Raw genomic sequence first — 57,671 nt, forward strand, 5'->3', positions numbered from 1 at the left:
ATGCATATTTAATTCAACCTTTCTCATAAGGTACCTCCAATTCAATGAGGTACTATTGTAATATGTATTTAAGACATAATCAAATGTGGATACTTAAGACATTATCATAAACGAATCATATTTATAAGTAGGAAAATAATAAATCAGTTGACAAACCTCATATGTACTGATAAACTAAATTTGTAAGGATCGTTACTGAATCTTCAGGCGTGACCAAGCAAGGGATAAAAGGTGTCTCTTTTCGTGGTTGCGCCTTTTATAATGATAGAAAGGAGAACGTATGCTAAAAATATTAAAGGTTTTTAATAATAATGTTGCCCTTGTATTAAATGATGCTAACCACGAAGAAATCATTATGGGGAAAGGTGTTGGATTTGGCAAAAGAGAACAAGAGATGATTGATGAAAGTAAAATAGAGAAACGCTTTATCTTAGAAGATAAGACTTCTGTAAAAGCATTTCAAGATCTACTAGGACGAATTGATATCGAAGATATTGAACTCGCAAGTGATATCATCCAAGATGGAGAAAAGGTATTAGGATATCGTTGTAGTAATTCTATCCTATTAACATTATCTGATCACATCAGCTTTATGCTAAAACGCGCCAAAGAAAAAACATTATTCACTACTCCCTTAGAATGGGATATCAAAATGATTTATCCACAAGAGTTCAAATATGCACAACAAGTGATAGAACGTATGAAAAGCAAGACAGGCTTACAAATTCCTGATCAAGAAGCAGCTTTCATCGCACTACATTTTATCAATGCACATTATGAAGGAAAAGATATGCAAGAGACTGTTCTTAGTTCAAAAATCATCCAACATGTCATTGATATTGCGAAATATCATTATGGTAAAAAGTTCGATGAGTCTTCTTTCAACTTTTCAAGATTTGTTACTCATATCCGATACTTTGTCATGCGTCAACTTCATAACGATGCGAAAGAAAATGATTCATCAATCATCAATGTGATTGCGTTAAAGTATCCAAATGATTATAAATGTGCGAAGAAAATAAAAGAGTTTTTAGAAAAAACATATCAGTGGACCATTGGGGATGATGAGCTATTATACTTATCTCTTCATCTCAACCGATTATCTACTGATCTATAATGGAACGTTACTGTACGTCAGGCGTAACCTAAGTCAAATGATATTTTCATAGTGCTTAGGTTTTATTTTGCGAAAAAATTAAGAGGAGAACAATTATGTTAGAAAATGAAGCGAAAGATATTCTACAATATGTAGGTGGAAGTAAGAATGTAAACAACTTGGTACATTGTGCCACACGTTTAAGATTTGAATTAAAAGATGATAAAAAGGCAGATAAAGCAGCTTTAGAGAAGTTGCCTTATGTATTATCAGTAGTAGTGAGTGGAGGACAATATCAAGTTGTAATTGGTCCAAAAGTAAATAGTTATTTTGAAGAGATTATGAAGAGTTTGGATTTAAAAAAAGATAAACAAACAGGTAAAATGTCTGTATTAAAGGTGATTTCAGGGGCATTCTCACCACTCATTCCAATTCTAGCTGGGGCTGGTATGGTAAAAGCATTATTAACTGTACTTGTGCAGTTTGGTGTTATGTCAGATGCAAGTTCAACTTATGCAGTATTATCTGCGGCAGGTAACTCAGTGTTCTATTTCATGCCAATTTTCTTAGGGATTACATTATCAAAACAATTTGGTGCGAATCCTTATGTAGGAGGAGCTATTGGGGCAGCCTTGATGGAGCCTTCCTTCTCAGCGTTGATTGGTCAAGAAGGAACCAATTTTCTAGGTATTAATCTTACCGTAGTAGATTATGCCACAACGATTTTCCCAATCTTTATCATTTCCTTTATTTATGCATATTTAGAAAAAGGATTGAAGAAGATTATTAAATTGGAATTACAAATGTTCTTAGTACCTATGATTTGTTTAATTGTATTGGTGCCTTTAGCAGCGTTGGTATTTGGTCCATTTGGTACGATTATTGGTGATACCGTAGGAGATGTTGTTGCATGGTTATTTAATTTCAACCGTGTAGTTGCGGGTGTCGTATTAGGGGCAGCATATCCATTCTTAACAATGTTAGGATTACATTGGGGATTCACACCAATTACCTTACAAAATCTAACACAATATGGTGGAGATATGATTGAAGGTGTTGCGGTTTGTTGTGTATATGCAGAATTAGGGATTGCACTTGGTGTATTCTTAAAAGGAAAAAAGCATTCGAATATTAAGGCAATCGCAAGTCCTGCTATTTTAACTGGATTTTTAGCTGGTGTTACAGAACCAATTTTATATGGTATCGTAATGCGTTATAAACGTTTGATGGCTGTGGTCGCAATCGCTGGTGGTATTGGCGGGGCAATCAATGGACTCTTCCAAGTAACCATGGATTCTTATGTATTCCACAATGTATTCTCTGCAGCTATGATGTCATATTCTCCAATGATTCCATTCCTTGTAGGTATTAGTGCTTCTTTGATATCCGGTGCGCTTCTTACGTATTTCTGGGGAATTACAAGTGAAGATAAAGGAGATTTTGAAGCTGAAACAATTACAGATATACCAGAAATCATGGAAACAAAAAAGCCTTTAAACGATCAACAACAATTAGAATTATTAGCTCCAGTGAGTGGAAGTATTGTAGAACTTGAACATGTAGAAGATGAAGTATTTGCAAGTGGAGCTGTAGGAAAAGGGATTGCTGTTTTACCAACCAATGGAGTCGTGGTAGCACCTTTTGATGGTGAAGTAGTCGTTGCATTCCCTAGTAAACATGCAATCGGTTTGAAAAGTGATAGTGGGTTAGAAGTATTGATTCATGTAGGATTGAATACGGTAATGTTAGATGGAAAACATTTTACTAGTAAAGTGGAACAAGGAACACGTGTAACAAAGGGAGGTGTTCTTCTAGAATTCGATATGGATGAAATTAAAAAAGAAGGATATTCCGTAATGACACCAATTTTGATTACCAATGCAGACGCAATTGATATGACGGTGGTAGGTAAAGAAGATGATAAGGTACAAGCAGGTGATGTATTGATTCACATCAATATGTAGGAGGTTGATTATGAAAGAGAATTTCTTATGGGGTGGAGCCCTTGCGGCACATCAAGTAGAAGGTGCTTATCAAGAACAAGGAAAAGGTTTGAGTATTGCGGATGTAATGACAGCTGGTTCACACGCAGTTCCTAGAAAAATAACAAAGGGAGTGTTGGAAGGCGAATACTATCCAAATCATGATGGTATCGATTTCTATCATCACTTTCAAGAAGATATCGATCTATTTGCGGAAATGGGTTTTAAGTGCTTGCGTACAAGTATTGCATGGACGCGTATCTTTCCAAATGGTGATGAAGATATCGCAAATGAAGAAGGACTAGCTTTCTATGATAAAATGTTTGACTATATGTTATCAAAAGGTATTCAGCCTGTAATTACGCTCTCTCATTTTGAAATGCCATATCATTTAGTAGAAGCATATGGTGGTTGGAGAAATCGTAAATGCATTTATTTCTTTTATAAGTTTGCGATTGTTTGTCTAGAACGCTATCACAAGCAAGTTACCTATTGGATGACCTTTAATGAAATCAATAATCAAACACTGATTGAAAATCCCATTTATGCATTTACGAATTCAGGTATTCTTTATGAAGAAGATGAAAACCGTGAAGAAATCATGTATCAAGCAGTACATTATCAATTTGTTGCCTCAGCGAAAGTTGTTGCATATGCAAAAGCAATGAATAAGAATTTACAAATGGGATGTATGGTCGCTTCTTTACCATACTATCCATATTCTTGTAATCCAAAGGATATCGTAAAGGCACAAAAATGCAATCAACATCAAATGTTCTTTACAGATGTATTTGTAAGAGGTACATATCCAAACCATGTTTTAAAACAATGGGATAGAAAAGGATATTCATTAGATGTGCTTGAAGAAGATTTAGAGATTATCAAACGTGGTGTAGTGGATTACATAGGATTTAGTTATTATCTATCTAGTACTGTAAGTGCAGATGAAAATATGTCACGCAGTGGTAGTGGAAATGCGGCAGGTACAGATACTGTAGAAAATCCTTATCTAAGCACAAGTGCTTGGGGTTGGAGTATTGATCCAGTAGGTATGCGATACTATTTAAATGATTTATATGATCGTTATCAAGTACCTTTGTTCATTGTAGAAAATGGATTTGGTGCTATAGATACAATAGAGGATAATAAAATTCATGATACCTATCGTATAGAGTATCTTCGTGCCCATATTATAGAGATGATGAAGGCTATTGAAGAAGATGGTGTCGATGTCATTGGGTATACGGTATGGGGATGTATTGATCCAATCTCTTTTACTACGGGTGAAATGAAAAAGCGTTATGGAATGATTTATGTAGATCGTGATGACTTGGGGAATGGAAGTTTAAAAAGATTACGTAAAGATTCTTTCTATTGGTATCGAGGGGTAATTGAAAGCAATGGGAAAACCTTGTAGAGATATATAAATGAGTTAATTAAGGAAACCTAAACTCTTATAAGATGAATCCATAAAAGGGATATCTTGTAAGAGTTTTTATAGAATGGACGCTTCATCATAGAGGAAATTTCTACAAACGTATTTTATTGGACTATGTTTTATGAAAGGTTTCTATATAAATATAGTAGGAGTATGATGCATGGGTATTTGCACGTGAGTTGTAAATGGGGAAGAAATAAAGGATAATAGAAACATGAAAATGCTTTATCGATGTAACTGATGAGTAGGAGGGACAAGTCATGATACAAGATATTTTAGATTTATGGATGCAAAAATCTGATTTTTATTTAGAATTATTATTAGAACATATTCAAATATCAATGACAGCGATTATTTTCGCAGGGTGTTTGGGTTTATGTATAGGTATTTTGATTGCGGAATATCAAAAGACTAGCAAAGTAGCATTGGGTGTTATCAATTTTATGTATACCATTCCTTCTATCTCTTTGTTGGGTTTTCTAATTCCTTTATCAGGAATAGGGAATACAACAGCAATACTTGCATTAACCATCTATGCACTTTTACCAATGGTAAGAAATACGCATACAGGGTTAGTAAATGTACAACCTTTGATTATCGAAGCTGCGAAAGGAATGGGAAGCACACGTTTTCAAATTTTATATAAAATAAAACTTCCGTTGGCAATGCCCGTGATTATGAGCGGTATTCGTAATATGGCAGTTATGACAATTGCACTTGCAGGTATTGCCTCTTTCATTGGTGCAGGTGGTTTAGGTGTAGCAATCTATCGAGGAATTACAACGAATAATAAAGCAATGACGATTATCGGAAGTTTGATGATTGCCTTATTGGCATTATTTATCGATTGGATGTTGGGCTTTGTCGAAAAGGTGATGAATCGAAGAGGTATAAAGAATAAAGAGAAGAAAAAGAAAGTGCTTGTTATTTCTGTAGGTATTATAAGTATCTGTACACTATTCTATACCTTAACGGGAAGTTCAAATAAAGATACGATTCATATTGCCACAAAACCAATGAGTGAACAATATGTTATTGGAGAGATGTTACGTACACTAATAGAACAAGATACGGATTTAGAAGTAGAGATGACACAAGGTGTTGGTGGAGGAACGAATAATATTCATCCAGCAATGGTTAGTAAAGAATTTGATCTTTATCCAGAATATACAGGTACTGGTTGGAATCAAGTATTGAAAGAAACTGATTTATATACAGAAGATCTCTTTGATCGTTTACAAGATGGATACCATAAACTAGGTATGAAATGGGAATCTTTATTAGGGTTTAATAATACCTTTGGTATTGCAGTAAGAAAAGAGATCGCGGAAGAATATAACTTAAAGACATATTCTGACTTACAGAAAGTGGCAGACCAGTTAACCTTTGGTGCGGAGTATGATTACTTTGAAAGAGCAGATGGATATGATGCCTTCTGTGAAAAATATGGATTAACCTTTAAGAATACAACCGATTTGGATATCGGGCTAAAATACGATGCGATTAGAGAACATAAGATTGATGCCATGGTTGTATTTACCACAGATGGACAATTGGCCGCAACTGAAATCACAGTATTAAAAGATGATAAGAATTTGTATCCATCTTATATGTGTGGTTTTGTAGTACGTGAAGAAATCTTTGAGAAGTATCCAGAAATAAAGGGTGTTCTAAAAAAATTAGATCATGCGATTAGTGATAGCGATATGTCACAGATGAATTATTTGGTGGAAACAAAGAAGCAAGAACCAAAAGATGTTGCGGATGAGTTTTTAAAGAAGAAAGGCTTACTGGAGTAGGAGGTGCTCATATGAACGTAATTGAATATCAAAATGTAAGTATGGCATATGGAGAAAAAACAGTTGTAAAGTCTTTGGATTTAAGTATCGAAAAGGGAGAGTTTTTAACCATTATAGGTAGTTCAGGGTGTGGGAAAACCACAATTTTGAAAATGGTAAATGGATTGATTATGCCTAGCGATGGAACAGTGTTGGTACATGGGAAAGAAATCGATAAAAAAGATATCATTCGTTTAAGAAGAAATATAGGATACGCTATACAAGGAAATGTATTGTTTCCACATATGAACGTAGAACAAAATATATCCTATGTTCCAAATCTTTTGAATAAGAAAAATAAAGAAAAGACAAAGAATGCGGTGAATAAATGGATGGATATAGTAGGCTTAGATCAAGACTTAAGAAAACGATATCCAGATCATCTTTCTGGTGGTCAACAACAACGTGTAGGAATCGCAAGAGCACTTGCTGCATCTCCTGATATCTTGTTAATGGATGAACCTTTTGGGGCAGTAGATGAGATAACTCGTGCTTCTTTACAAGATGAAATCAAACGCATTCATAAAGAAACAGGTATTACGATTTTGTTTGTAACACACGATATTCATGAAGCATTAAAACTTGGGACAAAGGTACTTGTCATGGATGAAGGAAATATTTTGCAATATGATACACCAGAAGAAATACTTGCACATCCTGCAACAGAGTTTGTAGGAAAGTTTTTAAAGAATTATCAATAAAGAGTAGGAAATATGAAAAAAGGTAAGTTGAGTCTTACCTTTTTATGTGGTTTATTCGTTAATACCGATTGTGTACAAATTCATTAAAACAGAGCATATCTTTTACTTCTATTTTTTCTCCATTATCTAAAACAGCAAATCCATTAAGATAACCAAACACTTGATGTTGATCAGTTGATACAACGATTGCGGATATCTTTGCGGCTCTATCGAGGAAAGGAGCAAATGTCATTTCAAAGCGTTGATTACTAGACGTAATGTTCCAAGGCATCATAGGGTCTTGCGGAATATGGAATGTAATATCGTCTAGTTTGTGAGCTACGTGATCATAAAATATCATATTCTCTGTAGCTGCACTATTGTCTCCAAAACCATAACCAATATTAAATCCAAAAGGCTTACCATTGATATCCATGTTACCGGAACCCCAATACCAAGTGTTATCATAAGTCCAAACACCTCTTCCCCAATCAAGGGTACCGAAATCATTTGTTTCATCAAAGGTATAGGTGTTCCCATCAAAACAAGCATGTCCACTTGCTCTCATACAGTTTATTTTCTGATTATAATAGAATGCGTGCTTTTTATCTTTCCATGGGGTAGCAATTACCATAGAATCCATAGGTGGCTCATGTAAAAGGATATCGCAGGAGAAATCTTTCCCTTGATAAAAGTTCTTAAAGGAACAAGTAAGTCTTCTTTGATCTCCATCTTTTATAAAGTCCATACATAAACGCTTGTCTTGATAATGTGTAATTCCTTGTGTGGATGAAGAAGGAAGTTTGAATTTTCCCATAGGAAACAAATTCAAAATTGTTTCCGTATGTTCCCACTTGTTTTTAAAATCAAGAAAGGATACGGATTGAAGTCCAATATAGCCATCATCAGATAAGGTCATAGCGACTCCAAAATCTTTGTTAAGGATAAGATAATAATCCCATTCCTTAATACGAAGTTTACTGGCTTTGATATCTTCACGATGATATTCTTGGATAAGAGATCTTGACCAGCCTGGTTCTCTTAGGGAACCATCTTTTAATAACTTTTGTGGTGTGATAACTTCATGATTACGCATATAGATCACCTCTAGCTCTATTATAAAAGGTTATGCCTTTGAAAACAATGAGGATTGAAAATTTTACATTTATCTTCTTACGTGTTTATGTTAAACTATTCTTATACAAAAAAGAGATATAGGAGAACAGAAGATGAAACAGGATACAATTGTTATTTTAGATTTGGGTAGTCATGAAAATACGACGATTGCTAGAGATATTCGTAAGATTGGTGTTTTTAGTGAAATAAAGGCACATGACATTAGTGTTGCTGAATTAAAGGCAATGTCAAATGTAAAAGGAATCATCATTAGTGGTGGTAACAACAATATCATTGATGGAAAAGCAATCGATGTAAACCATGATATTTATGAAGCTGGATATCCAGTGTTAGCATTTGATCATGCATTAGCAAAAGTAGATAACATCGCATTCCCAGAAGATGAAGAAGCACGTATGAAAGTGTTAGAAGATTTTGTGTTGAATGTGTGTAAAGCAGAAAAGAATTGGAATATGAAAAACTTTGTTGCAGATCAAGTAGAATTGATTCGTCAACAAGTAAAAGATAAGAAAGTATTATTGGCATTATCTGGTGGAGTAGATTCATCTGTTGTTGCAGCGTTGTTGATCAAAGCAATCGGAAAACAATTGGTGTGTGTACATGTGAATCACGGGTTGATGCGTAAAGGGGAATCTGAAGATGTAATCGAAGTGTTCCAAAATCAGTTAAAAGCAAATCTTGTGTATGTAGATGCTTCTGATCGTTTCTTAGGAAAACTTGAAAATGTTGTAGAGCCAGAAGAAAAACGTAAGATTATCGGCGCAGAATTTATTCGTGTGTTTGAAGAAGAAGCACGCAAACTAGATGGTATCGATTATTTAGCACAAGGAACCATTTATCCAGATATCATCGAATCAGGAACAAAAACTGCAAGCGTTGTAAAATCACATCACAACGTTGGTGGATTACCTGATGATCTACAGTTTGAATTAGTGGAACCATTGTACCAATTGTTCAAAGATGAAGTTCGTGCATGTGGAGTGGAACTAGGATTACCATATGAAATGGTGTATCGTCAACCTTTCCCAGGACCAGGACTTGGTGTACGTTGCCTTGGCGCAATTACAAAAGAACGTTTAGAAGCTGTACGTGAATCAGATGCAATCTTAAGAGAAGAATTTGCGAATGTCGGATTAGATAAGACAGTTTGGCAATACTTCACAGTAGTACCTGATTTTAAATCAGTAGGTGTAAAAAACAATGCACGCTGTTTTGAGTATCCAGTAATACTTCGTGCAGTGAATACAATTGACGCCATGACTGCGACAATTGAGCAAGTGGATTGGGCTATCTTAGCGAAGATTACAGATCGTATCTTAAATGAAGTTGCGAATGTAAACAGAGTTTGTTATGATATGACACCAAAACCATGTGGAACGATTGAGTGGGAATAACCCCACTAGAGCTGAAAGCCTTTATATATAAGGGTTTTGAGCTCTTTTTTTGTACTCATATGGTACTCATTGCATTCTTATTGCATTAATTTCTTTGTTTTTTCGATGAAAACCAAAGTGTGAATTATCATTTTTATCCGTTTCCACAGGCTGATAATTTATCACACCTTTGAGCTTTCTAGCAACCTCAAAATTACTGTTAGGATACAGATGTCCATATGTACCAAGTGTCGTTTCAATATCTTCATGACCTAAGCGGTCTTTGATGATAAGAGGATTTTCACCCATGCTGATGAGCAAGGAAGCGTGAGAGTGGCGTAAGGCGTGTACTTTGATACGATGTATGTTTGCCATTTCAGATAACTTCTCAATCGCTCTTGGTAATGAGTGCTTGTTGGTAGGTGTACCATTATAACTTAATAGGAAATCTGTTTTGATTATTTTTTGTTGTGCTGATTTCCAAAGTTGTAATTGTTCTAATGTATCCTCATCAAGAACAATTTGACGAACACTTGCTTTTGTCTTTGGGTCAACAAATTTATAATCATTACAAGATTTATAATATAAATTTTTTGTAACGCTTAATACACCTGTTTCGAAATCAATATCACTCCATTGTAAAGCCGAAGCTTCACCAATACGTAGACCTGTCATAAACAACAACCATAACGATATAAAGATATAATGCTCGTAATAATCAACATTCTTTAACAACGCTATGATAGATTAAAATTCTTCTAATGTCCAAAATTCAATTTTCACTTTATGCTTTTTGATGTTACCAAGGATTTTAGATGGGTTTTCTTTCGCTAGACCTAGAACAATTGCTCTATCCATTGCTCTTGAAAACATTTCTTGTACACTCCGTACATAATTTAGTCCATAAATTTTTAATAATTTTAATTGCCAACTTTGTACATGAATAGGAGTAATTTTATTCACCAACATCTTGTTAAAGTTTTTGAAATGCTTGCACATAGATTGATGTTCATTTTAAACGTGCTTTCTTTGACTTGGCTTTTATACCAAGGAAAGAATAATTCATCTACGTATTGTTTGAATGTGATTTTTTTCATTTCTTCCACTAAATCATCAACACAAGTTAGTATTAACTTTGAATATTCCTCTTTGGCTTTTTTCTTTGATAAAAAGCTATTACGGTATTTTTGTATCTGTTTTTCTGTAATATGGTGGTAACCTAGACAAGCTTATTTATTTTAGTCCAAAATTTTGGCACATTACAGCTTCATTATTTTTGAAATAGGTAAGAGTTATATGATGAGATTAAAGGGCAGATCATTTTTAAGTATTCCTTTATCAAGGACAAAGCAATTTTAAAATATGAAATCTAGTTTGTATAAGTGAACTATGAGTTCATTTACAAAATGCCCGAGGATTTGTATACTTAAGGCAGGAGGAATAATTATGGAACATCAACATTTAATTAATATTAATTTAGAATTAACAGGTAAAAAAATAAAGAAAGCAATTGAAGAATCTGAATATGAAGAAATAGAGTTAGCAGATTATTTTAAAGTTAGTGTTCGTACAATAAAATATTGGAAATCAGGAGATCGACTACCTTCTTTAGATAACTTTTTCTATTTGAGTAAAATTTTGGATACTAATATTGAGAATTTAATTAGCTTTGAAGATGAAGCAAGCAAATTTGATTTGAGTGAAGAACTTAAAAGCATGAGTGGAATTAGACCATCACCCTTTATGCATTATTATAGAAAAAAGTTTAAAATAAGAACAGTCGAGGACTTTATAGCTTTTTTGCCTTTATATGATGAAGTTGTCTTAAATGATGTTCTTTATCGTATTAGTGGAGAATCAATAAGTTATGGTACATATATGTTAGAGCAATTTGATTATTTATATAATGAAATTGGCGATAAAGAAGCAAGAGATAAGATATCCTTAAAGTTAGAAAATAATAATGGTATTTGGAATACGCATAATATTCTTGCTATTGTTGATGCAGAAACTTATGAAATGGCGAATATGTCATCATATTATAAACAAAAAAAATTGAAAAATTATATTAAAGATTTAGTGAGAGATGATTTTAAAAAAAATGGATTACAAATCAATAAATTCAGACAAGAATGGTTTAATGATCTCAAATCAATGAATGATTAATTAGATAAACGGATACAAACACAAGCAATTTCATCTAAGTAATTTGGCAAATACAGTTATATTATAGAAAGATATTATATTAGATTCAATTGTTAGAATATGTGTATACATATATTTTAATATGGAGGAAATATGCGAATGTGTTTACAGAAGTCATTAATTAACAATTCTAAATTAGAGAGTAGCATGAATAACAAATCAATGGGTTGAAAATAGGGGATGAATAAGGACACATTCAAATTGATCGCAAAAAATATGATGTATTTCTTTTTCATGCAAATACCGATAAAATGAATTATGTTGAAGAATTAGTATTCGCATTAAGGTGGGTGTATAATCGGCAAAATTTGATTTTGAATGCTATAAAGGAATCAGAATTGTAAATGCTGTAATATCATAAAAATTTTAGGATGCGTAACTTGAAATCAACAAAAGATATAAAAACAGCAAAATAGAAGATTTAGTATTATTAAACGGATTGGTGAGGCAATCGAATTAAATCAACGAAAAAAGGATTTGATACAAAAATAGAATCAGAAGAGAGGCTGAGAGAATTTCTTCTTACATTACTGTATGATTTCAACATGTTATAGTAATTTCATAGAAATATATATGAAGGATGCTAAAACGTGATTAAGATTGAATACTTATTGTTCGGAGAAGTATATTATTGATGATAAAACAATCTCATTCTTTACGAAAAAGAAGATGGTTGGAATTACTGCAGAGAATATAAGCTTGTAGCAAAATGAAATGGTAAAGAAAGGATTTTCATTTAATAGAAAAATATTTCAAAGATCAAAATAAGAAAAAAAGTATACTTGTTCGCCATTTGCTTACATTAGCAAAATTTAATGGGATAAGTTTAGATTTCATTATTAGTATAGGCATCAATTTAAGGTGAAAATGAAAAATGAAGAAAAAATTAGGCCAAATAAAAAAAGAGGAGATGAATTTTACAAGCTCTCTCTTTCGTTGATTCGTTTTCAATAGATACAGAATATATAACAAAGTCGAGGCAAAAAGAAAAGGATAAAAAATAATAAATAATTGGCTGTTATATTACACTTTATGTGTATTTAAATTATATGTTACTAAGAACCAAAATAAGAGTAACTATATCATATAAAATTGTAAGAGTTAATTCTACCATTGTTTTTATGTAATGGACTGTAAAGCTTATTTCCACTTTTTGCATATGTTGTGGAATTTACTTTTTCACTTTATGAGACTGTAATAAAGTCTCCTTATCACTTAAATACAATTGAGATTAACAATAAATGAAAGTATAATGTCTATAGGTTAAATGACGAAAAAAGGAGAGAAAGCTAATGTCAAATAAATTAGTAAATTCGATTGATGAAATTGAATATAAGAAATCTGATGATATTTTTGTTGATGCTAAATTTATAATTGATTCTGCAAGAAGTTATGCATATGCTACAGTTAATGCGTCATTAATTAAGAGGAATTGGTTAATGGGAAAACGAATTTTTGAAGAGTGTATGCTTGGTGAAGATAGAGCAGAATATGGTGCAAGTGTAATAAAAAAATTATCAAAAATGCTTACTATAGAATATGGAACGGGATTTCCTAAAACTAATTTATATAGTTTTTATAATTTCTATAAAGCATATCCTGAGATTTTCCACTCACTGAGTGGAAAATCTTCGGTTCTTTTAACATGGACACACTATAGGGTATTGATACAAGTGGAAGATCAAAAAGCCCGAAATTGGTACGAAAACGAGGCAATACGCGAAACTTGGAGTGTTAGAACACTTCAAAGAAATATTTCTTCTCAATATTATTATCGCTTATTAAAGTCACAACAAAAAGAATTAGTCATAAATGAAATGGAAAAATTAATAAAACAAAATCAAAATGATAAGTTGGAGTTTATAAAAAATCCTATGATTGCTGAGTTCTTGGGTTTTGATACAGATAGCACTTTTACAGAAACGGATTTAGAAACAAGTATCTTATCAAATATTCAAAAATTTCTTATGGAATTAGGAAAAGGTTATGCCTTTATTGCAAGACAACAACATATTCATACAGAAAAACAAGATTACTATATAGATTTAGTTTTTTATAACTATATCTTGAAATGCTTTGTTTTGATTGACTTAAAAACAAACAAAATCACACATCAAGATGTTGGACAAATGGATATGTATATTCGTATGTACGATGATTTGAAAAGGAATGAAGATGATAATCCAACAATAGGAATTGTACTATGTTCTGATACGGATGCAGATATTGCAAAGTATTCCATACTAAATGGTAATGAGCAATTATTTGCAACTAAGTATAAATTGTATTTGCCAACCAAAGAGGAACTACGCGCTGAAATTGAAGCACAGAAAGCAATGTTTTATCTACAACAACACGAAAATAAATCATCAAAATAAGGGATTTTATTGATTAATAAGGGAGTTGTTGAAATCTATCGTTTAGATAATATCTTATATCAATAAGTATTTATGGAAAGTAAAATAGTATGTATGAAATCATTAGAAAATTTCGTGCTAGCATAAAGGAGCTTGTAGAGATACAATCTTTTTTCATAGGACCTGAATTGCAAGTAGAAAGTGGAATTAACTCAAAATAAATATACGAATGAAGAAAATCAAGATAATTCTAATATATTTTGTATTTCTAAATTAAATAAGGATTTTGCAGATTTATATCCTAATATTTTACGCTTTTTGTCATTGATTTGATCGTTATAATGTTGAATTGTTGAATTAGAGATTGTGTTGATAGCGTGACCCTTTGGGATGAAGTAACGAACAAGTCCATTACAGTTTTCATTGCTTGCACGGTCGCAAGATCTATAAGGTCTACCAAAGTAAACGGTTGTTCGTTTTTCTTTTGCAGTTGGTCTTTTTTCAATATCCTTATGTCTTGCAAACTCACCTCCATTATCAAAGGTTATAGACTTGAAAACTTTAGAAAACGAAGAGCCAAATAGTTTTTCTAAGATATTGATTTTCATATATACTTGCTTTGCGGTTTTGTTAGAAAGAGGAATCATGTAATACATTCTTGTTTTCCTTTCCAACAACGTTAGAAGAGCCCCACTACCGCCCTCACGGCCACCAACAATCAAGTCTCCCTCCCAGTGTCCAAACTCGATTCTGTCCTTAGGGTCAAAAGGACGTTCTGTGATAGATGTACCCTTTTGTGCTTTAGGAATGTATGTTTTTTTAATTCTGTTTCTTCTGCTACACATGCGCGGGAGATCCAAAGGCATAAGAGGCATTTTCCCTTGGTGAACGTAGTGATAAAAGGTTTTTGTACAAACGGTAGACATTCCTTGAATTTCATCTGCTCTGTTCAAAATAAGGTCATGAATAACTTCATCAATAGAAGATAATTTTTTTGCTTTTACTTCGTTTATAACGATGTTTATAAATTGTTCTGCTTTGATTAATATAGAAATATTTGATTGTACATGTTTACGACTTCGACGGTTAAATGCAGCCTCAGATGATAACGTACTAACAATGGTAAGGTTCGATTTCATGATGTCTACTTTTGCATCGATTATGATGGAATAAATATTTGAAACAGTGGTACCAGTATCTGAAGCAATTGATTTCACTAGGGCTGTTCTGCCAGTATTTCTGATTTTTCCCTTGTGTAAAGCATAGTGCTGCGAAAGGGAATTAACAATGTTTCGAGTTGAAAAGATGATAAGTGTTTATATTTATCTTTGAAAATGTTAAACTTAGTTTGGCTCATAAATACTACCTACTTTCTTTGTGGTGAACTAAGTATACTGTATTTATGAGCTTTTATGTTGCTTTTATAATTCCACCTTCATTTTACAATAGGGAATATAAGACAAAGACTATGAATACATCTTTTTATATACCTTTAAATATGATAAAATATGCATGATAATACTTAAAAAGTAGTTAAATTAAGAGGGGAAGGGATTGCGATGAATAATATTTATGACACACTACCTTTAAATTTTTTCAATCTATTCAATAATACATCAAATAAACAAGTGATGAGTGATTGTCTATTTGTATTGTATGACTATATAAAAAATGATGCGTCTTTTGCGGCACTAAAAGAGAATATAATTTTTGAGCTTAGTCAATATTTTGCTACCCATATTGTTAACTTTGGTGATATTGAATGTGTACAACCAAAAGATAGAGCCTTGTACGTATACAAAAGATTAAGAGAGTGCGGATGGTTGAATGAATCAATTGAGGATAATTACCAAATTTATGCAAGTTTTGAAGATTATGCAATGATTATCATTGAGGCATTACTTGGATTGGATAAAGAAAGAGATGTCGAATATTCAAGTATGGTTTATAACATATATTCAGCTTTTGCAAATTTCGACGTTATAAATGGACATAAGATATTAGATGCGCAATATGCTATGACAAAAGAGTTAATTACAAAGTTGAAAAACTTGAATACAAATATCAAACGCTACATCAAAAGGTTGTTAAAAGATAACATGAAGAATAATCTAAATGAGTTGCTGGATTCTTTGCTGAGTGAATATCAACTTAAAATAGTTGATCGAGCCTTCTATAATTTGACAACAAGAGATCATCCTTTAAAATATAGAAATAGCATTATTTCACAAATACATAGTTTGCGCATGGATGATAATGCAGTGGATACTATCGTTAGAAATTATATGGTCAATAAGGAGATAAACTATGAAGCAGCAAGTGATTTATTCATAGAGCAGACAGATTATATCATTGATGCATTTGAAAATATTTTAGATTTAATCAATGAGATAAGTAAAAAGAATGAGCGTTTTGTATCATCAGCAACTAATCGTATTATGTTTTTAATAAGTGTGAAAGAAGATATAAGCGGAAAAATCAATAATATTATAAAAGCAAGTCAAAAAAATGAGAATTTGCTGGATGAGGTCAATGCATTTTCTATGAATAAAATATTAGATAGGGATTCGTTATACACAACGAGGCGAGTAAACAAGAAGTTTGAGGTTGAAGAAATAAATTTAATTGAATTGGATGAGCAAACCAAGAAGAAGGCCCTGCAAATTTTAAAACAAGGAAAAAAATATACAAAAAATGCAATTGAAACTTGTGTATTAAATTCATTAAAAGTAAATGCAGAAATCCGTGGGTCACAATTTTTAGAAGAACAAGACGACATATCCACATTGATACTTGCATGGCTATATGGTTATAGTAAAATGGCAAAATATCAAATTGAACCAATGGATTATAGTGTAAAGAAAAATAACTATGAATTTAGAGAATTTATCATTCGAGAGGTAAAGTAAATGACTAAAAATGAGACAATGCATGAAATATTGCGTGAATATGAAACATTATCAGATACGAAAAAAGAAGAGTTTTCCAGGATAACAAATCGTTTATTAGCTGTTAATTTTTTATGTGGCGGAAGAAAAAAAGATCGTAATGATTTTTATTATATTAGTAGTTATGAAAAACTATTCCATGATTTTTTTACGATCATTGATTATCGCTTCATTTTAAATAAGGTTGATCAAGTGGCTTATATAAGCAGTAATCGTAATTATAATCATATGATTTTAACCCAATTATACTCAGTTGTTTTATTGTTGTTAAGAAAATTGTATTTTCAAAAATCACAAGAACTTCAGGATTCAGACTTTATTAATATCAGTGTTGGTGAATTGCATGCGGAAATTGAAGCCACTGGCCTTTATGATAAACGTATTAATAAAACGGAATTAAAAGATGTCTATAGTTTCTTATCAAAGTACAATATATGTGAAAGAATCGGTGAGTTAAATGAGGATGAAACGCGACTTATTATATATCCTACTATAAATTACGTCTTACCTATTTCAACGATAGAAGATATCACAAATAAAATTAATACTTATAAAAAGGGGGATGAAGATGAAAACATTGACGAAAGTGAATCTGATTAATTGGCATACATTTTTAAATGAAAGCTTTCCAATCCATAAAAACACGTTATTTACAGGAGAAAATGGAACAGGCAAATCGACAGTACTTGATGCGATGCAATATGTATTGACGCTCGCTCAATGCAAGTTCAATTCTGCGGTTGGGGATAATGGAAAAAGAACGATAGAATCATATATGCGTTGTAAAAGTGGGGTTGAAGGTAAAGAGTACTTAAGAAATGGTGATGTGTCGACCTATGTCGCTTTGGAGTTTTATGATGAGAAAATTCGCACCTATCAAACGATTGGAGTAGCCTTGGATTTAAGTACAGGACAGCAAAAGCCTAACCGTGATTTCTTTCAAATTAATCATACAAAAGTTGACGAAATTACATTTGTAAAAGAAAACAAAGTCTTAACACGCAGTCAATTTAAGCAGTGCCTTACAGAAAATGGACAGATTGCTCTTTTCAAAAACGGTATTGGAGATGCTAAAAATCTATTTGCAAATGCATTAGGAGTCAAACAAAAATACTTTGACTTGGTCACAAGAGCATTGGCATTTAAAGCAATCGATAATGTTTATCAGTTTATCCTGGATTTCCTTTTAAAAGAAGATTTTGTTGATATACAGAATTTACGCTTTAGTATACAAGACTATAAGCGCTTAGAGGAGCAATTAAAAATAACAGAAAATGAATGTAATCATCTTAGTGATATCAATGATAGAATCAATGAATATCATAAGTTAAAAGTTGAAATTGATACACTTACTTTTACAATTGAGAAAGTACGAGAAAAGCAATTGCTTCATTCAATTAAAGTGGATACTCAAGAAGTAGCAAAACTTACACAAGATATTACGACATGTGAACGTAGACTAGTTGAACTAGATCATAACTATGAAACATATTTTAGACAACTTGATAATCTTAAAAATTTACTGAATCAAAATGAAGCTTATAAACAAAAGGAAGTTCTAGAAAAAGAATATAATGAGCTCAAAATTGAAGAAAAGAAGAATTCACATGCATATTTTGAAACAATACATGAGTTAGAGAATGAAGCAAAATTATGTAAGCAACTAAAAGTTCAAAAATCATTTAGCGACTATATTAACCAAAAGAATTATTGCACAGATCAACTTTCGCTTTATCTACAAGATATTAAAAACTATGTTACTGAGAAAAACAGTGAATTATCAAAAGAATATAGTGAAAAAGGCAGAGTAATTGAAATTGAAAAAGAGCAGTATAATTCCAGTGTAAAACGTTATCAGGCACTAAAGGATAATCGTTTATCTTACAAGAGAGAAGTACAACAATTAATTGATTTGTTAAAGGATAAGTTGTTTCAACATTTTGGAAAACAAATTGATGTAAAACCTCTTTGTGAATATATCGAAGTGAAAAATGAAGAATGGAGAAATGCGCTAGAAGGCTACTTGAATACTCAACGGTTTGATATCATTCTAGATCCAGAATATTTTGAATATGCAACTTTAGTTTATGAAGAGTATAAGAGTAAACAGGGTATATTTGGTGTTGGTATTGTAGACGTCGCTAAATTATCAAAATATTCAGAAGTGGAAGCGGGGAATACATTATTACAGCATGTTTCATGCAAAAATACATTTGCTCAATGGTATGTAAATATGTTGTTGAAAAGCATTGTTTGTGTAGAAGACACCAAATTATTACGACAACATACATCTGCAATTACCAAAACGGTTATGCTTTATAAAAATTACACTGTGCGTGCTTTGAACCCTAATATATATCGAACTCCATTTATTGGGATAGGTGCAATTAAAATTCAAAAGAAGATGTTAGAGGAAGAAATACACATTGCGAAAGATAGCATTAATAGCTTGATGTTAGAATATCAAGCACTTGAAAGCACATTAAAAAAATTACAAGAGTCAAAAGTAGATAAATTGATTTTTCAAATACAGCTTGTAGATATTTATCAAAATATTGTAAAGCAAATGGAAGATGTTAAACAGAGAATCTCAAAACTTAAAATTGATGATTCTATTTTTGCTATACAAGAAGAGCATGATAAAGTTTCAAAAGCATTTGAGGATACAAAGAAAATGAGAACGAGCATATCCGAACATAATGGTGATATAAAAAGCAAGAAAGTTCAATTAGAACATGATATTGAACAAAATAAAAACAATCAATTTACTTTACATGAAGCAATTATGGAATATGAAATGGATCATTTAGATTCAACTCAAATAGCAGATGATAATATTGTTGCGTACGAAAAAAAGTTTTCAAGAAATTATAAACTTATACAACAGGATATCGAAAAAAACAAAAGTGATTGTTTAAAATATGTAGCAAGATATGAAAGTGATATTGTGAATGAAATGAACAAATACAATATTGAATTTAATATTGGTTTTGAAAATTCTCTATATGCAACAGAATCTTATATTTCAAGATATCATTTATTACGTGATTTGGATATTTTGGATAAAAAAGAAAAGACACGTCTTGCCAAATTAAAGTGTGAAGAGTCTTTTAAAACTTCTTTCATTTCAGGCTTGAATGAAAAAATTTCAAACGCTAAGAATGACATTAACACTTTAAATAAGGGATTAATGAAGAGAGATTTCAATGGGGAAACATATGAGTTTTGTGTGAATCCAACAACAAAAGATCACTTTAGAGAATATTACAAGATTATCCAAAACGGAAAAAATTATATGGCAAATGATCTACTTTCTGAAACATTGGATGATTCCCAAAGAAGAATTATGGATGAATTATTTGCAAAGCTCGCGAACTCTGATAATGATAAAGAAACCGAGAAAATGTTACAAGCATATACTGACTATCGCAACTATCTCGATTATGACATTAAGATAAATTATAGTAATGGAGAATTTGCTTATTTTTCCAAAGTTAATAAAGAGAAATCTGGTGGGGAAACACAAACACCTTTCTATGTAATTATGGCTGCCAGTTTTGAACAAATTATCAATGTTCGTAATACGGATGAAGATTTCGGCTGTGTTGTTATCTTTGATGAAGCCTTTAATAATATGGATGAGCAACGTATACAAGAAATGATAAAGTTTTATAACGATCGCGAAATTCAAACATTTATAGCTGTTCCGCCATCACGTGCAAGTACAATCATTCCCTATGTAAATACGCGCTTACTAGTCATTAAACAAGGAAATCAATCCTTTATAGAAGTGGTTCGCGATGATGAATTATAAGGAAATAATTTTGTCTTCTTTTATCAATCGATATGAATCGAGTTCCTTTGTACAAGGGAAGACGACAAAAAAACGTAGAATTGCAATTGCACTAAGAAAAATGTTTTCAGATTATGGAAAAAGCAATTATTATCTAATAACAGAAGAAATTGAGAAAAATATAGTTGAACTTTTGCAAGATGGCTTTATTATGAAAGGCAGAAGTTGGGAATTTGGAAATAAAGAGATAGCATTAAACCAAGAAGAGGACAGTATCAATAAGATATATGCATTCTTAAAAAGAGATAAATTGGAAACAACGAATGAAACTCTTTTGAATATAGTTAAGAAGGAAATGGAGAATTCATATTTGTATACCTTTTTAAAACATATCTATGATGCGATTCAATCCTATGAGACAACTTCACCTTATGTTGATAAGAATTCTGTTACATGCTTAAATGATGTAATCTCAATTTTAAAGGCGATGCATAATCTGAATCAAGAAATATCATTTCGGAAATTTTCAATTCAGGTTTTTCATGATTCAAAAAAATTAGAACAATACAAGCAAAGGATATTTTTTATAATACGAGATTTTTATCAACAAGATATTGAAGATGCAGATGAAGCTTTCGCATTTTATAATATATTAAAGAATCCTTCTTACGTATATATTAAAGGTAATATGGTGATCCAAATTAGAGGTCAAATCATTGATCTAAAAGAACTTAATTATGCTTTCGCTATTTCAAGTGAAAACATATCTTCATTAAAAATCCATAGCATTCACGCATCGAAAGTAATCACAATTGAAAACTTAACATCTTTTTATGATATGGAAGTAAAAGATTCTTTATTGATATATTTAGGTGGATATCATAATGCAATAAGACGGAACTTCTTATTTAATATTTATAGTATTTTAAAAGATAAGGTTCCCTACTATCATTTTGGAGATATCGATGCAGGAGGATTTTACATATACTTAGATTTATGTAAAAAAACGAAAATCCCTTTTAAAACATATAAAATGGATATAGCTACCTTACAACAATATATAGAATATGCCAAGCCATTAACACAAAATGATAGGGCAAGACTATCAAAGTTGAAAGAACTGTATTCCCATCCTGTTATTGATTTTATGCTAGAAAAAGGTATTAAATTAGAACAAGAAATCATAGAAAATAATGTCATTGATGTTGAGTAGACAAACGATATTCATAACAAGCAAAATAAACAAACGCTCTTTTGAACGATGTATTCAGCAGGGCGTTTTTGCTTATTGTGGTGAGAACTGAACAAATGCTACACAGCCTATATCTGAATCAACAGAAAGACTAGCTTTTTTGTAAAATGCAATCGTAGCAGGTTGGCAATTAAAAGAACTTTTTGGTAAACATGGGAATACTGTTCAAGAACAGAATTCAGCAAGGCACTACCAAAGCTTAAAAGAAAATGGAACTAAAGAAATTTAACTAATGATGTGTCTTATTGTATAAGCGAGCGTTTTTAATTAATTAAGAATGAGTTTTAAGAAAGAGACTGTTATAATATACATATGAAAAGAGTGAGCAGATGAGAAATTTAATTATTGGTACCTTAGCACATGTAGATGCAGGTAAAACAACATTATCTGAGAGCATGCTATATAAGAGTGGTACAATACGCAAAATAGGAAGAGTCGATCATAAAGATGCTTTTTTAGATTATGATGAACAAGAGCGAAATCGTGGTATCACCATTTATTCGAAACAGGCCATGCTACAATGGGAGAATACAAGGTATACCTTATTAGATACACCTGGGCATGTTGATTTTTCTACAGAAATGGAACGAACTTTACAAGTTATTGATTATGCTATTATGGTCATTAGTGCTCTAGATGGAGTTCAAGTGCATAGTGAAACGATATGGAATTTGCTACAACATTACCAAATTCCAACGTTTATTTTTATAAATAAGATGGATATCGCTCATGCTGATAACACGCATATGATGAGGGAATTGGAACAGAAGATTCATGCATCCTGTATCGATTTTACATCACAGGATGAGGATTGGATGGAGCGTATTTCACTTTGTGATGATCTACTTTTGAATGAATACATAGCGAATGCTACAATAGCACAAGACTCCATTCGTAAACATATTGCAAAGCGACATATATTCCCCTGCTTTTTTGGTTCTGCATTAAAAATGGATGGTGTGGAAGCATTGTTAGATGCGCTGCACTGCTTTACCGATACGAAAGTATATTCAGAAGAATTTGGTGCGAAAGTATACAAAATCACACGAGATGAACAAGGTAATAAGCTGACCCATATGAAGATTACTGGAGGTATCTTACAAGCAAAAGAAAAAGTGAACGCTTTAGAGAAAGTGGATCAGATTCGCTTGTACTCGGGAAGTAAATATCAAGTGGTAAATGAAGTTGTCGCAGGGCAAGTGTGTGCAGTTAAGGGATTAAAGCATGTTGTTGTCGGAGAAGGTTTTGGAATACAGAGCGATGCATCACCAGCTGTATTGACATCTTATTTAAACTATAAAGTACTCCTACCAAAAGGTTGTGATATTTCCAATATGTATAAACAGTTCTTGTTATTGGCAGAAGAAGATCCACAATTGTGTGTACACTTTCAAGAAGCTCATCAAGAAATAACAATACAATTTATGGGGGAGATTCAAATCGAAGTATTGAAACAACGGATAAAGGAAAGAGTGAACATAGATGTTTCCTTTGATCAAGGTAGCGTTGTATATAAAGAAACTATCACAAAAGCTATCGAAGGTGTTGGTCATTTTGAACCACTTCGCCATTATGCGGAGGTACATGTATTATTAGAGCCTCTTCCAAGAAATAGCGGAATGGTATTTGAAACAACATGTTCTCAAGACGTATTACCTAGACAGTGGCAACGCTTAGTGCTTTCACACTTACAAGAAAAAGAACATATTGGAGTTCTTACAGGTTCAAATATTACAGATATAAAAATAACATTGATCGGTGGTAAAGCGCACTTAAAACATACAGAGGGTGGTGATTTTCGACAAGCAACTTACCGTGCTATACGGCAAGGCTTGAAATCAACAACAAGTATATTACTTGAACCATATTATTCCTTTCGCTTAGAAGTACCTCGTCAACATTTGAGTAAGGCAATGCACGATATACAAATGCGCTACGCTTCCTATGAAATTGTAAAAGAAGATGAACAAAGTGTAACACTACAAGGAAGTGCACCAGTATCCGCTATGCAAAACTATCAAATGGAGTTGCATGCATATACCAAAGGAAAAGGAAAACTTGTATGTCGTTTACAGGGGTATGAAGAATGCAGTCATACACAGGATATCATAGAAGAAATTGCCTATGATAGTGAACGAGATATAGAGCATCCAACTGGTTCTATATTTTGTGCACATGGATCAGGATTTTATGTACCATGGAATGAAGTCTATGACCATATGCATGTAAAGGCATGTTGGACACCACTTAGCATACAATCTCAAGTAGTAAAACAACGCAACTATCATGTTGATGATGCGGAGGTGGAACGCGTCATGCGCATGACCTATGGGGAAGTAAAACCAAGAGTAAAAGAAAAGCGTGTAGCACTTGATGAGCGGACAATTCAAGCAAATGAAACAAAGCCACAATGTTTTATTGTAGATGGTTACAATATCATATATGATTGGGAAAATTTAAAAGAGATAGCACGTGAAAATCTAGATGCTGCTCGGAATCAATTAACACATTATATGAGTAGTTTCCAAGGGTATAAGAAATGTGTATTGATCCTTGTGTTCGATGCGTATAACGTACCAGAGCGCATGCAGAAAGAATATTATAATGGAAGTATTTATATCGTTTATACAAAGACTGCCCAAACGGCAGATAGCTATATTGAAAAAACAACACATGAACTTGCAGAGAAGTACAATATTACTGTTGCAACTTCCGATGCATTAGAACAACTTATTGTAAGTGCACAAGGTGCTCGTCGTATGTCCGCTAGGGAATTACAAAATGAATTGAATTTTATCGCAAAAACAAATCGAGCAGAATTTGAAAGCCGTCAATCTAAGGTTGGAAATCGTATGTTGGAAGATTTACGAAAGATGAATGAATAAACGAAGTGTTTATTCCATTTGAAAACCAAAATAAACTAGTGTACTATGCAGAATTTGAAGGAGGAACTTCCAATGATGTCAAGTACATGGTATAGAAAAATAAGCTGAATCCTTGTATTAGATAGTATGCTATGAATATAAGTAGAGATGAAGTTATTCATACTTTCATGTTAATAAGTAGCTATGGAGGTCAAATGTAATGGGTAAATATAATGAGTTAACGAAATATATTAACTATATTGATGATGACAATTTTGGCGAGTGGGTTATAGATGATAAAAATGAAGGGACTATAGATAATCCTATCCAAATGCCTTTTGTAAGTTATTTCAAAATGATAATAGACTTTGAAAAAGATATTTATAAATTTGTGGAAACATATCCAAATTTGAATCTCAAACGATATTGCGATATCCTTGAAAGTTATGGTATCGAGTGGTCTAGTGAGTCAATGAAAGAAGCTGATTTATCAAACATTGATGAACGTTGTGTACTTGCTCTATTGTTAGGTATAATACGAGCAGATCGAATGTGTGAAGGAACATTATTGAGCTTTTTTAAAAACGGAAGTATAAGAAAATGGCTTTCGTATTTAAGAGAGATTGATGAAAATCAAAGTTAAGATTTTATATATAAATTTTAGCTCTTTTCATTTGAACAACTTTTAAATTGATTATCTATACTTATAATAGTATGATTAAAACATGACCACTCATGTCAAGTTCAATGCATGAAGTAAGGGAGCGTGTTTTTATGAAGGATAATAGATATTTTCAAATGGTGTATCTTTTGTTAGAAAAAGGGAATATGACTGCCCCAGAACTAGCAAAGCATTTTGAAGTGTCAGTGAGAACGATATATAGAGATATCGATATTCTAAGTTCTGCTGGTATACCTATATATGCTACACAGGGAAAAGGAGGAGGAATTTTTATTCAAGATAAATTTGTATTGAATAAATCTATCCTTAGTGAAGAAGAACAAAAACAAATCATTATGGCATTACAGGGAATTAGAATGGTGGAAGATGATAATACAAGTGTATTACTATCAAAGTTAAGTAGTGTGTTTCAAAAACAAGATACAAACTGGTTTGAATTTGATTTTTCAAGTTGGACAAAAACTGGTGCGAGAAAAGAAGTTTTTCATACACTACAAAGTGCAATTTTCAAGAGTAAGAAAGTATCCTTTCAATATTACAATGGAAAAGGAGAAGCTGTTGAGCGTTTAGTGGAACCATTGAAGTTGGTATTCAAGTCCTATGATTGGTACTTATACGGATTCTGTTGTATGAGAGATGATTATCGTTTTTTCAAGCTAACACGCATTAAGAATTTGGTTATGAAAGATGATGGATATGTACGAGCGGTACCAGAGGGGATTTTTTCAAGATCCGAAAAGTTTGAAATGGACATGGTCAAAGTAACGCTTTTATTTGATAAAAGCATGTCCGTTCAAGTATATGAGAAATTCGATGAAGAGGTAACAGTAAGAGAAGATGGGAATTTAATAGTAGAGACACGGATGCCCAATAATGAACTATTATTTCGCTATGTTCTTTCATGTGGTGAGAAAGTAGAAGTTATTTCTCCTCGAAGTATACGCGATATCATATCAGAAAGAGTAAGAAAAATAGCAGATAAATATAAAACATGACACGGCTTTGCAAGTTATAAATGGTATGATGGAGTTAACATATGAAGAACAAAGGCATCAAATATGTTAACGAATGGTAGTCACACGTAGATGTGATGTTATCCATTTATAAGGAGAGGTCAATATGACAGAAAAAGCATTAGTAGTAATAGATATTCAAAATGATATGACAAAGAATTACAAAGAAATATTAGGCAATATCAACCAGTCTATAGATTGGGCAGTTAAAAACAAAATTCCAGTAGTTTATATAAGACATTTTAATTTATCAGCTGGCACAAGAACGTTCAAACCCAATACTGTTGGATCTGAGTTAGCTACAGGTTTGAACATTGTATCAAATCATGTTTTTGAAAAATCAAAGAGTAATGCATTAACGAGTGAGGAGTTTGTAGACTTTATAAATAAAAATGGTATTAGTGAATTCTTTATAACAGGTGCAGATGCTTTTATATGTGTGAAATCAACTACCTTTAATATGCGAAAGGCAGGCTATGAAGTAAATATCTTATCAGATTGTATTACTAGTTATGATAAACGGAAAATCGATGAAATGTTGAAGTATTATGAAAACAAAGGTTGTAAGCTTATGAAGTTAAGTGAACTAATAGATGCTTAGGAAAATAAGGGTTTAAAAAATATATTGGAATCTTTATGCATGTACGGTATAATTCTTATATGGTAACTATATGAGGAGTTGATCTTGTCCGGCGCACTTGATGCTACATATTCAGTAGTATAAGTGAAACGTGGAAAACTTAAATAATCAAAATTTGTATTTGATTTTACCTATTAAAGATAGGTCTTATTGTAATGCAACAGATTATTTATGAAAACCACGTTACTCTAGATTTTTCTAACGAACTGTGGATTTTCTGCAGTTTTTTTATTTACTATATTTGCCATACAGTTATAGAAAGGACAAGAAAATGAAAAAAATATTTGAAATATTAACTAGAAAACCTGAATTATATGAGCAAACAAGTAGGAATATATGGGATGATCCATATATATCCAAGCAAATGTTAGAAGCACATTTAGACACATCCTTAGATTCAGCAACTCGTAATCGAGAGTTTGTAAAAAGATCCGTTGAATGGATAGCTCACATAGTTCCTGTAACGGAATATCCAAACTTGTTGGATTTGGGGTGTGGTCCAGGAATTTATGCAGAAATGTTTAGGGAACAAGGGTATTGTGTAGAGGGTATTGATTTATCCAAAAATTCGATCGAGTATGCAAGACGTTCAGCTTTAGAAAAAGGATTCACAATAGAGTATATTTTAGGGGATTATTTGAAGCATCCATTTACTCGCAAATATAATCTTATTACGCTTATTTATTGTGATTTTGGTGTACTATCTCCTAATGATAGACAGGTGTTACTAAAGAAAGTGTATAATACACTACATCACAATGGTGTCTTAATTTTCGATGTTTTTACGCCGTTAAAATATAAGAATGAATCAGAAGATAACAGTTGGGAAATAAATGAAAATGGATTTTGGCATGAGAAACTATGTTTAACATTAAAATCCTTTTATCGTTATGATGACGAGAATACATTTTTAAATCGTTATACTGTTATAACAGAAGATGAAGAAGTATTCGTTTATAATGTATGGGAACATACATTTACATCTAAAGAGTTAAAGAACGACTTAGAACAAGCGGGATTTAAAAACATTCGTTTTTTTGGAGATGTTGCTGGGGCTATGTGTAGTGAGTCAGATTACACAATATGTGTTGTTGCAGAGAAGTAGTTTTTGGCAGTGAATATAGTTTAAGAGAATAAAAACTATTTGAATCTTTGTAATAACACTCGTATTTTGAAAGAGGATGTTGTAAATAAACTATAGTTTTTATTTGTAGAGTTATACGATATAATGTATATATTGCAAAAGGTGGGTTAACTATGAAAAATGTAATCAATAAAATAAAGACATTCAATGAATTACGAGATTGGGATCAATTTCATGAACCAGTCAATTTGGCAAAATCTATCGTTATCGAAGCAGCCGAACTATTGGAATGCTTTCAATGGAATGATGTAGATTATGATAAAACACATGTTTGTGAGGAACTTGCAGATATAATGAATTATTGTGTTTTGATGGCAGATAAACTTGATGTTGATATCGAAGCAATTATGCTTGATAAATTGAAAAAAAATGAACTAAAATATCCTGTTGAAAAATCAAGAGGAAAATCTGATAAATACACAAAACTTTAGATGTGCGGAGGAAGTATATGTTAATTTATATAGGAACTAAAGCTGAATTTCAAAAAGATATAGAAATGGATGCTATCCCATATCTTTTAGATGAAGCATTGCATGAAAAAATGAATTTAAATGTTTCTGCACAGGAGAAACTATCATGGAAGAACTCTACACAATATATGTATAAGGTAATCAATGATCGTGAAATACCAGATAATTGCGGTATTGCAATAGAATTTAATATACCTCGTACGAACATGAGAGTCGATTTCATAATTTCAGGGTATAATGCGAACCAAAAGAAAAGCGCCATTATTATTGAACTAAAGCAATGGACACAAGTGACACTTCTATTGGATTATAATAATATTATTGAGCCTAAGGTTGAAACAGTAATTGGCAGAGCAGTTAGAAAAGTGGTTCATCCAAGTTATCAAGCATGGTCATATGTTGACACAATGAACAAATTTATAGAAAATGTTGAAAAAGAAAAAATTGAATTATTTCCATGTGCATATTTACATAACTATGATTTGCAGCTTGACCAAGGTATTGTAAACGACATTTATGCAGAATATATATCAAAATCTCCAATCTTTACACAAGGTGAAATCTTAAAATTAAGAGATTTTATAAAAAATCATTTACATGCTGGTGATAATAAGGTTGTCTTATATGATATTGAAAATGGAAGAGTAATGCCATCGAAGTATCTTCAAGATTGTGTCCTTTCAATGATGGAAGGTAATGAAGAATATACTTTATTGGACGATCAAAAAGTTATTTTTGAGGAAATTTTATCTTTAGCAAGAAAATGCCAAAGAGATCATAAAAAACGCGATTAATTGCGAAAGGCGGCCCTGGGACAGGGAAGTTTGTGATCGCTATTAATGCATTAGCAAAACTTACCTCTGAAGGATTGATGTGCCAGTACATAACAAAAAATGCTGCACCAAGAAATGTATATCATTCTAAGATGAAAAAGAAAAGCCAAGAAAATGTTCGTTCTTTATTTACTAATGCAGATGATTTTTATAAATTAACCGAAAGTAATTGCATTGATGTTGCCTTAGTAGATGAAAGCCACAGATTGAGGAAATTATCTGGAGTGTTTAATAATTTGGGGGAAAATCAAATCAAAGAAATTATAAATTCTTCATTGTTATCAGTTTTCTTCATTGACTCTTTTCAAAGAGTCACCTATAGAGATTTTGGAACTATAGATGAAATCACTAAGCAAGCGAACTCATATCATGCTCTAATTACAGAAGTCGATTTATTTTCACAATTTCGTTGTAATGGATCAGATGGTTATATTTCTTGGATACGTCATATGCTAGGGATGGAACAATCAGCAAATTTTAATTTTAGCGATATTGATTTCGATTTCAGAGTATTTGATTCACCAAGTGAATTACATGATATGATAAGGCAAAGAAATGATGAAAACAAAAGGTCAAGACTGATTGCAGGCTATTGTTGGGATTGGCCAAAGACAGGTAGAACTAATCCTAATATATTAGATATCAAAATCGATGATTTTGAAATGAGTTGGAATTTAGATAATGCAAATCCATTTGCCATTGATGAGAATTCAATCCATCAAGTTGGTTGCATTCATACGGTACAAGGACTAGAATTTGATTATGTTGGAATCATCATAGGTAATGATTTAAGATACGATAATGGAATTGTTACTGACTATAAAGCACGAGCCAAAACTGATAAGTCATTCTTTGGTATGAAAAAAGGTTTGAATTACGATAAAGGAAGAATCGAAGAAGTCACACGGGAAATTATATTAAATACCTATTACACACTCATGAGCAGAGGTATGAAGGGATGCTATGTATATTGTTGTGATAAAGGTTTACAAAATTATATAAAATCATTGATCAAACAATAATCAGGAATTTCAATAGTGAGTAAAAATTTGTACACTTCTTTTAGTATAACTAAATAAGAAAGGAAGTGTGCGAGTGCATAAAATTAAAACTTTAATAAGTATGTATATTAAAAAAAAGTGTTTATTATGGTTAGAGAAACAGTCTTCAAATGAATTATATGATCAATACACTGTCAATGAAAAGTCAGTTATGTGGTGTATCATGCCACTTGAAGAAGAAAAATTGAAGAAAGTACCTTTTGGTCATCGAATTAGACCCTTCGTGATTATAAAGTCAAATGATTTAGGTTGTATTGGTTATGCTTGTTCATCGAAAGATAAGAGAAATCTTGCAAAAACTATGATTTATGAAATTAAAAAAGAGCAGTATGATATTGGTAAAAACTCCTATGTAGATTTATCTAGGGAGTGGTACATCCCTTATGAGAATGTACAATCTTTTTATTATGAATTATCACAGGAAGAATATCAAAAAATTATTCGATTAGAATACAATTGTTCAAGAAACATATTTCATTATAAGTACTCTGTAGGTGCGATATTAGAAAAAGGTGGCAGAAATTTTATTCTTTATAAGCAAAAAGATCGAATTAATCATGTTCATCCTTTACAGGCTGAAAAAAGAGAAGACCATATTTGCCAACCTTTTTCTTTGAATGGCACAATATTTTATTTAGATTTTTCTGAAAGTTATGAATTTCAAAATGAGGATGAATATAAAAAGGTTATGTATCTATCGAATGAACAGAGGAAGTCAATCATGGATTATGAAAAAGTAATAGAAAAACGAAAAAAATTTAATATAGCAGAAGAACGTTTAATAGAACAGATATATTTTGAATATCCAGTTGGTACAGTTTTCTATGATTTTATTCGAGATGAAAATATTATTTACCTATATCATAAGAACCATAGATCATATGGGGTAAATCTAGATAATGATGATACCGTAGTAAGAAGGATAGATTTTTCATATTTAAAAAGTGAAGAAAACACGGTTGAAATGGAATCTTTGCTTGATATTTTAAATAGCTTACATGTTGATCCTCTTACTCGTTCTATTATTAACTATTTACATAATGAATTAGAAAAAAACATTGTTAAGGGAGATGAATCATATAACATACAAAGACTTTACTCGTAAGTTTGTAGAGTCTCTTTTAATATTTTATGAATTTCATTACGTAAATCTAAAGGAGCAGTAACTTCGCAATACTTAAGATACTGTAAGCATAGATAAAGGATTCCTTGTTTTGACGACCGGATAATCGCAAGAAAATGCTTTTCATCGAATTCTTGAAGTATAACGTCATTCCCAAATCTATCGATGATGTTATCTAAGATAAAATAATCACATTTTAAAGTAATGCGTTCTTCCTCTCCTCCATACATATAAATTTTGGATTTTGCATAAACATATGGATCAAATGATTTTTGTAGCGATTTCCTTTGTAAATCTGTCAATACTTTTATATCTTTCATCTTGTCAATACGATAATGTGATAAACCTTCATATTCATTATTATTACATATGAGATAGTAATTTTCATTTGCATAAATAATGTAATATGGATGAATGATATACTCATGATTTTTACGGTTAATCAATATTTTATTTAGATTGTAGCGCATATAGTTGAAACTGACAGGTTTATTTTCTTGAATTGCTTCTATCAAAATTTCAACATTGAGAAAAAATTCTTTATTAAGACTTTTTCTCATATTCTTCATATAAACAGTTTGATGAAAATCTGATTTTAAATATTTGCTTTGAGTATTTAATAATTTTTCAATCAAGTCATTTGAAGCTTTTTGTGGAATAAAGTGTACCGCATATATGGCATTACATAATAAATGGATTTCACTTGGTTCAAATAATCTAGAATTGAGGTAATAACCATCATTTATACTTTGTGGTGTATTGATGTCACAACCGAATTCATTTAATAATTTTACATGATCATGTAGAGTTTTTCGATCTAATTTCAAATCATATTCGAGTTCAAGTAGATATTCGATTTCTTTTCTTTTTAGTGGATGTTGTTGATCCGAGTGTTTATTTAGAATTTCATAAAGTGCAAGTATACTAGCTTTCTTTTGCATATTTCATCACCTGCCATAATCGTAGCACAAAAAAGTAAAATAATTTAATTTTATTTCGCTTAATTTAACAAAAGGGACTTAAAGTTTTGAAATCCTATAAGGTAGCTAGTAATTTATGATTCTTTAGAGTCCTTCTCGGTATGTTAAATTGTAGTGCTTTAAGTTTGCGTAGAATTAACGGAAGTTTTTCATTATCGTCCATTTCTTGAAATCTACGCAAGAAAACAAACAAGCTCAAATATAGATTCATATACTTGGTCGCCACACCTCCAAATGCAGCAAAATGAGCTTTTATCAATGAGTGGATACAGTTTACTGTATTGATATGTTCTACCTTGTTGTATGCTGTATGTGATTTGAGTTGTACAAGTGTACAATCATTCTTTTTGACCAATACATCGTAATTGTGTGCGAATTATAAGTAAAAACATGTTCGCAATCTTTACATTGATATCGTTGTTTGCCGTGTTTAAACCCCTTTTTGATCATACGAGAATCTTTTTTACAGTAAGGGCAGTATTTTGGTCTATTATCTTGATCTTCTGCATTGAGTTTCAATGCATCAATGACATACATTTCTAATTTTCTTTTTTGATAAGGTGTAAGTTTTGCGAGATTTTTGAGCAATTCTGTTTGTTTCATGCTAGATACCTTCTTTCATATCACAATCATACACTGTATTGTGACACTATTTATGTAACAAGGTACCCTTTTGTTAAATTAAGCTTTTTTTTTATAATGTGTGTAAAAAATTACGCATATTATCCTATATAGTGTATATAGATAGAAAGTAGGTGCAAGATATGTTTATTACAATTACAGGTATGAATCATTATTTAGGTATTGAAGTTTTTAGAATAGATCAAGTTTTATATCTGGAAAAGGAAGAGACAAATCCAAATGATGATGAAGCAATCAAAGTGATGATAGATGGAGGGGCTGTTGCTGGATATGTAGCAAATAGTACTTATACAAAAGCAATGGGGACAAAATCTGCAGGTTATATACATCATAGTTTTGATAAAGAGATTAAAGCAAAGGTAATGTTTATTACACGAGATACTGTAATTGCTAAATTACTTGTTTAGATGCGATTCTATATGTGATATAATTAAGATAAAGTTAAAACAATGTGGGGAAGAAAGGAGACCTTAATGTTTTTAATACGTATATTAGGTAGTATTGTTGGAGGTATCATTGGTTTGTTCAAAGGCTTATTTGGTAGATGAGTTACTTTGAAATTTAGGTAATATATTTTAGCTTGACGGAGTATGGGATTTATGCTATCATGAAATTACAAAGATTTATCTTAAGCACATAAGTCTTTGTTGTAAGCACAAATTCATTTTGTAGACTCTTTATCAGAGACATCTGAAAAGATGTTCTGCAGAAAAAACTCCTCAGCTAAAGCTTTGGAGTTTTTTCTATATAGGAGGATATAAAAATGGAAAAACAAAATTATATTTTAGGTCTGGACCTTGGAGTGGGATCCGTTGGATGGAGTTGCATGGAAATCGATAAAGATAATGAACCTTCTAGAATCATCCAAACTGGGAGCAGAATATTCCCATCAGAAAATGGAGATATGGAGAGTCGAAGAGCTGCTAGAGGTTTAAGAAGACTTATTCGAAGAAAAAAAGGTCGCTTAAATAAGGTGAAAAGTTTGTTTAATGAATACAAATACTTGACAAGAGAATATATAAAAGTATTCTTTACTGAAGAAGCGTATAAATATAATTCACCATATGAATTAAAAGTAAAAGGACTACAAGAGAAACTGAATTATGATGAACTTTTCATATGTCTTATTCATTATGCTAAATATAGAGGCTTTAAGAGTAATCGAAAAATAAAAGAAGATGCTAAGGATACGGCAAGTGCTTCGGAAGAACAGAAGCTATTATGGTCAATCAATTTGACACAGAGAGCTCTTGATGAACACCAATATACAATTTCTCAGTATATTTTAAGTGATCCAAAATTCCACAATAAAATCAAGAATACAACGAACAGCTTTAATATTGGTATAACAAGGCAAATGATTCAAAATGAAGTGGAATTATTATTAGACAAGCAAATAGAATTAGGTGTTGTTGATGCGACGTTCAAAGAGAAATATATGAATATACTTCTATTTCAAAGGTCATTTTCACAAGGCCCAGACGAACCAAGCCCATACCATGATCCATTAAAGAATATGATTGGGAAATGTAAATTTGATGGTGAAGATAGAGCTCCATTATGTGCACCTACATATGAGAAGTTTATTTTGCTTCAAAAACTTTCAAATATTCGTTTTTATAATAGCAATCCTAGAGATTCACATAAATTAACAATTGAACAAATTGACATGCTTTTACAAAGAGGTTTAAAAAATAAAATAACCTATAAGATTGTTCAAGAAATTATTGGTGAAAGAGTAAATTTCATAGGATTAAGTCTAAATAGAAACGATTATAAAGAATGTGCAATTGAATCTAGAGAACATCCGGAAAAAGAATTGACAGAAATTTATCATGAATATAAACTAAAGAATGAAATATATGAAATGAAGATGACAAAATTTATTATTAAAGAATTAAAGAAGGCAGGATACGAAAATGTAGATTATCTTGTTATGGATGAAATTGCAGAGTTATTATCAAAATATAAATCGGACGATGAAATTAAGAATAATATCGATACATTTGAACACTTAAGTAAACAAGATGAATTATTTAAGTTTGCAGTTGAGAGTATAGACGAATCGAGATTTAAAGAATTTGGAAAATTATCATTTTCAGTTCTTTATAAAATACTCCCTGAAATGGAAAAGGGATTGGATTATTCTGAAGCAATGCAAGCATGTGGCTACGATCACACGAATGTTAAAGTAAAAGAGCAAGAGGCAGATGAACTTCCGCCAATGTTTGAAGCTTTTGAAGAATTGGACATGGTAGTTACGAATAAATCTGTTATTGCTACCTTACAAGAAACGAAACGTTTGATTAATGCGATTATATCTAAATTTGGTAAACCACATGCAATTCATGTTGAAGTGGCGAGAGAATTAACGAAAAATGATAAAGAGAGAGAACAAATTATCAATGATCAAATGATGAATAAAATGAACAAGATTCAAATTAAAATGCAAATGTTAAATAAATATCCTCATGTGTTTTATAGCACGAAGGAGATTCATCATGATGATATTATGAAGTATCGCTTATATCACGATCAAGGAGGAATAGATCCATATACACTTGCGGTTACGGACGATGAAAGTAAATCTAGAATACCAGAAAAAGACCTTTTTAGCAATGATTATGAAGTAGATCATATTCTTCCTTATTCAAAGAGTTTTAATGACACAATGTCAAATAAAGTGTTGGTTAGTGCCAAAATGAATCGAGAAAAAGGTGATCATGTACCCATGGAAGTATTCGGCAATGGCGCGGGAATAGAAAAGTATAAGTCATGGGTATCTTCTTTACATAATACACAGAAAAAAGAGTATCTAATTACATCAAGAATCACTGAGGAAATGATAGGTGATTTTAGTGCGCGTGCATTAAATGATACTAGATACGCTACTAAGTCTTTATGCAAAATTCTCAAGTATTATTTTCCAAATACAACAATCAAATCTTTTGCAGGACAGATTACATCAAAATTAAAAGGAGTGTGGGGATTAAATAATTTAACGCATTCTTATCAAAGTAAAGATTATCGTTTAAAACAAGAATTTGATGAGGAGTTAGATGCACTTTATAAAAAGTTGGATTCCTATGTCGACGATGATTTTGAGAATAAAAAAGTTATTGATGAAATAAAAAAAGCCATCGTAAAAAAAGAGAAAGAGCGTGATAAGAAAAATAGAGCAAACCATTTGCACCATGCATTAGATGCTACTATTATTGCTTGTGCCACAGACTCTTTAAGAAGACGTGTTGAAATTCACGAACAATACTTGCGTCAAAAAACAAAACCGATAAAAACTTTCAGAGTTAATAAGTACAATTCTGTAACTGGAGAATTTTTGGAATATGAAACAAAAACAATGGAATCAACAGACAAAGCTAGATATTTCGATTTAACAAAAAATATTGATCCAAAGAGTTTCCCTCTGCCTTATCCTGAATTTGCAAATGAAACAATATTACGTATCTATGAAAGAGATGAAAATGTATTACGTGATTCATTATGTTCATTTGGCAATTATTCGCTTGAGCAGAGGAATAGGGTGATGCCACTTATGGTCAGCCATAAATTTACGAAAAAGGAAAATGGTAGACTTCACAAAGCTACTATTTTGGGAGCGGCTCCAAATCCAATCGATAAGAACAAGATAGTTCTTACAAATCGAGTTGCAATTGATTCACCTTCATTTAATGAAAAATATCTAGAGAAAATCTATGATAAGGATGGTACACAAAAACAGATTTATTTAGCGGTAAAAGAATGGTTGGGTACTTACAAAGATGGAGCTATTGCTTTTGCAAAGAATGAAAACATATATCCAAAATCGAATAATGGAAATGAAATAAAAAAAGTAAAAATTAATTTTGATGAGCCAAAAGAAGAGATTTGTATACATGAAGATAAGAAACAATATGTTGAGAAGGAAAATGTAATTCAAATCCATATATACAAGAAGGAAGGTTCTGATAAGTTATATTTTATAGGAATGGATCGATATCGTGTGATGAATTATAAGAAGGATCCAAGTATTATTTTGTGGTGGGGTCAAGGAAAAAATTGTGTTGCTTTAAAGTATAGTGAGTTAAAAACAAATGGTTTTGTTCTTTATAGAAAGTTATATAAAAATCAAATCATAGAAGTGGAATTGAACGTTGGAAACAAAGGGTTATGCAAAGTTAGTGGATTTTCATCTGGAAGCTTTGAAGTAGGTTCCATTATAGGAGATAATTTAGACATTGTATATCAGGGGCTACAATCAAAAATTAATAATCAACAACGAATAACTGTATCAACTATTAAATCAATTGACGTATTGTCTATAAATATTTTAGGAGATTTTGTATAAATGGGATATAGACAAATATATATTAAAAAAGCTGAACATCTTTCTGTTAAAAATGAGAGCCTAATTATTCATAAAGATGATAGCACAATCAAAGTTCCTCTTGAAGATATCGCTTCAATACTATTAGAGGATCATACCACGACAATTACTTCCTCATTAATTTCAGAATTGTCCAATAATTATATAACATTGATAACTTGTAATAGGAGGTTTTTGCCTTCCAGCATCATTTTGCCAATGCATATGCATTATCGCCAATTAAGAGTTTTGAAAATGCAATTGAATATAAAAAAACCATTGGAATCTCAACTATGGGCAAAAATTATCAAAAGTAAAATTCAAAATCAAATCATTGCTATGCAATTATGTGGAGTGAATGAAAATGCAATATTATATGTAAAAGAACATGCAAAAGAAATTCATTCTGGAGATAAAACTAATAGAGAAGCAGTTTGCGCTAAAGCTTTTTTCAATACAATGTATGGCCCTACCTTTGTGAGAAATCATACAAGCGATGACTATATCAATAATGCGTTAAATTATGGTTATAGTATTTTAGCAGCCAATCTAACAAGACTATTTGCAATGTATGGATTTCAAACGATGGTTGGGCTGCATCACTGTTCTGAAACAAACAGTTTTAATCTTTCATATGATTTTGTTGAGGTTTTTAGAGCTTTAGTTGATATCTATGTTTTTCAACATTTGGATTCATTAGGCAATCCCCTATTTAAGGAAACGAGATTGAATTTAATAGATTTACTGCAGGAAAGTGTTGTCTTTGATGATAAGTATTATTCTGTTCAAAATGCAATGGAAGAAATGATTTTGAGTTTTATCAAATGTCTTGAAAATGATTCAGCTGAATTTTTTAAGTTACCAATGTTGATAATCAATAATGAAACACTATGAAGCAACAAGTTATAAATTTATGAGAGTAATTGTTCTATTTGATTTACCTATGATAACTAATGTTGAAAAAAGACAATATAATAAGTTTAGAAATTTTCTTCTTAAAGATGGATTTAGTATGATTCAATTTTCGGTTTATATGAGGTTTTGTAAAAATGCAGTAGATGCAGAAAAGCATATAGGAAGAGTGAAGCAACTTTCTCCAGTAAAGGGAAACATTAGAATACTTAGTGTTACAGAAAAACAATATGAAGATATGATTATGGTGATCGGTACAAAATCTGCTACCGAAGAATATGTCAACAGTCAAATGACAATGGTGATAGAATGAAAATATATTTTAATTTTACAGAAGCTTTTAAAGAAGTGTATTTTGATAAGATGATTTGTTTTCATGGTAATATTGATAATCAAAACAAACTGTATGATGTGATGATAAATGGATTAAATGGTTCTGATAGATCATTTTTACTAAATAATACTAGCGTAAAAAAGAAAGAATTGAATATAATTGAGTTCTCATCAAATAGCATACTTGATGATCTTAAGATGACTTCAAAAAGCTATAATTTAAAGATTTTAGAAAGCATTATTGACAATGAAGACAATGGAGTTTTGGAAGAAAACATTAATGATATTCTTGAAGCGTATGAAAAGAAAATTATTGATAAATACGCACTGTTGACTAATGATGGATCGGTATTGTTCGAACCAAGACTGAAAGTAGAGTCTATTAAGGATGTAATAATTAGTAATTTTAAACTTGTATCAAAAGAGGATTTGAATATTTCTAAGGAAGTAGAATTACAATTAAGAGTTATTCTGCATTATGTTTCAATGAATAGTAATCATGAATTTTATTTATTAATCAAGCATTTTGATCATTGTTTGGACATAGAGCAAATGAAGTCTATAGTTTTAAAAATCGAAGAAATTGAAAATCTTCATGTAGTGATTTTTAGCAAATCTTTTGAAATATTTGAACATTTCTCGAACAAAGCTATGACCAATTATATGATCAAAGATAGAATCGTAAGCAAACCATTTGAATATAATTCACCAGAAACATTTGAATATTCTATTTTATCAACGAAGGAGAAAGATAGATTTAAGAGAGTGTCTGATTTGTTGTTAAGGTATCGGAATTATATTGAAATAGTTTCTGAAAAAAATAAAAAACAAGAAAATTATGATGAAATTTAGTCAAGAATCTTGTTTTTTTAAAAATTTAGTAAGATGAATTGCACAAAAAGTGTGATTTTTAAGGAGTTTTATCAAAGAAATGTTGCTATCTAATAAAGAATCTAGTAAAATGAATTTGTGCTTATACAATAACTCATAATGTTAGATATGTATTGTAAATAAAGAATCTAGTAAAATGAATTTGTGCTTATACTTCTAGTTTTTAAGTGTTTACTTTCACTATAATAAAGAATCTAGTAAAATGAATTTGTGCTTATACTGATAGATATATGGTATCTCATGTATATGTAATAAAGAATCTAGTAAAATGAATTTGTGCTTATACTTTCGACGCTTTAATAGAAGAAGTGAAAGCAATAAAGAATCTAGTAAAATGAATTTGTGCTTATACCTACTTGTGCAGCGTCACTGATTGCTGTTAATAAAGAATCTAGTAAAATGAATTTGTGCTTATACTGACAGTAAAAGAGAATCCAACAGATATCAAATAAAGAATCTAGTAAAATGAATTTGTGCTTATACAACACCAAAACCTATATAGCTTACCTTTAAATAAAGAATCTAGTAAAATGAATTTGTGCTTATACATCTGTTGAGCAATTAAGAAGATACTTACCAATAAAGAATCTAGTAAAATGAATTTGTGCTTATACTTTTTCAATTGCTAGGTATTCGCCTATCGAATAAAGAATCTAGTAAAATGAATTTGTGCTTATACTCTCAAGTGCAGGCAAATGTAATGAGTCATAATAAAGAATCTAGTAAAATGAATTTGTGCTTATACCCTTAGGACCATACTTATATGCTCCAATGAAATAAAGAATCTAGTAAAATGAATTTGTGCTTATACAGTACAAAATTAGGTGCGTGGGACTTAGAAAATAAAGAATCTAGTAAAATGAATTTGTGCTTATACATCAAGTTCATGTACAAGGCTTGCAGTCTTAATAAAGAATCTAGTAAAATGAATTTGTGCTTATACACATGAACGCGTATATGATTGATGTTGACAATAAAGAATCTAGTAAAATGAATTTGTGCTTATACTGCCGGTGTAAAAGATGCCGTGATCAATAGAATAAAGAATCTAGTAAAATGAATTTGTGCTTATACCTCACCTTCTTTGATTTTTAATTGTACCTAATAAAGAATCTAGTAAAATGAATTTGTGCTTATACGAAAAAGGTATGTACAAATTAAAAGAAATAAATAAAGAATCTAGTAAAATGAATTTGTGCTTATACTTGCTTCCGCCTGTAACAACAACATTACGTAATAAAGAATCTAGTAAAATGAATTTGTGCTTATACCTCGCCGATCAATGGTTTAAGTCTTTTATAATAAAGAATCTAGTAAAATGAATTTGTGCTTATACGGAACAACGCAATGGACGTGGAAACATGATAATAAAGAATCTAGTAAAATGAATTTGTGCTTATACGTGCACGCGCAGATAAATGCTTTGGAAAGGAATAAAGAATCTAGTAAAATGAATTTGTGCTTATACGGCAACATCATGAACCCTGGCAACATCATAATAAAGAATCTAGTAAAATGAATTTGTGCTTATACTAATTGTAGTAATTCAACCATATTAGTGTCAATAAAGAATCTAGTAAAATGAATTTGTGCTTATACCACTCATAACAAATATCATCGATCAAATAGAATAAAGAATCTAGTAAAATGAATTTGTGCTTATACTCAAACTGACACCGACTACATTTTAGAAAATAAAGAATCTAGTAAAATGAATTTGTGCTTATACCAGTAACCAATGGTGTAGCCTCTAAAACTGAATAAAGAATCTAGTAAAATGAATTTGTGCTTATACTACTTTGCACTCCTTAAATTTAGGAACGCAAATAAAGAATCTAGTAAAATGAATTTGTGCTTATACTGGTTACCTAACTATATCCTATATCGGATTAATAAAGAATCTAGTAAAATGAATTTGTGCTTATACATGAAGACCTTGATATCACACTAGAAAACGAATAAAGAATCTAGTAAAATGAATTTGTGCTTATACTGTTCTGCATATAATAACGCTTGTTGCTCAAATAAAGAATCTAGTAAAATGAATTTGTGCTTATACTTCATAAGTTGTAAAGTTCCATAACTAATAAATAAAGAATCTAGTAAAATGAATTTGTGCTTATACAAGTCCACTTGAGGCATTAACACGCAAGTAAATAAAGAATCTAGTAAAATGAATTTGTGCTTATACGCTTCCTTTGTGTGGTCTGTTGTAGTCTGCAATAAAGAATCTAGTAAAATGAATTTGTGCTTATACGTGCTAATTCACATGGTTCTTCTGCTATTAAATAAAGAATCTAGTAAAATGAATTTGTGCTTATACTGCACGTGCAGATAAACGTATTGGAAAGGAATAAAGAATCTAGTAAAATGAATTTGTGCTTATACTAATGACATCAGCAAAATTTGGTGCATTAAAATAAAGAATCTAGTAAAATGAATTTGTGCTTATACATCTGCGAATGCTTTGTTTGTTAGTGACCAAATAAAGAATCTAGTAAAATGAATTTGTGCTTATACAGAGAATTTATCAGAAATATCAATTGGGCAATAAAGAATCTAGTAAAATGAATTTGTGCTTATACTATTTTCCAAGTGGAAGTACTGATGTAGCAATAAAGAATCTAGTAAAATGAATTTGTGCTTATACTTCCTGCTTCATACTTAACAGTCATTTCATAATAAAGAATCTAGTAAAATGAATTTGTGCTTATACTGTTGGTATTTGGTTGATCCTATGTGCTTTAATAAAGAATCTAGCAAAATGAATTTGTGCTTATACACCATGAAAACAACAACAACAACAAAAATAAAGAATCTAGTAAAATGAATTTGTGCTTATACATATTCTTATCCTCGACCGTTGGTACTTTTTTTTGACATAGTAGCAATCAGCGAATTACTTGGAGAAGGTTTTGATTTCCCTTCTTTGGAAACTTTGTTACTATCATTACCCATTGCTGATAAGAATAGAGTTGAACAATATACGGGTAGGTTACACAGAGAATTTGCAGATAAGGCATGTGTTCAAGTTCATGACTATGTTGATATTCATATACCAGTGTTTGATGCTATGTTTCAAAAACGATTAAAAGCTTACTATAGAGAAGGCTATCATTTGCAAGAAGTAGAAGATGCACAGAAGTTATCGCATTAATATATTATAAAGATTCTTATTTAAGTGTTCTAAAAAATGACTTTGCATCATCAAAAAAACAAATAGTAATAAGAATGAGCAATTACCAATTAGCAAAAGTTAAGAAATCTCACGTACTACTGATGCAAATAGTGCATAGAGGGGTTAAATCATATTCATTATTGGTGAAAATAAAATATATGAGGAAGTGAAACGTTATTTGAATGGTGCAGGTTGTGAGTTGATTGTTACAACAAAAATGATAAATTCAAATTTTATAATTTTAGATAAAAATATCGTATGGTATGGAGATATAAATATGTTTAATTATGAATCTAATTCATCATCTTTCATTGGACTTGTAAACAAATCACTTGCTCAAAAACTGTGAAATGATATATGAGTTTTATAATCGTAATATTGAAGAAAATGTACCTTCGTAGATTTTTGGAAATATTAATATTTTGGTATTTGTATTGGGTTATATATGAAATGTATTTGCTGTATTTACGGATGAAAACATCAGCACGAGCATAGGATGTCTAATGAGAATATCATTTATAAAATAAGAGGATTATTTCATCAAAATCATAAATAGAAATTAAAAAAAGGAAGGGAACATGTTTTGTCGCAATCTGTTTTTGTCCTGTGGTATAATAAGACTGCAAAGAAAAGAGGTGTATTATGAAAACCTATATATTAAAAAAATATAATAAATCATTGCTTTCTTTTACGATTGAAAATGATAAGTATAACACCACTAAAGTAACTATTTTAAAGACTCTCTCAGATACAAAAGATTTCCCTGAAAGAGTAAAAGGAGATACGCAAACACTTTTGTGTTGGTTAAGACGCCGGATGATACCTCAAAATAGGACTTTTGTGCATGAAATACTTTCAAGTCAAAATATTGATATGCATGATTTACAGGGACAATTAGATATCTGTAAAGGGCTATCGGTAAACGATCCTTATTGGGTAGTGTCACAAGATTTTAATGGACGATGGGAAGAGTATAATTTATATGAAAACCACTTTTCAGATATTTTATCATTAGTAGCTTTTACTGGATGTAATACATCAGTCAAAGAGTTGTCACCTAGTCCTGAAATGACAACCGATGGACAACTTCCGAAGTCGTGGAGAAGAGTAGAAAATAAATTGATATTATTTAAGGGTGGAACAGATACATCTTTATTTACAAATGGAGGGAAAGAGCCATATAGTGAATATTATGCAGCGCAAGTAGCGAGAAGTTAGGGGATTTCACATGTCAGTTATGATTTGCAGAAATGGAAAGGAATATTAGCATCAATATGTGAGAATTTCACAAACAAGGATGTATCATTTGTTCCTATGGGGAATTTACTAGATACATTTGACTTGAAGCGTCTAGAAGAGAGAATTACAGAATTAGGATTTATAAAAGAATTTAGAGAAATGATTTTATTTGATGCAATTATTAATAATGAAGACCGTCATTATGGGAATTTCGGATTATTAAAAAACAATCACACAAATGAATATCTTTCAATGGCTCCATTGTTTGATCATGGAATATCATTGTTTTCTCATCTAAGCGATGAAAAGATACAAGATAAGAAACTGTTTGAAGATTATAAGTCAAAACATAATGATTCTGCTTTAGGTGGAAAGCAGAATCAATTAGTGAAATGGTTTTGTGAAAAAGAAGATATTTCAAAACTTAATAATCTTTATAATTTTGAATTTCAAAAACATGTAAAATATAATCTTTCAATAGCAAGACTGAATATTCTTCAAGATTATATTCAAGATAAGGCGAGAGAAATAACAAGGGATTTTAATAATAGAAAAAATATTCAATCTGAAGTTTAAACAGAAAAGGAAGGTTTTAATAAGAAGAGATTACAAAATAGCCTGTCACGTAGAATGAAGGTAAGTGGACTATAAGGGGATGTTGAGTTTATACCTCGAGTATTCTTGTAACAAACGAAATCTTCATGACTGTTTGTAAGCTTAAAAAAATGAAGTAGCTCCTTTTGCCATATTACTGGCTTCGTCACTTCTAAATATTCAGATAAGTTTAACGCAGAGTGCGCGTTAAAAATGGAAGTATAGTATTTTGGATGAAAAATATGATATCATGATATCAAAAGAGGTAAACATATGAAACTTTATAGTACACTGAAATTTATTATCACAAGCGATGGTTTTTATTTGGATCAAACAAGCGAAGTGCTAAATTCTATTCAAGAGCAATTTCATGATAATCGCTATCATGCATTGTACCATTTAGGCTTTCAAGAACAACCTTCTAAATTGCATCCTTCTACATTATTTTTATTTCAAGTTAGCGAGGCGTATATCAAGTTATTAACCTCACTTCCAGAGTTAGAAATCGCCAGGGAAGAAAGTATAGTAGAGGCAAATGACGATGTATGGAATAACATACAAGGAAAAATACCATACATACTTGGCAATGAATTCGTGGATAGAGATTGGTTGAATATTCAATTTACTAAATTAAACGAGATATTCTCAAGTGAAATTAAGGACTATGATGGGAAAGTTGCTCTTTATTTAGCAGAAAAAAATCAAAGTCTCAAAACTCCAGAACGCATCTTCTTTCATTTAGTAGAAAACAAGGATGATGTATATCCTTTTGCCTTTATGGCGACCTATGCAACAAAAACACAAGAGGGCAAGATACGACACATGCCTTTAACTTACGCCCTTGAAGAATATAAACAAGAACGTAATAAATTACTTTCACTATTATCTTGTCTGAATAAAGCATCGGAAGCTTGTCCTTTACTTTCACAGTTTGTACAAAGTGGAGAATTGTTTCATCCCTTGAAAATAACTACGCAAGAAGCTTATGAATTTTTAAAGCATGTAGAAGCGATTGAAGCATCTGGGATTTTATGTCGTATTCCGAATTGGTGGCGAAAGAAATATGCAAGTGTTTCATTGAATGTAAAGATGGGAGAAGATAAACCATCACTTTTTGGCTTTGATTCTCTAATTTCTTTACAACCAGTACTTGTTGTAGATGGCGTTGAATTAACAAAATCAGATGTGAAAAAATTACTTCAACAAAGTGAAGGGTTAGCACTTTTGAAAGGGAAATGGGTGGAAGTTGATCATGAGAAATTAAGAGCATTACTGGAAGATATTGATAAGAATAAAAAAGATATCACTCTTTTACAAGCAATACGTGGAGATGTTGAATATATCGATCGAGACGCAGATAATGGGATATTGATAAGCAATGGTTCTTGGTTGGCATCTTTTCTGCAATCTCTTCGTAATCCAACGAAGTTAGAACCAGTTGCCATGCCAAAAGGGATGAATGTAACACTTCGACCATATCAAACTATTGGGTTTTCATGGCTTCACCACATGAGTGAATTGGGTTTTGGGGCTTGTTTGGCAGATGATATGGGACTAGGCAAAACGGTACAAGTTTTATCTTTTTTGCAAGCCTATTATGAACAAATGCCAGACGCAAAAATATTGTTAATTGTGCCTGCTTCCTTGTTAGAAAACTGGAGAAAAGAAGGAGAAAGGTTTGCGCCAAAGTTACCAATACATATTTTGCATGGAAGAAGTGCAAGTGTGTTAAAGAAAGAAATAAAAGAACTTAACTTTGTTACAGTTACAACCTATGGTATGGTATCTAGATTGTTGGAACTTTCTGATATATCTTGGAATGTTATTATATTAGATGAAGCACAAGCAATCAAAAATCCATTAACTGCTCAGACGAAATCAATTAAACATTTGAAAGGGAATGTAAGAATTGCGATGACAGGAACACCAATTGAAAATGATCTAACCAATTTATGGTCCTTGTTTGATTTCTTAAACAAAGGATTGTTGGGAACCTCTGGAGAATTTAAGCAATTCTCTACTCGTTTGCAATCTCATCCAGAAGGGTATGAGAAGTTAAAGGCAATGGTTTCCCCCTTTATTTTAAGAAGATTGAAAACAGACAAAACGATTATTGATGATTTACCTGATAAAATAGAAACGATTGAATATATCACACTTAGTAAACAACAAATTGTACTCTATCGTAATTTGCTGAATGAAATGGAAGACAAGATTTTGAATAGTGATGGAATGGAACATCGAGGAATTGTTTTATCTGCTATTACAAAGCTAAAACAAATTTGCAATCATCCAGATCAGTATTTAGGAGAAGATACTTATAGTCGTAAGGATAGTGGGAAATTTGAAGTATTAAAAGAGCTATGCGAAACCATTTATGAAAAGCGTGAACGTGTGTTAATCTTCACACAGTATAAGGAAATCATACCTTATCTTTGTGATTATTTGGAAAGTATTTTCCATAAGCGTGGATATGTCATTCATGGTGGAGTGCCAGTGAAGCAAAGGGGAAAGATTGTGGAGCAATTTAATGCGGAAGAATATGTGCCATATATTGTTTGTTCCCTTAAAGCAGCAGGTACTGGTTTGAATTTAACCTCTGCAAATCATGTGATTCACTTTGATCGTTGGTGGAATCCTTCTGTTGAAAACCAAGCGACTGATCGAGCATTCCGTATCGGTCAAAAGAAAAATGTAATGGTACATAAATTTGTTTGTAAAGGAACAATAGAAGAGAAAATTGACCAAATGATCAATTCAAAAAAAGCATTAGCGGAATCAATTATAGGAGCAAATGATGAACATTGGATTACAGAATTACAAGGCGAAGATTTGATGAACTTACTTCGTCTGGATATGTGAGGTGATGATGATGCGTAAATATTGGGATATTCCAACATATTCACAAATATCAGTGGAAGAATTACGAGAAAAAGCAGAAATGAGTAGTCAAAAAGCAGCCAGTAAAGGAAAAACAATGGAGCCTGTGATAATCAGCGGAAAAGGTATTTCACAGAGTTGGTGGGGACAATCTTGGTGTGCAAACTTAGAACGGTATGCGGATTATGATAATCGCTTAAGTCGCGGAAAACGTTATGTTCGCTCTGGTGCAGTTATTGACTTACAGATTATAAAGGGAAAAATTTTAGCACGAGTACAAGGAAGTCGTAAAGCACCATATAAAGTAGAAATCCATATTTCTCCATTAAAGGAAGACACTTGTCAGAACATTATGGCAGCTTGTGCAAATAAAATAGATTCTTTAGAATCACTTATTACGGGAGATTTTCCTGATGAATTTAAAGACTTATTTACAAATGAAACTGGACTGTTTCCAAACCCTAGAGAGATTAGCTTCCAGTGCAGTTGCCCAGATTGGGCTGTGATGTGTAAACATGTCGCCGCAGTGCTATATGGAATTGGTGCGCGTCTAGATGATAATCCTTTCTTATTCTTTACGCTTCGAGGGATTGATGTTGAACAATTAATTGATACTACAATCGCTAATAAGGTGGAGATGATGTTGAGCCATAGTGATGTGAAAAGTGAACGTATCTTGGATACAGCGTTTGTACATGATGTGTTTGGAGTGATTTAGGTATCTAAAACAATCAATGGCTAGTATTTGCATGAACTTCATGATGATCGTATACAAGAAATCTTTATTGTACAATGTATATGAAAATATAAATGAAAGTGCAAGAATAAGGGTGTGTAGAAAATGAGGCACCAGTGGTATAGGGACAGCTGTTTGAATCCTATATGATAAAGAAGGTGCATATGTTTTGATAATTAGTCGTATTGAAGATAGAGGAAAGAATCAAGAAAAGAATAACGGATGCGGTTGAATCTGCATTATTTCTATATGTATTGTTAGGTAATAACAGAAAGCTTACGACAACGTAGTGCAACAAATATAGAGCAAGTTGTAGCTATTCTATAGGTAGTGAGTGATAATCCAAGATATATAAAAACTTCTATTATCGTTAGTAATGATAATTCATAGTATATTAGGCAGGATTTTAAGTAAGTTTTGTTGGAATGAGAGTTATGATATTTCCATGTAAATACGATTTTATTTGTGATAAAATCATATCAAATTAGAAGTGCTTTGCTATGGGAGGGATGATTTGTGATAAATTTAGTGGATGTTCTTTTAGGAATGGAAAGTGTAAATGAGGATAATCAATCTTTTTACAACAAGAAAAAAGAAGTAATTGTAAATATTAATTTTGAATATACTCGAAAATATGAAAACGACATCCTTGATGAATATCTTTTGTTATGCCCAGAATGGGAGAAAGACGAGATTCGTGAAGCTATTTATTTTTATGAACACGAAGATGAATATATTTCATTGCCAAGTCGTTTTGATATTCAAGAACATCAAATTATGGAGACATATGCGCAAAGTCTTTCAAACCAACGAGTTGCGGAGGAATCATTAAATAAACTGCATAGCAAAGGAGCATTTCGTAAATTTAAAGATACAATTAGATATAATAATTTAGAGGAAGATTGGTATGAATATCGCGATCAATGTTTTTGTAATATCGCAAAAGCATGGTGTGAGAAACATGGTATTGCATATGAGGAAGAAACTGTATGAAAAAATACCAAAAGTTGTTTGAACCTGAAATATGGAATCTAGGGTATAGTTATTGTCTTAAAAATAGGGTGGAAATTTACGAAAAACAAAACGAAAATGTTTTTGCTATAGTCAATGATTCACATCCATATAAAGTAAATATTATTTTTAATGATGATGAAGTCGTATATATGGATTGCGATTGTGTATATGAAATGGATCGAAAAAATTGTGAACATATGGCAGCTGTACTTATAAAATTGAGTTTGGAAGATAATCCAACAGCGTGTGTGCCACTTCAAAAGATACAAGCACAAAGTGATGATGTATTGGGCGAAACTATGTTTAAATATTTCAAAGGAAATCCTCAAAAATGTATCAGTCAAGCAAACGCATACAGATTTGACAGAGAGTTTTCAATGGCAATAGAGACTTCTACAAAGGATGACATGATGTATGAAAGATGGGAGAATCTATTTTCTACATTACATAAAATTCTAGAAATGAGCAATTCCATCAATTCTGCTGTACCGATGTCATTAACTACACAAATGATGCACACTATTTTTCAAAGACTAAAAAGTTCACCTTCTAATGGATCATTACAGAGAATCAAGTGGATTCATCAACATCTGAAAGCGATGAAGCGTTTGGATTTTTTAATTGTGTTGTTAGAGAATGCATTTACCAAAGATCAGGAAGGGTTACGCACGTTAAATGGAATGCTTGATGGCTATCATAAACAGAAAAATTTTCAAGTTTGTTCGTATTGTCTTAAACTGAAGATTCAACTTATGAAAGATTTGAAATTTAGTTCTCAAGATATTTTATCAAGCATTTCTAATTATAAAAACTTTGGGGTGGTAAAAGATTATGAAATCGAATGTGATATTCATAACAGAAGTTATGCGATTGCAAAAGAAAAATTGTTGGCGTATTTGCGGATTCCTTCATTAGAACTTCATAAACGAAAAGAACTTATAGGAACTGTAATGCACGTTTCTTTGATGCTAAAAGAATATGATAACTATTTGAATTATTTGTTCAAACTCTATGAAAACAGCGATACTCTTCCAATGAAATATTTGAAGGATTTGTTAGAATTCGCGAGAGTGCAGAATGAATACGAAAAGGTATTAATGAAAGTAACTAAAAGTATAAAACTATATTGCGAATATTATCAACTGATAGAGATATACATGGAATTAGAGTTGTATGATAATGTTCTCTATGAAATTTATCACTCTCAAGAACTTGATTTGTTGATTTATAACGAGAGTATTTTAAGGGAATATGATACGAAATTATATAATTATGTATTTTATTATATGATAATTACGGAAATGCAGAATGCTACCAATTACAATCAATTCTACGATCTTTATAACATTCTTTCTGATTTTGTTAAGTCTGTAGAAAATAAGTTGGTTGTAAGCGAGATTTTGATATATGCGAAAGAACATTTCTTTAGAAAAAAACATTTGATAGAACTACTAGATGAAATATATGGGGAGGCAGAATAATGGAATACACTTTAAAGAACTTTGATCAGACTGCTTTCCATGATAACATACATAGAGTATTAGCTGAACAATTTCATACCTCAGAATTTGTTGATACGGTGGATGTAGTTGAGGATGCAGGGGTATTTCAATTAACAGCAATTGTATCCATTTTCCAACATGAAAATCATGTGCAGCTGACGATGGACGCTCAGGGCAATGTACTCAATTTTGTATGTGACTGTGGGCATTGTGAAGAAAAGGCTTGTGGTCATGTTGGGGCTGTTGTAAAGAAATTGATACAGATAAAACCAAACCAATTCCCTTACCATTATATCAATACCTTTTGTGATATAAGAAAACAGAAAAGAGAACAATTATTCGAGGCTATAGAATATAAAAAAATGGGAAAAATTGTTGGAGATAGTAGGGAGTTGATGGAAGAAGCCATTGCAGCTTATGAACATGATCTCGCTATGCATTTGCAAGATGAACAATATGAACTTGTTCCATCTATTGAAATAACAAAACTGGATGAAATACAAATTAGTTATCGTATAGGAAATGAAAAACTTTATGTGATCCGTAATATCGAAGAATTTATGAATCGTGTAGACTCTCAAGTAGAATTTAGTTATGGGAAATCATTATCATTTATACATAAAATGGAAGCTTTCGATGAAAATGCTATAAAACAGATAGAAATGCTTCGCCTTTTCATAATACAAAATTTAAAGAAAATAAGTGAACATGATTATTACAATGTTTTACCTATTTCTCGATATTTGTTAGTAAATGAGCAAAGGATGGATGTGTTTTTTGATACGTATTTTGAAACGCAAATACCTTCTATCAATTTTAAATGCGAAGAATCTGATGAACTTATGCACATTACAATTCATCAAAGTGGGAAGTTATTTATATATAGTTGGGATTTAGCGCAGAGTTTTATTATGGGAGATAAGCATCTTTATAAAGTAACAAAATCTAAAATATATAATATAACTCGATATGCGTTGGACAACGAAGGTAAGACGATGAAGTTTTTAAGAAAATTATTATATAATTCTATGTCTGTTTATCAAGATGAAAATGAGAAATTTCAAAAGTATGTTCTTTATCCAATCAAAGAGTATTTGGATATCGATATCGTTGGACAAGAAGATATTTGTGAGCTTATAAAATTATATGCAGATATTGATCAAGAAGAACAAATGTATGTGAGATTGGAATATGTTCATGAAAATGGAAAAAGATACAAAGGGTTTAATGAAACGTATGTAACTAACTATACGCAAGATATAGTGGAAGCCATGATTAAAAAACATGCAAATGTAATAGATTACGGGAGTCATCTTGCATATTTTGACTTACATAGTGAAAGTGACGATGGATTCAATTTTATTTATGATGCATTGCCAAAACTAAGTGAGTACTGTGAAATTTATGTAAGCGATGCATTGAAAAAACTAGGGAGTAGCAACCATTATTCAATTTCTATTGGAGTTCATTTTACAAATGATTTATTATCTATAAATATAAACAGTGAAGAAATACCCAAAGAAGAGTTATCGGATATTCTAAAAGCCTATCGAAGAAAGAAAAAATTCTATCGTTTGAAAAATGGACAATTATTGAATCTGAATTCTGAGAATTTAGAAGAATTAAATGAGTTTGTTGAAGAGCAACATTTAACATTATCTGATTTACAAGGGAAAATTGAAATCCCTACATATCGTATGTTTTCACTGGTAGACGATATGGATGAATTTCAAAATTTGATGTTTGAAAGAGATAAACAATTTCAAGATATGATACGTCATTGGGATGGTGATATTGTAAAAGAATTTGAAATACCATCGCAATATGAGCCAGTTCTACGAGATTATCAGAAGGATGGATTTCAATGGTTATCTTTATTACAACGTTATAATTTCAATGGCATCTTGGCCGATGATATGGGGCTTGGAAAAACATTACAGATGATTGCATTGCTTGAGAGTAAGATTGCATTAGGAACTAGTATTGTTGTTTGTCCCGCATCTCTTATTTATAACTGGGAAGATGAGATACACAAGTTCTCTTCAAAATTGAAATGTGCCTGTGTTTGTGGGAATGCTGATGAGAGAGGCTTTATAGTAAAAGATTATAAGAAATTTGATGTTTTGATTACTTCTTATGATTATATGAGAAGGGATATTGCACTGTATGATGAAATATCATTTTTATATGTTATTTTAGATGAGGCACAAAATATAAAAAACCAGAAAACAAAGAATGCAATTTCTGTAAAGAAATTAAAAGCTAAACATAAAATTGCGATGAGTGGGACACCAATTGAGAATTCTTTGGCGGAATTATGGTCTATTTTCGACTTCCTCATGCCGAATTATTTGTACAACTATCATTATTTTCAAAAGCATTATGAGAATGATATTGTGAAGAATAATAATGAAGAAAAACAGCAGAAACTAAAGAAATTAGTTACACCTTTTATTCTTCGTCGTACAAAAAAAGATGTGTTAAAAGAGCTTCCTGATAAAATTGATCGTTATTATCAGATCAGCTTTAGCGAAGAGGAACATAAATTGTATCTTGCCCATTTAGCACAAGTAAATAAAGAACTACAAAGTATGATGGAGGCAGATGTTCCTGATAAAATTGCAATTCTTGCGATGTTAACGAAACTTCGTCAATTGTGTTGTGAACCACGTTTATTATTTGAAAATATTGAGGAGCCTTCTACAAAACTAAAGACATGTTTGGAATTGATTGAATCACTTAGAGAAAACAAACAGAAAGTACTATTGTTTTCAGGATTCACTAGTATGTTAGATCTTATTGCGGAAGAATTAACCATGAGAGGTATATCTTTTTATATGCTTACTGGCAAAACCAGTAAAGAAGATAGAAGAAAATTGGTTGCTCAATTTCAAAAAGATGATACGACAGTATTTTTGATTTCCTTGAAAGCTGGAGGAACAGGGTTAAATCTTACTTCTGCAGAAGCAGTGATTCATTATGATCCATGGTGGAATCAGTCAGCGCAAAATCAAGCAACGGATCGTGCGCACAGAATTGGACAAACAAAAAATCTTCAAGTATTCAAGCTTGTAATGAAAAATAGCATTGAAGAAAAAATACAGGAGTTGCAACTTAAGAAAAAAGAACTTGCTGATATGTTTGTTGAAAATAATGAGGGAAGTGTTTCAAAAATGAGTAAAGAAGATATCATGCAATTGTTTTCTGTGTGATTCTGTAAAAGGTTTGTGTTGTAGATATTTATATTTAAATATTTTACTGCATAGTAAAAGAATTGAATTCGTTATTCACATATAAGCAAAACACATTAAAAACCTTCCATTTTAGGTCTAAATAGAAGAGGAAACCTAAAGATTTATATGATATCCTATCATCCTATATAAGGAGGAATAGTTATGGAATTACCATTTCTGGTTGTAGAAAAAGAAAGTTTTAATGTGTTGGCTTATAGAATAGAGACGACAAACCAAAAACAAGAGGGAAGAAAGAAAATCCCAGAATGTTGGAACACCTTTCGCAATGGTGCACAACAGGAGTTATTAATGTCTCGAAAAACGCAAGAACCATATGGTTTATTAGGAATAAGTGAATATAATATTGATTCTAAAGATGCAAGACGTTTTGCTTATTATATTGGGATTTCTTCTAGTGACGAGAGGGAAGGAGACTTGGTGTCTTATACAGTGCCTAAACAAACTTGGGCAATCTTTCCTTGTACAACGGATACTATGGGAAAAGTTCAAGTACAAGCGATTACAAAATGGCTACCGAAATCGAAGTATGCTCCACTAAACAAAGGATACATCACTGGTAGAATGAAATCAGGTGCTCCGGATATAGAATGCTATTTGAATGAAGACGGAGATGCGCAAGTATGGATTGCGGTTAGCGAGAAATGAACTATTTTAAGTAAATAAGATAAGAGATAGAGAAACATTAATAGATTGCATTAGACTTATTGGTTGGTGACTGATAAGTCTTTTTATATAGGTATATTTATGTTAGAATAAATTCATGAGTGAAGTATACATGGAGGTAGGGTTATGAAGATATTGCTTTTGTGTTTACATGCATTTGAAATGATGGAAGTAAGTCCGTTCATTGATGTGTTTGGATGGGCAAGGGATGATTTCGATTGTGATATTGAGGTAATTACTTGTGGTTTTCATAAGAGTGTTAAGAGTACTTTTGGTGTTCATATGGAAGTTGAAGTCGTAATCGAAGATGTAGATGTACAAGAGTATGATGCTTTAGCAATTCCAGGTGGTTTTCAAGAGTATGGTTTCTATGAAGAAGCATATGATGAAAGAACTTTAGAGTTGATTCGTTCATTCGATAAGCTACATAAACCAATTGCCTCTGTATGTGTTGCGGCATTCCCTCTTGCGAAAAGTGGTATCTTGAAAGGGAAAAGAGCTACTACCTATCATTTAAGAGGTGGATATAAAAGAGAGGAATTAAAAGAATTTGGTGTACTTCTTGGAGATGAATGGATGGAAATAAATGAACATATCATTACTTCTTCCTGCCCTAAAACAGCACCAGATGTTGCCTATGCATTATTAAGTATGTTAACTACAGAAGAAAAAATGAACGAAGTAAAACAGGCTATGGGCTATGAAATATAAGTATTGAAACATGTCCGAAATTTACAGTGAAAATACATGCGTTTTTCTTTATAATATTTCTATAATGAAAAAATACATAAGAGTGTAGAGAAGTGGGAGGCTAGGTATGAACTGGGAACCATGGAGTGGATGTTATAAGATTAGTGAGGGTTGTAGCAATTGTTATTTTTATGGACCAAATGCAAAGCGTTATGGACAAAATAAAATAGAAAAAACAGATACATTCAATTGGCCAATTAGAAAGAATGCAAAAGGGGAATACAATATCAAAGGAGATAAGATTCTTGCGACATGTTTTGCGACGGATTTTTTCTTACCAGAAGCAGATGAGTGGCGTAAAGAAGCTTGGGCTATGATAAAAGAAAGACAGGATATTGAATTTTTGATTCTAACAAAACGAATTAATCGCTTTCTTGTATCACTTCCTAAGGATTGGGGAACAGGATATGAAAATGTGAATATTGGTTGTACCGTTGAAAATCAGGAAACCGCAGATTACCGTCTTCCTTTGTTTTTATCTTATCCTATAAAAAGACGTTTTATCGCATGTGCGCCATTACTAGAATCCATCGATTTGACACCTTATTTACATGGAGTAGAACACGTGAGCGTAGGTGGAGAAACTGGTCGTGAGGTGCGCGTATGTGATTATGATTGGGTTTTAAACATCCGTGAACAATGCATCAATGCGAACGTAACCTTTTGGTTTAAAAATACGGGTTCACAGTTTAGACGAAACGGTAGTATAGAAAAAGTGAATCCATTCAAACAAACAGGACTAGCGAAAGCGTTAGATATCAATATACTTAATGGGAAAAAATTGTTTTAATGAAGAATGATATAAGAGGTGAAATAAAGTATGGATACTTTCATAAATCTAACAGAAGAAAATATTGTAGATGAACATTTGTGTTGTATTATAAGAAATAAAAAACCACATGCTGGTATTGAGGCAAAAAGAGAATGGCTATTGAATCGATTGAAAGAAGGTCATGTATTTCGAAAACTTCAAAAGCAAGCAGTTGTATTTATTGAATATGCACCTCTTGAAAAAGCATGGGTACCTATTATTGGTGAGAATTTTTACTATATCTATTGTTTATGGGTTTCAGGTAGTGAAAAAGGACACGGATATGGAAAGTCTTTGTTGCAGTATTGTATAGAAGATGCGAAAGCCAATGGGAAATCTGGTATTTGTATGCTTGGATCTAAGAAACAAAAGCATTGGCTTAGTGATCAAAACTTTGCGAAGAGTTCCGGGTTTGAAGTTGTAGATCGAACAGATAGTGATTATGAGCTGCTTGCCTTATCGTTTGATGGCACTACACCTTCTTTTACACAACAAGCAAAAGCATCAAAAATTGATGAGAAAGATTTAACTATGTATTATGATATGCAGTGCCCATATGTTTATCAAACAATTGAAAAGATAAAAGCATATTGTGAACAAGAAAACATCCCTTTGCGTCTACAATGTATTGATACTTTGGAAAAAGCTAAGCAATTACCTTGTGCGTTTAATAATTTCGCAGTCTTCTATAAGGGTATTGTTGAAACTGTGAATTTATTAGATATATCATCTTTAGAAAAAATATTAAAACGAAAATGATTCCACATTTTTAGAAGAGAAGCCTTGAAAAATTATTCATTTATAATGTAGTTATATCCTAACTTTACACAAATCATCATCTTCGTATGATGGTTTTTTTGTGTATGAGGATATCAGTCTTATAGGAAAATATTTCTAACGATTATTTTTATTATATAGTTGACACAGTCACTACTACGTGATACTATATACCTGTAGTAAGTAGTACTTAATACCTACTACAAAGATTAGGGGTGAGTTG

General features: G+C 31.5%; 44 protein-coding genes and 1 CRISPR repeat array. Of the genes, 38 read left to right on the forward strand and 6 right to left on the reverse strand.

The window, feature by feature from the left end; all coding sequences use genetic code 11:
* Nucleotides 1–280 precede the first annotated feature (280 nt).
* The 5 genes from ACWG0P_RS05820 (at nt 281) to ACWG0P_RS05840 (ending at nt 7,055) form a co-directional block, all read left to right on the forward strand.
* Entirely contained in the window at nt 281–1,117 is an 837-nt protein-coding gene (locus tag ACWG0P_RS05820; protein WP_455790631.1) for a PRD domain-containing protein, read from the forward strand.
* A gap of 95 nt (nt 1,118–1,212) precedes the next feature.
* Nucleotides 1,213–3,060 (forward strand): glucose PTS transporter subunit IIA, encoded by a 1,848-nt coding sequence (locus ACWG0P_RS05825; RefSeq protein WP_455800924.1) that lies wholly within the window; start codon nt 1,213–1,215, stop codon nt 3,058–3,060.
* Between the two features lie 4 nt (nt 3,061–3,064).
* Nucleotides 3,065–4,495, forward strand: a complete 1,431-nt coding sequence (locus ACWG0P_RS05830; RefSeq protein WP_455800925.1) for a 6-phospho-beta-glucosidase — start codon at nt 3,065–3,067, stop codon at nt 4,493–4,495.
* Between the two features lie 281 nt (nt 4,496–4,776).
* Nucleotides 4,777–6,315 (forward strand): ABC transporter permease/substrate-binding protein, encoded by a 1,539-nt coding sequence (locus ACWG0P_RS05835; RefSeq protein WP_455800926.1) that lies wholly within the window; start codon nt 4,777–4,779, stop codon nt 6,313–6,315.
* Between the two features lie 11 nt (nt 6,316–6,326).
* Nucleotides 6,327–7,055, forward strand: a complete 729-nt coding sequence (locus ACWG0P_RS05840) for an ATP-binding cassette domain-containing protein (protein ID WP_455800927.1) — start codon at nt 6,327–6,329, stop codon at nt 7,053–7,055.
* Nucleotides 7,056–7,113: 58 nt separating this feature from the next.
* Here ACWG0P_RS05840 and ACWG0P_RS05845 read toward each other — a convergent pair whose 3' ends face one another.
* On the reverse strand, nt 7,114–8,130 hold the full coding sequence (locus ACWG0P_RS05845) for a DUF2804 domain-containing protein (protein ID WP_455800928.1): 1,017 nt from the start codon (nt 8,128–8,130) through the stop codon (nt 7,114–7,116).
* Nucleotides 8,131–8,263: 133 nt separating this feature from the next.
* Between ACWG0P_RS05845 and guaA the strand changes: the two genes are divergently transcribed.
* Nucleotides 8,264–9,565, forward strand: a complete 1,302-nt coding sequence (gene guaA / locus ACWG0P_RS05850; RefSeq protein ID WP_455800929.1) for a glutamine-hydrolyzing GMP synthase — start codon at nt 8,264–8,266, stop codon at nt 9,563–9,565.
* Nucleotides 9,566–9,631: 66 nt separating this feature from the next.
* Here the strand turns inward: guaA and ACWG0P_RS05855 are convergent, their stop codons facing one another.
* Together ACWG0P_RS05855 and ACWG0P_RS05860 are read right to left on the reverse strand one after the other, a co-directional pair.
* On the reverse strand, nt 9,632–10,279 hold the full coding sequence (locus ACWG0P_RS05855) for a site-specific integrase (protein ID WP_455800930.1): 648 nt from the start codon (nt 10,277–10,279) through the stop codon (nt 9,632–9,634).
* A 12-nt stretch (nt 10,280–10,291) separates the two neighbouring features.
* Nucleotides 10,292–10,543, reverse strand: coding sequence for a hypothetical protein (locus tag ACWG0P_RS05860; RefSeq protein ID WP_455800931.1), 252 nt, complete (start codon nt 10,541–10,543; stop codon nt 10,292–10,294).
* A gap of 447 nt (nt 10,544–10,990) precedes the next feature.
* Between ACWG0P_RS05860 and ACWG0P_RS05865 the strand changes: the two genes are divergently transcribed.
* Nucleotides 10,991–11,710, forward strand: coding sequence for a helix-turn-helix transcriptional regulator (locus tag ACWG0P_RS05865; RefSeq protein ID WP_455800932.1), 720 nt, complete (start codon nt 10,991–10,993; stop codon nt 11,708–11,710).
* A 1,331-nt stretch (nt 11,711–13,041) separates the two neighbouring features.
* Nucleotides 13,042–14,127, forward strand: a complete 1,086-nt coding sequence (locus ACWG0P_RS05870; RefSeq protein ID WP_455800933.1) for a PDDEXK nuclease domain-containing protein — start codon at nt 13,042–13,044, stop codon at nt 14,125–14,127.
* A 218-nt stretch (nt 14,128–14,345) separates the two neighbouring features.
* Here the strand turns inward: ACWG0P_RS05870 and ACWG0P_RS05875 are convergent, their stop codons facing one another.
* Nucleotides 14,346–15,323 carry an IS30 family transposase gene (locus ACWG0P_RS05875; RefSeq protein ID WP_455800934.1) on the reverse strand — a complete coding sequence of 326 codons (978 nt, stop codon included), beginning with the start codon at nt 15,321–15,323 and terminating at the stop codon, nt 14,346–14,348.
* A 342-nt stretch (nt 15,324–15,665) separates the two neighbouring features.
* On the opposite strand from ACWG0P_RS05875, the gene ACWG0P_RS05880 reads away from it, so the two are divergent.
* From ACWG0P_RS05880 to ACWG0P_RS05940, 13 genes are all read left to right on the forward strand, one after another.
* Entirely contained in the window at nt 15,666–17,015 is a 1,350-nt protein-coding gene (locus ACWG0P_RS05880) for a Wadjet anti-phage system protein JetA family protein (RefSeq protein WP_455800935.1), read from the forward strand.
* 18 nt (nt 17,016–17,033) lie between these two features.
* Nucleotides 17,034–17,654 (forward strand): DUF4194 domain-containing protein, encoded by a 621-nt coding sequence (locus tag ACWG0P_RS05885; RefSeq protein WP_455800936.1) that lies wholly within the window; start codon nt 17,034–17,036, stop codon nt 17,652–17,654.
* Nucleotides 17,623–20,868, forward strand: coding sequence for an ATP-binding protein (locus tag ACWG0P_RS05890; RefSeq protein WP_455800937.1), 3,246 nt, complete (start codon nt 17,623–17,625; stop codon nt 20,866–20,868). The genes ACWG0P_RS05885 and ACWG0P_RS05890 overlap by 32 nt, the downstream gene beginning before the upstream one ends.
* Nucleotides 20,855–22,060, forward strand: a complete 1,206-nt coding sequence (locus ACWG0P_RS05895; protein ID WP_455800938.1) for a Wadjet anti-phage system protein JetD domain-containing protein — start codon at nt 20,855–20,857, stop codon at nt 22,058–22,060. Before ACWG0P_RS05890 ends, ACWG0P_RS05895 begins: the two co-directional genes overlap by 14 nt.
* A 368-nt stretch (nt 22,061–22,428) precedes the next feature.
* Nucleotides 22,429–24,984 (forward strand): NYN domain-containing protein, encoded by a 2,556-nt coding sequence (locus tag ACWG0P_RS05900; protein WP_455800939.1) that lies wholly within the window; start codon nt 22,429–22,431, stop codon nt 24,982–24,984.
* Between the two features lie 199 nt (nt 24,985–25,183).
* Nucleotides 25,184–25,606 (forward strand): DUF6508 domain-containing protein, encoded by a 423-nt coding sequence (locus ACWG0P_RS05905; protein WP_455800940.1) that lies wholly within the window; start codon nt 25,184–25,186, stop codon nt 25,604–25,606.
* A 131-nt stretch (nt 25,607–25,737) separates the two neighbouring features.
* Nucleotides 25,738–26,640 carry a helix-turn-helix transcriptional regulator gene (locus ACWG0P_RS05910; RefSeq protein WP_455800941.1) on the forward strand — a complete coding sequence of 301 codons (903 nt, stop codon included), beginning with the start codon at nt 25,738–25,740 and terminating at the stop codon, nt 26,638–26,640.
* 124 nt (nt 26,641–26,764) lie between these two features.
* On the forward strand, nt 26,765–27,259 hold the full coding sequence (locus tag ACWG0P_RS05915) for a cysteine hydrolase family protein (protein ID WP_455800942.1): 495 nt from the start codon (nt 26,765–26,767) through the stop codon (nt 27,257–27,259).
* A gap of 310 nt (nt 27,260–27,569) precedes the next feature.
* The gene (locus tag ACWG0P_RS05920) at nt 27,570–28,403 is read left to right on the forward strand and encodes a class I SAM-dependent methyltransferase (RefSeq protein ID WP_455800943.1); all 834 of its coding nucleotides are present in this window, start codon (nt 27,570–27,572) and stop codon (nt 28,401–28,403) included.
* 152 nt (nt 28,404–28,555) lie between these two features.
* The gene (locus tag ACWG0P_RS05925) at nt 28,556–28,873 is read left to right on the forward strand and encodes a nucleotide pyrophosphohydrolase (RefSeq protein ID WP_455800944.1); all 318 of its coding nucleotides are present in this window, start codon (nt 28,556–28,558) and stop codon (nt 28,871–28,873) included.
* Between the two features lie 17 nt (nt 28,874–28,890).
* Nucleotides 28,891–29,706, forward strand: coding sequence for a hypothetical protein (locus ACWG0P_RS05930; RefSeq protein WP_455800945.1), 816 nt, complete (start codon nt 28,891–28,893; stop codon nt 29,704–29,706).
* 32 nt (nt 29,707–29,738) lie between these two features.
* Entirely contained in the window at nt 29,739–30,767 is a 1,029-nt protein-coding gene (locus tag ACWG0P_RS05935; RefSeq protein WP_455800946.1) for a DNA/RNA helicase domain-containing protein, read from the forward strand.
* 73 nt (nt 30,768–30,840) lie between these two features.
* Nucleotides 30,841–31,911 (forward strand): hypothetical protein, encoded by a 1,071-nt coding sequence (locus tag ACWG0P_RS05940; protein ID WP_455800947.1) that lies wholly within the window; start codon nt 30,841–30,843, stop codon nt 31,909–31,911.
* Here the strand turns inward: ACWG0P_RS05940 and ACWG0P_RS05945 are convergent.
* Together ACWG0P_RS05945 and ACWG0P_RS05950 are read right to left on the reverse strand one after the other, a co-directional pair.
* Nucleotides 31,902–32,870: a helix-turn-helix transcriptional regulator gene (locus tag ACWG0P_RS05945; protein WP_455800948.1), complete on the reverse strand. Its 969-nt coding sequence runs from the start codon at nt 32,868–32,870 to the stop codon at nt 31,902–31,904. The two genes, ACWG0P_RS05940 and ACWG0P_RS05945, sit on opposite strands and share 10 nt — an antisense overlap.
* 330 nt (nt 32,871–33,200) lie before the next feature.
* Nucleotides 33,201–33,512: an IS1/IS1595 family N-terminal zinc-binding domain-containing protein gene (locus ACWG0P_RS05950; RefSeq protein WP_455800949.1), complete on the reverse strand. Its 312-nt coding sequence runs from the start codon at nt 33,510–33,512 to the stop codon at nt 33,201–33,203.
* A 161-nt stretch (nt 33,513–33,673) separates the two neighbouring features.
* Here ACWG0P_RS05950 and ACWG0P_RS05955 point away from each other — a divergent pair, with 161 nt between their 5' ends.
* The 17 genes from ACWG0P_RS05955 to ACWG0P_RS06035 all read left to right on the forward strand — a co-directional run bounded on the left by ACWG0P_RS05955 (nt 33,674) and on the right by ACWG0P_RS06035 (nt 57,430).
* A complete protein-coding gene (locus ACWG0P_RS05955) occupies nt 33,674–33,958 on the forward strand; it encodes an HIRAN domain-containing protein (RefSeq protein ID WP_455800950.1) in 285 nt (94 codons plus the stop codon).
* Nucleotides 33,959–34,314: 356 nt separating this feature from the next.
* Nucleotides 34,315–37,896: a type II CRISPR RNA-guided endonuclease Cas9 gene (gene cas9, locus ACWG0P_RS05960; protein ID WP_455800951.1), complete on the forward strand. Its 3,582-nt coding sequence runs from the start codon at nt 34,315–34,317 to the stop codon at nt 37,894–37,896.
* On the forward strand, nt 37,897–38,808 hold the full coding sequence (cas1, locus tag ACWG0P_RS05965) for a type II CRISPR-associated endonuclease Cas1 (protein WP_455800952.1): 912 nt from the start codon (nt 37,897–37,899) through the stop codon (nt 38,806–38,808).
* Between the two features lie 19 nt (nt 38,809–38,827).
* Nucleotides 38,828–39,139 carry a CRISPR-associated endonuclease Cas2 gene (gene cas2, locus ACWG0P_RS05970; RefSeq protein ID WP_455800953.1) on the forward strand — a complete coding sequence of 104 codons (312 nt, stop codon included), beginning with the start codon at nt 38,828–38,830 and terminating at the stop codon, nt 39,137–39,139.
* Nucleotides 39,136–40,011 (forward strand): hypothetical protein, encoded by an 876-nt coding sequence (locus tag ACWG0P_RS05975; protein ID WP_455800954.1) that lies wholly within the window; start codon nt 39,136–39,138, stop codon nt 40,009–40,011. Before cas2 ends, ACWG0P_RS05975 begins: the two co-directional genes overlap by 4 nt.
* 91 nt (nt 40,012–40,102) lie before the next feature.
* Nucleotides 40,103–42,894: a CRISPR direct-repeat array (repeat unit 36 nt; unit sequence AATAAAGAATCTAGTAAAATGAATTTGTGCTTATAC).
* A gap of 19 nt (nt 42,895–42,913) precedes the next feature.
* On the forward strand, nt 42,914–43,207 hold the full coding sequence (locus ACWG0P_RS05980; RefSeq protein ID WP_455800955.1) for a hypothetical protein: 294 nt from the start codon (nt 42,914–42,916) through the stop codon (nt 43,205–43,207).
* 663 nt (nt 43,208–43,870) lie between these two features.
* Complete coding sequence (locus tag ACWG0P_RS05985; RefSeq protein ID WP_455800956.1) at nt 43,871–44,446, forward strand: hypothetical protein; 576 nt, start codon at nt 43,871–43,873, stop codon at nt 44,444–44,446.
* Between the two features lie 96 nt (nt 44,447–44,542).
* Entirely contained in the window at nt 44,543–45,043 is a 501-nt protein-coding gene (locus ACWG0P_RS05990; RefSeq protein WP_455800957.1) for a hypothetical protein, read from the forward strand.
* Between the two features lie 291 nt (nt 45,044–45,334).
* Nucleotides 45,335–47,923 carry a DEAD/DEAH box helicase gene (locus ACWG0P_RS05995; RefSeq protein ID WP_455800958.1) on the forward strand — a complete coding sequence of 863 codons (2,589 nt, stop codon included), beginning with the start codon at nt 45,335–45,337 and terminating at the stop codon, nt 47,921–47,923.
* Between the two features lie 10 nt (nt 47,924–47,933).
* Nucleotides 47,934–48,659: an SWIM zinc finger family protein gene (locus tag ACWG0P_RS06000; RefSeq protein WP_455800959.1), complete on the forward strand. Its 726-nt coding sequence runs from the start codon at nt 47,934–47,936 to the stop codon at nt 48,657–48,659.
* Between the two features lie 534 nt (nt 48,660–49,193).
* Nucleotides 49,194–49,670, forward strand: a complete 477-nt coding sequence (locus ACWG0P_RS06005) for a hypothetical protein (protein WP_455800960.1) — start codon at nt 49,194–49,196, stop codon at nt 49,668–49,670.
* Entirely contained in the window at nt 49,667–51,172 is a 1,506-nt protein-coding gene (locus tag ACWG0P_RS06010; protein ID WP_455800961.1) for an SWIM zinc finger family protein, read from the forward strand. The genes ACWG0P_RS06005 and ACWG0P_RS06010 overlap by 4 nt, the downstream gene beginning before the upstream one ends.
* Nucleotides 51,172–54,405 carry an SNF2-related protein gene (locus ACWG0P_RS06015; protein ID WP_455800962.1) on the forward strand — a complete coding sequence of 1,078 codons (3,234 nt, stop codon included), beginning with the start codon at nt 51,172–51,174 and terminating at the stop codon, nt 54,403–54,405. The genes ACWG0P_RS06010 and ACWG0P_RS06015 overlap by 1 nt, the downstream gene beginning before the upstream one ends.
* 183 nt (nt 54,406–54,588) lie before the next feature.
* The gene (locus ACWG0P_RS06020) at nt 54,589–55,092 is read left to right on the forward strand and encodes a GyrI-like domain-containing protein (RefSeq protein ID WP_455800963.1); all 504 of its coding nucleotides are present in this window, start codon (nt 54,589–54,591) and stop codon (nt 55,090–55,092) included.
* 144 nt (nt 55,093–55,236) lie between these two features.
* Nucleotides 55,237–55,821: a DJ-1/PfpI family protein gene (locus ACWG0P_RS06025; RefSeq protein WP_455800964.1), complete on the forward strand. Its 585-nt coding sequence runs from the start codon at nt 55,237–55,239 to the stop codon at nt 55,819–55,821.
* Between the two features lie 106 nt (nt 55,822–55,927).
* Nucleotides 55,928–56,650: a DUF5131 family protein gene (locus ACWG0P_RS06030; RefSeq protein WP_455800965.1), complete on the forward strand. Its 723-nt coding sequence runs from the start codon at nt 55,928–55,930 to the stop codon at nt 56,648–56,650.
* 30 nt (nt 56,651–56,680) lie between these two features.
* Entirely contained in the window at nt 56,681–57,430 is a 750-nt protein-coding gene (locus ACWG0P_RS06035) for a GNAT family N-acetyltransferase (RefSeq protein WP_455800966.1), read from the forward strand.
* Nucleotides 57,431–57,671: the final 241 nt, after the last annotated feature.

The sequence above is a fragment of the Amedibacillus sp. YH-ame6 genome (assembly GCF_053848845.1).

Excerpts from the sequence above, each read along its gene's own strand:
- ACWG0P_RS05820 (WP_455790631.1), top strand. The coding sequence starts at position 281 with ATGCTAAAAATATTAAAGGTTTTTAATAATAATGTTGCCCTTGTATTA.
- ACWG0P_RS05825 (WP_455800924.1), top strand. The coding sequence starts at position 1,213 with ATGTTAGAAAATGAAGCGAAAGATATTCTACAATATGTAGGTGGAAGT.
- ACWG0P_RS05835 (WP_455800926.1), top strand. The coding sequence starts at position 4,777 with ATGATACAAGATATTTTAGATTTATGGATGCAAAAATCTGATTTTTAT.
- ACWG0P_RS05840 (WP_455800927.1), top strand. The coding sequence starts at position 6,327 with ATGAACGTAATTGAATATCAAAATGTAAGTATGGCATATGGAGAAAAA.
- ACWG0P_RS05845 (WP_455800928.1), bottom strand. The coding sequence starts at position 8,130 with ATGCGTAATCATGAAGTTATCACACCACAAAAGTTATTAAAAGATGGT.
- guaA (WP_455800929.1), top strand. The coding sequence starts at position 8,264 with ATGAAACAGGATACAATTGTTATTTTAGATTTGGGTAGTCATGAAAAT.
- ACWG0P_RS05860 (WP_455800931.1), bottom strand. The coding sequence starts at position 10,543 with ATGTGCAAGCATTTCAAAAACTTTAACAAGATGTTGGTGAATAAAATT.
- ACWG0P_RS05865 (WP_455800932.1), top strand. The coding sequence starts at position 10,991 with ATGGAACATCAACATTTAATTAATATTAATTTAGAATTAACAGGTAAA.
- ACWG0P_RS05870 (WP_455800933.1), top strand. The coding sequence starts at position 13,042 with ATGTCAAATAAATTAGTAAATTCGATTGATGAAATTGAATATAAGAAA.
- ACWG0P_RS05880 (WP_455800935.1), top strand. The coding sequence starts at position 15,666 with ATGAATAATATTTATGACACACTACCTTTAAATTTTTTCAATCTATTC.
- ACWG0P_RS05885 (WP_455800936.1), top strand. The coding sequence starts at position 17,034 with ATGCATGAAATATTGCGTGAATATGAAACATTATCAGATACGAAAAAA.
- ACWG0P_RS05890 (WP_455800937.1), top strand. The coding sequence starts at position 17,623 with ATGAAAACATTGACGAAAGTGAATCTGATTAATTGGCATACATTTTTA.
- ACWG0P_RS05895 (WP_455800938.1), top strand. The coding sequence starts at position 20,855 with ATGATGAATTATAAGGAAATAATTTTGTCTTCTTTTATCAATCGATAT.
- ACWG0P_RS05900 (WP_455800939.1), top strand. The coding sequence starts at position 22,429 with ATGAGAAATTTAATTATTGGTACCTTAGCACATGTAGATGCAGGTAAA.
- ACWG0P_RS05905 (WP_455800940.1), top strand. The coding sequence starts at position 25,184 with ATGGGTAAATATAATGAGTTAACGAAATATATTAACTATATTGATGAT.
- ACWG0P_RS05910 (WP_455800941.1), top strand. The coding sequence starts at position 25,738 with ATGAAGGATAATAGATATTTTCAAATGGTGTATCTTTTGTTAGAAAAA.
- ACWG0P_RS05915 (WP_455800942.1), top strand. The coding sequence starts at position 26,765 with ATGACAGAAAAAGCATTAGTAGTAATAGATATTCAAAATGATATGACA.
- ACWG0P_RS05920 (WP_455800943.1), top strand. The coding sequence starts at position 27,570 with ATGAAAAAAATATTTGAAATATTAACTAGAAAACCTGAATTATATGAG.
- ACWG0P_RS05925 (WP_455800944.1), top strand. The coding sequence starts at position 28,556 with ATGAAAAATGTAATCAATAAAATAAAGACATTCAATGAATTACGAGAT.
- ACWG0P_RS05930 (WP_455800945.1), top strand. The coding sequence starts at position 28,891 with ATGTTAATTTATATAGGAACTAAAGCTGAATTTCAAAAAGATATAGAA.
- ACWG0P_RS05945 (WP_455800948.1), bottom strand. The coding sequence starts at position 32,870 with ATGCAAAAGAAAGCTAGTATACTTGCACTTTATGAAATTCTAAATAAA.
- ACWG0P_RS05950 (WP_455800949.1), bottom strand. The coding sequence starts at position 33,512 with ATGAAACAAACAGAATTGCTCAAAAATCTCGCAAAACTTACACCTTAT.
- ACWG0P_RS05955 (WP_455800950.1), top strand. The coding sequence starts at position 33,674 with ATGTTTATTACAATTACAGGTATGAATCATTATTTAGGTATTGAAGTT.
- cas9 (WP_455800951.1), top strand. The coding sequence starts at position 34,315 with ATGGAAAAACAAAATTATATTTTAGGTCTGGACCTTGGAGTGGGATCC.
- cas1 (WP_455800952.1), top strand. The coding sequence starts at position 37,897 with ATGGGATATAGACAAATATATATTAAAAAAGCTGAACATCTTTCTGTT.
- cas2 (WP_455800953.1), top strand. The coding sequence starts at position 38,828 with ATGAGAGTAATTGTTCTATTTGATTTACCTATGATAACTAATGTTGAA.
- ACWG0P_RS05975 (WP_455800954.1), top strand. The coding sequence starts at position 39,136 with ATGAAAATATATTTTAATTTTACAGAAGCTTTTAAAGAAGTGTATTTT.
- ACWG0P_RS05985 (WP_455800956.1), top strand. The coding sequence starts at position 43,871 with ATGAAAACCTATATATTAAAAAAATATAATAAATCATTGCTTTCTTTT.
- ACWG0P_RS05990 (WP_455800957.1), top strand. The coding sequence starts at position 44,543 with ATGGGGAATTTACTAGATACATTTGACTTGAAGCGTCTAGAAGAGAGA.
- ACWG0P_RS05995 (WP_455800958.1), top strand. The coding sequence starts at position 45,335 with ATGAAACTTTATAGTACACTGAAATTTATTATCACAAGCGATGGTTTT.
- ACWG0P_RS06000 (WP_455800959.1), top strand. The coding sequence starts at position 47,934 with ATGCGTAAATATTGGGATATTCCAACATATTCACAAATATCAGTGGAA.
- ACWG0P_RS06010 (WP_455800961.1), top strand. The coding sequence starts at position 49,667 with ATGAAAAAATACCAAAAGTTGTTTGAACCTGAAATATGGAATCTAGGG.
- ACWG0P_RS06015 (WP_455800962.1), top strand. The coding sequence starts at position 51,172 with ATGGAATACACTTTAAAGAACTTTGATCAGACTGCTTTCCATGATAAC.
- ACWG0P_RS06020 (WP_455800963.1), top strand. The coding sequence starts at position 54,589 with ATGGAATTACCATTTCTGGTTGTAGAAAAAGAAAGTTTTAATGTGTTG.
- ACWG0P_RS06025 (WP_455800964.1), top strand. The coding sequence starts at position 55,237 with ATGAAGATATTGCTTTTGTGTTTACATGCATTTGAAATGATGGAAGTA.
- ACWG0P_RS06030 (WP_455800965.1), top strand. The coding sequence starts at position 55,928 with ATGAACTGGGAACCATGGAGTGGATGTTATAAGATTAGTGAGGGTTGT.
- ACWG0P_RS06035 (WP_455800966.1), top strand. The coding sequence starts at position 56,681 with ATGGATACTTTCATAAATCTAACAGAAGAAAATATTGTAGATGAACAT.